The following is a 57,671-nucleotide window of genomic DNA, read 5'->3' as shown; positions in this document are numbered from 1 at the left end:
ATAAATTTGGCGTACTTCACTATCCGTCACCATACCATCGGCCTTGGCAATGCCAAATAGAAAGTGCAGTAACTGTAAGCGAGACGCATGATCCATCATCCGTTGTATTTGCATGCACACTTGCCGCACGGGAATGTGCTGTTGATTAATGCCCTTAAACAATTTAAAGGCGTGGTTGGCGCGTTCCTGTCCGTACATACCTACAAATTGTTGGCGTACATAATCTAATTCCCGTTGATCTTGGTGGCCATCAGCTTTGATGACTACAGAAGCCAATATTAGTAAGCTCACTTCAAAATCTCCTGGCTGTGTCTGCGGTCGTGCCTGAGGTTGAGATTTGTAAGAAGGTCGTTTTTTTTGATCGGTCTGCCAATCGCCTAAAAGTGGGGTGCCATTACCTGAAATAGAATCGATAATACTCCCTAAAACCATTCCAATTATAGCACCAATAGGGCCTCCAAAAGACCATCCTAAACCTGCACCTATCCATTTTGAAAAATTCATCTGTAATTTTTAATTTTTTGAACTTCAAATATACTATAGTTCAAGCTTTTTAGTTGACAATTCCCATTGAATTTTAGATAGAAATGACAAATGGTGGCATTCAATCTCACTACCAAGAACTGCAACCAGAAGAAGTTTTTTCCGTATCTTTGCAGTCTCGAAGTATCGAGGTCTATTATTAATCTTGAAAAATTAAAATATATGTATCCAGCAGAATTAGTAAAACCAATGCGAGAAGACTTGACCAAAGTTGGATTTGAAGAATTACACACCGCTCAAGACGTTGATTCAGCCTTGGCAAAAGAAGGCACAACCTTAATAGTTGTGAATTCAGTGTGTGGATGTGCTGCAGCAAATGCACGCCCAGGAGCACGAATGAGTTTACAAAACGCCAAACGTCCTGATCATATTGTTACCGTTTTCGCAGGTGTGGACAAAGAAGCCGTTGACAAAGCAAGAGAACATATGGTGCCGTTTCCTCCAAGTTCACCATGTATGGCCTTGTTTAAAGATGGCGAATTGGTACACATGTTAGAGCGTCATCATATTGAAGGCAGACCTGCTGAGTTAATTGCAGAAAACCTTATGGATGCTTATAACGCAAATTGCTAATAGAAAAACCTTAAAGGTGTATTCTTAAATTTTTAAAAAACCACGGGAACTGTTCCGTGGTTTTTGCATTTGATACGCAACCTATTGAAAGAATCGCATCTATATTATTAAAAGACTATGAAAACTTCTACACTCCTTTTAAGTTTAAGTTGCATTTTTATACTATTTACGACCTCCAAATGTGATGACCAAGAGACCCTGAGCTGTGAAGACCACAGTTCTAAACTGAGCGAGATGAAAACTACGATTCAAGATTTGGCAGGTGCCTCAGTATGTAATGGAAATTTTGAATGTCTTTATATAGCTTTTGGGAGCAAACCTTGTGGCGGACCGTGGAGCTATTTAGTTTATTCCACCTCTATTGATACTTTAAAATTGACCAACTTAGTTGATACCTACAATCAATTGGAAAAAATGCTTAATTCAGAATGTGGTCGAATTTCAGATTGTGCCTTTGTAGTTCCACCGCAGAGGTTAGAATGTAAAAACAATACATGCATTGCCATTTATTAGTAGGTTTGTAGCCTGACTTTTTATTAATTTTGTAGGATGCGAAAAATATTGGCTTACCCCCTAACGGTTTTGTATCTCATCTGTTTTGGAATCACATTAATAGTATTCCACCCTATTCAATGGATCTGCTTCAATGTGTTTGGATATAAGGCACATAAGATTAGCGTAGATTGGTTGCAGTTTTTTTTAATCCGCTGTCTTAATGTTTTAGGCACGCGCTTCACATTTACCAATCCGCATGACATCCCCACTGATCAACCACTCATTATTGTAGCAAACCATCAGAGCATGTACGATATTTCGCCCATAATGTGGTACATGCGCAAACACCACCCTAAGTTTATCGCAAAAAAAGAATTGGGCAAGGGCATCCCAAGTGTTTCCTATAACTTGCGTCATGGTGGCTCCGTTTTGATTGATCGTAAGAATCCGAGACAAGCTTTGCCGGCCATTATGAAATTTGGTGAGTACATTGAAAGCACCAAACGTGCCGCAGTTATTTTTCCTGAAGGTACACGAAGTAAAACCGGTGTTCCAAAACCTTTTCAAACAAAAGGATTGGAGGTTATGATAAAAAAAGCCCCGTCAGCCCTCGTTGTGCCTATCAGTATCAATAATTCATGGAAGATGTTGCGCTATGGTAAATTTCCTATGGGTATCGGAAATCATTTGAAATTCACGGTACATCGACCTCTCAAAATTGCTACCTTTGTAGATAAAGAAGAATTAATCAGGACTGTTGAACAGACGATTTCTTCAAATATTCATCCCTAAATTACAGCGTTATGTCTCAAAAGAATGTAAGATTGGAAGTGATGCAACATCTGGAAAAAGACGTCGAATCACTCATTCAAAAATATTTAATCCCTGCCGAACAAATTTGGCAACCCACCGATTTTTTGCCAAATTCTGAAAGTGACCGATTTTATGAAGAGGTAAGGGAAATACGCGAATTGTCTAAAGAACTCCCTTATGATTTTTGGGTGGTTTTAGTTGGCGATATGATTACGGAAGAAGCCTTGCCAACCTACGAATCGTGGTTAATGGATGTGGAAGGCGTAGATCAGGTAGGACGAAATTCGTGGGGTAAATGGGTGCGCCATTGGACTGCCGAAGAGAACAGACATGGTGATGTCCTCAATAAATACCTCTACTTATCAGGCCGCGTCAATATGAAAGAAATTGAAAAGACTACCCAGCATTTAATTGCCGATGGTTTTGATATTGGCACGGACAGAGATCCTTATAAAAACTTTATATACACCAGTTTTCAAGAATTAGCGACGTATGTTTCCCATAATCGAGTAGCGAAAATTGCTAAGGAAAAAGGCAATAAATCGCTCTTTAAGATGTGTAACATTATTGCTGGTGATGAGATGCGTCACCACCACGCCTATGCAGAATTTGTGGAACGCATTTTTGCGGTAGACCCGAGTCAAATGATGATTGCTTTTCAAACCATGATGAAGCAAAAAATCACCATGCCTGCACATTTCTTAAGAGAGTCTGGCGACCAAATAGGCACTGCCTTTGAAGAATTTTCAAATACTGCACAGCGTATTGGGGTGTACACCTCAGCAGATTATGTGGACATCTTGGAAAAACTAATCAAGCGTTGGGAAATTGGTAATATCAAAAATCTATCTGATGATGCCGAGAAAGCTAGAGACTATCTCATGAAACTTCCAGATCGTATGAAACGTTTGGCTGACCGCATGAAAATTCCTGAAAATTCTTATCAGTTTAAATGGGTAGAACCGGCGCGACTTAAATAGGATGGAACGCTGATTTAACAGATTTAGCAGATTTGCACTGATTTTTTCTTAGTATGGCTTATTGATGGACAATTATAAACATTCAGAAACTACGGATTTAATTTTAAATTGCTGAACGCTGATAACACGGATTTAGCAGATTTGCACTGATTTTTTTGTTTCCTATTACATTTAATTGATGGACAATTATAAACATTCAGAAACTACGGATCTTATTTTGAAATGTTTCTACACTGTATATAATCAATTAGGCTATGGGTTTTTGGAGAAAGTCTATGAAAAAGCAATGTTCATTGAATTAAGAAGTTTGGGTCTTTCTGTAGAACGGCAAAAACAAATCAATGTGCTTTATAAACAACAAATAGTTGGAGAATACTATGCTGATCTTATTGTTTCAGAAGCTGTCATTATTGAAATTAAAGCTGCCGAATCTTTGTGCGAAGCACACGAATTTCAGCTTATAAACTATCTCAAAGCCACAGAAATTGAGGTTGGACTGCTGCTAAATTTTGGGAAAACGCCTCAAATAAAACGGAAAATATTTTCGAATAAATTTTAGATATATTGTTGAACGCAGACCCCCCTTAGTCGGCAGGGCAGGTAACGCGGATTTAGCTGATTTTAACTGATTTTTTAGTTCTCTATAATGTTAATTGATTAACAGTTATAAACATTCAGAAACTACTGATTATAGAAATTAAAGCAGATGAGTTACTTTGAGAAGCACACGAGTTTCAGCTCATCAATTATCTAATGCTTAATCTAAATCATCTAATCTCAATAATTTAAAACAATCTGCGCCAATCATAAAAATCCGCGTCATCAGCGTTCTACTATTCAACATGAAAATCAAACAAAATCAAATTGAAAGGACCATCTCCTTCGTCAAATCCCAACTTGAAAAAGCAGAAGGTGGACACGATTGGTTCCACATCCAAAGGGTACTGAACAATGCGTTGCTTATAGCCAAAACGGAACAAGTTGATCTCTTTGTAGTTCAACTCGGGGCACTTCTCCATGATATTGCGGACAGCAAATTCCATAGTGGCGATGAAACGGTTGGGCCAAATGTGGCTCGGGAGTTTTTAATGATAATTAACGTGGATTCCGCCATCATTGAACACGTAGTGAACATCATAAAAAATATCTCCTTTAAGGGCGGAAATGAAGATCAACACTTCAAATCAGCAGAACTTGACGTCATCCAAGATGCGGATAGATTAGATGCATTGGGTGCCATTGGCATTGCCAGAACCTTTAATTATGGCGGCTTTAAAAACCGACCGCTATTTGATCCGGAGATTAAGCCGAACCTATCAATGACCAAAGAAGAATACAAGGCCTCCGACGCTCCAACGCTCAATCATTTTTACGAAAAATTATTGCTTTTAAAAGATAAAATGAATACTAAAACAGGACGACAAATCGCTGCTGAAAGACACCTATTCATGGAACAGTTTCTTGAGCAGTTTTATGCGGAATGGGATGGTTTAAAATAATCAAAACAATTTCAATTGACCATCCTTAAACTGTTCGTGAAGCGTGGTATTTAGCTCAGGCATCGATTTTCCTTTAAAATATTTAAGCTTTGCCAATTTTACCATGGCGTTAATTTGATTGGCAATTTCACCTTCGCCGCGCATCCGCGTACCATATCGTGAATCGTTCAAATTGCCACCATGGCAACTTGCAATTTGATGCAAGACTTTGTCGGCACGATCCGGCATGGTTTTATTAATCCAATCTGTAAAAATTTCTCCAATAGCACCGTTGAGTCGCACAATGGTATGTCCCATACTTAACGCACCCATTTCTGACACTCTTTTGGCCAATGGCAATACTTCATGGCTATTGATAGAAGGGATAATGGGTGCCATCATCACATTAACAGGAATACCGTTATCCGAGAGGATTTTCACAGTTTCCAATCGTTTTTTGATGGTTGCCGTTCGCGGTTCCAACACACGCCTTGTTTCTTCTGACAGTGACGTAATGGACAGGTTAACCGTAATTAAATTGTCTCTGGCCAATGCCTTTAGCAAATCGAGATCTCTAAGAATCATTGCGTTTTTTGTAATAATCCCTACGGGATGTTTGTATTTCAAAAAAACTTCCAAACACTGGCGCGTCAATTTAAATTCCTGTTCGGCTGGTTGGTAACAATCGGTATTCCCGGACATCACAATAGGATGTGTCTGCCAGCTTTTTCTATTAATAAACTGTTCCAACAACTTTGGTGCATCTTTTTTGACCAAAATGCGTCGCTCAAAATCAAGCCCAGCACTGTATCCCCAAAACTCATGGGTATTTCTTGCGTAACAATAAATGCATCCGTGCTCACAACCTTGATACATATTCATGGAATAGCCCATCCCCACATCTGGACTGTCCACTTTATTCACGATAGTTTTCGGAAAAACTTCTAAATAGAGCGTTCTATTTTTATCAGCATTTTCTCCTTCTTTGGCGCAATATTCCAAAAAATCATCCCGCATTTCATGACTCAATTGAAAAAATTTATTGGGTACATTAATTTGTGCGCCGCGACCTTTTATGGTTGGGTTTGAATCCATTTTTATAAATTATAGTGATTGCTATCGTTTAGATGAGACCCTAAAGATACTGCCAATCCAGTAGTTTTGATGGCTACAAAATGTAGAAACTAGAGTTAACTACTTATTATCAAACACATAAGAACTAAACGACTATATAAAAAATAACACTGTTTTAACAGTTGAAAGTCGTCATAAACCCCTAAAAATTCAATAATTTTAGCCCTCACAAATATTTTATAACATGAAAAAATTATTGCTCTCCCTCACCATTTTTATGATGACGTTTTCATCAGCAATTAAAGCAGATGAAGGCATGTGGTTTTTGATGCATATTGAGCGTCTTAACCATAGAGACATGCAGAAAATGGGACTTCAACTGACTGCTGAAGAAATTTATAGCGTCAATAACCGAAGCTTAAAAGATGCTATTGTTCAATTTAATGGTGGCTGTACCGCAAGTATAGTTTCTGATAGTGGTTTGGTATTAACCAACCATCATTGTGGTTACAACGCTATTGCGGAATTATCATCGGCAGACAGAAATCATCTTAAGGATGGCTATTGGGCTAAATCTTTAGATGCTGAATTAAAGCCAGAAAGCTTATTTGTCAGATTCTTTGTAAGAATGGATGATGTTTCAGAACGTATTTTATCACAAGTTGATGCTACAATGTCTGAAAAAGACCGCGAAGCTGCTATTAACAGAGAAATTTCCAAAATTGAAAAAGAAAACAATGAAGGCGGAAAATATACCGTTTCTGTACGCTCATTCTACCAAGGCAATGAATTCTACTACTTCGTATATGAAGATTACAAAGATGTCCGTTTGGTGGGAACACCTCCTGAAAGTGTTGGGAAATACGGTGGAGATACTGATAACTGGGAGTGGCCAAGACATACGGGCGACTTTTCATTATTCAGAGTCTACGCTGACCAAGATGGAAATCCTGCAGAGTACTCCACTGAAAATGTACCGTTAAAATCTAAATATCACCTTCCTGTAAGTTTGGATGGCGTGAAGGAAAATGATTTTGCAATGATTTTAGGATACCCAGGAAGAACGAACCGTTGGATGCCTGCACAAGGTGTAGAACAAAACGTAAAATTTGCATATCCTGCTTGGGTTGAAGGTTCAAAATTGAGCATGGATGTGATGAAAAAGTACATGGATAGTGATGAAGCCATCAACTTAAAGTATGCGTCATCTTACGCTAGTATCGCCAACTATTGGAAAAATCGTGGTGGTATGATTGATGCCTTAACTGATCATAAAACGGTTGCAACCAAAACTAAAGTTGAAGACGCTTTTAATAAATGGGCGAATAAAAAAGAAAACAAAGCGGAGTATGGCAACGTCATTTCTGATATCAACGCTTATTATAAATTGACGAATGAAAAAGCACAACACGATAATTACTTAACTGGAATTTTACGTGCGAGTAAATTTGCGGTATTACCTTCAAGATTAGGTAGTGCCTTAAAACAATATGCTGAGTCTAATGAAGCTGCACGTGAAAACATGCTGCCTAAATTACAGCCTTTTATCGATGCTTCCTTTAAAGACTTTCATATGCCTTTAGAAAAAGAAATCCTTGCAAAGCAATTGAATTTATATGCATCTAAAAGCAACTATCCTCTTCCAGAAATGGTAAAAGAGATCGCTGATAAAAACACAAAGGATTTTACAACTTTTGTAGATTCTATTTTTGATGCCAGCATTTTCACTTCTAAGGAAAGCGTACAAGCCTTCTTAGAGAATCCTGACGTTTCAACATTGGAAAATGATGAGTTGTACAAATTATCAGGTCAATTATTGACTAAATACAGAGAGCAACCAGAAAACTTGGTACAACCAGAAAATGACTATCAAGCAGCTTTCAGAAAGATGGTAGCTGGATTACGCGCGTCAGGATTGAGCAACATTCAATATCCTGATGCCAACTCTACCTTGCGTTTAAGCTACGGAAAGGTGAGAGCGCTACCTGCTGATGATAGAAATGATGCGGCCGTAAACAATTACACTACATTAAAAGGAATGGTTGCTAAATACGTTCCAAATGATGACGAATTTGATTTGCCACAAGACATGTTAGACATTTATGAGAAAAAAGATTACGGACGTTATGCCAATGAAAAAGGCGAACTTTCAGTAAATTTTTTATCAGACAATGATATTACTGGTGGTAATTCAGGATCTCCTGTAATCAATGGAAAAGGTGAATTGATTGGTTTAGCTTTTGACGGTAACATTGAAGCTATGGCTGGCGATGTTATTTTTGACAGCGATTTGCAACGCACCATCAATGTTGACATCAGATACGTACTTTGGTTGATCGACAAATATTCTAACGCTAAACATATTGTTGACGAATTGACCATTGTTGGTGGAAAATTATAAATAGTATTAAGACCGCTTCGCTTTAGAAGTGAGAATTTAGACTTAAAATGAAAAATGCGAACTATTATTTAGCTCGCATTTTTTTATTTTTATAAACCTCAAATGATCTGTAAAAATCAGCTCAATCTGTGTACTCTGCGTTCTACAAGACTTTTAGCATTCTAGAACGCTGGCCCGCCTTAATCGGCAGGGCAGGTGACGCGGATTTTTCATGATAATAGATGATTCTATACAGCCTGACAGCAAAGCAAATGAAAGGATACTTATCTAAAATAAATCAGAGAAAATCAGCCCAATCAGTGTCATCCGTGTTCTACTTCCCCGGAAAATCAGCCTTACGCTTTTCTAGAAACGCCGTGGTGCCTTCCGTGAAATCTTCAGTACCGAAGCATTTCCCAAATTGTTTGATTTCTACTTTATAACCATCAACACCATCCTTATAATTAGCGTTAATCGCTTTGATAGCGCCTTTAATAGCTACTGTAGAATTACGCATAATCTTGCCTGCAATCTTCTCACATAACGGCATCAGCTCTTCCTGAGTGGTTACATGATTGACCAAACCGTAAATGTTTGCAGTCTCCGCATCAATCATCCCTGCTGTCATCACCATTTCCATGGCACGGCCTTTACCTACCAATTGCGGTAAGCGCTGGGTCCCACCATAGCCGGGAATGACACCTAATGACGTTTCTGGTAAGCCCATTTTAGCGTTATCGCTCGCCACTCTGAAATGACAGGCCATTGCCAATTCGAGTCCACCACCAAGGGCAAATCCGTTAACCGCTGCAATAACAGGCGTTGATAAATTCTCCACATAATCAAATAGCAACTCTTGACCTTTGGCCGCAAGTTTGCCACCATTTTCCACATCAAAATCGGCAAATTCACTAATATCAGCACCAGCAACAAAGGCTTTTTCGCCACTTCCGGTGATGATAATCACCTTGGTGCTCTTGTCCTTGTTAGCCACTTTAATAGCTTGATTAAGCTCATTAATAGTAGCTTTGTTTAAAGCATTTAACTTATTCGGACGGTTAATTGTAATGGTTGTAATACCGCCCTTAGTTTTGGATAGAATGTTTTCGTAAGACATAATTAAGTTTTAAATTTTTGAATCTGACTCCTACAAGTTGGCCCTTATAACTACATCAATTTGTGTGTAGAGAATTACCCGAAGTTACAGAAATTGAAAATTAAGCAATATTTGGTAAGATTCCTGCTTAGCAGCACTATTTATTGCTTTGGAAACGTTACGGTAAAAGTGGTTCCTTTGCCTTGTTGGGAAGTAAAGGTAATTGTTCCTTTGTAGGTTTCCACTATATTTTTGACCATCGCCAATCCAAGCCCCATCCCGCTGGATTTTGTGGTAAACTTAGGCTCAAAAATTCTCGGAATGTTTTCTTCGGAAATCCCTTTTCCATTATCTGATACCGCAATTTTTACCAAATGATCTTCAGACATAACGCTCACCACCACTTTAGGGTCATTATCCCCTGAAATGGCCTGCGTGGCATTTTTAACCAAGTTGGTTACCACCCGTATCAATTGTGTACGGTCCAATTGCACAATAATCTCCTTTTCATCGGCAATAAAAACAATGTAATCTTCACTAAAGATATCTAAAGCCAACTTTACAATTTGAACCACATTGAGTGTTTCATTTTGCTGTGCGGGCATCTTGGCAAAATTTGAAAACGCCGAGGCAATAGAACTCATGGTATCTATTTGTTGAATGAGTGTTTGGCTGTATTCATCTACTTTGTGATAGATTTCAGGATCACCATGATCAAATTTGCGCTGAAAACTTTGTACGCTTAAACGCATTGGTGTCAGCGGATTTTTAATTTCATGGGCCACTTGTTTCGCCATCTCACGCCAAGCCTGCTCCCGTTCTGAAGTTGCTAATTTTACGGCACTTTCTTGCAATTCATCAATCATGCTATTATAAGAATTTACCAACGTAGCAATTTCTTCGCTTGACGATGCAATCTCAATGCGTTTATTCTGTTTTCCGAGTCTTGTCTCCTTTATTTTATCACTAATGGTCTTCAGCGACTTAGTAATGTATTTAGAAAGAAAATAGGCCAATAAAATTGCCAAAACGAGCATCACTAAATAGGCATAGCCTAAGCGCTCCAAAAACTCTCGTAATTCCTTATTTAGAAATTCATCATTTTCCAAATATGGCAAATTCAGAATTGCTATGGGTTTAAATTTTTTATCCGTGATATAGGTATAAGACGATTGAAATGTTTGGTTGTTAAGCACTGTTTTTTCCACATAGCGATGTTGTGCCGTGTTGGAAAGACCATTTAAAATATCTGCATTTAAACATTTTGCAATGGTATCACCTTCAATACTGGACTTTGAAGATTTAATTAATCCACCTTCAAGATCGAACAGGTTCACTTGCAAGTGATGGATATCCGCAATTTTATAAATCTCATTCATAAAAATCAACCGGATATTTTCAGTTTTCACCTCCCAGGTTGTTTCCCTAATAACAAAATCAATATGGCGTTTAATATTATCTTCCTTCCGCTCCAAACGATCCCGATGGTAATCTTGTGCCTCTTCATTGTACTGATAAATTGTTACGGCGGCAATAAGGACTGAGGCAATAAGCACCAACAAAATCATTGCAAAAAAGATACGTACACGTAAGGAAAGTCGTCTGAGTTTCATTTAAAAAATTGTAGCAGGATAAATATAGCAATAATCACACCAAATCACTCCTTTGGGAATGTTCACCATTTAAAACACCAAATTCCCATTAGGAGGTTGAATCACTCAAAACAGGGCATTTTAAATATTAGGCATTTGGATTTTTTGCGCGTATGTTTTTGTAAATCTTAAAACCCAACATTATCAGCACGCCTAATACAATGATGCCAACCACTCCAAATATCCAATTGATTGAATTTTTAAGGATGACAAGAAAGACTACTGAAAATAGAATAAATGTGGCTCCCTCGTTCCAAAGTCGCATAAAATTGGAGGTTTTTTTAACCTCTCCACGCTGAAGTTGATTGTAATACTGATGGGTTTTTAAATGATAAATAATCAATAGTACCACAAACAGTAATTTTACATGCATCCAACCCTGGTGCAACCATGCTGGCATTAAAATAATTAACCAAACGGCAAAAATAGTGGCTAGAATTGCGGACGGCCACGTAATGATATTCCATAAACGTTTGGCCATCAATTTGAGTTGATCTCCTAAAATTTCCCTGTCCGGAGATGGTTTTTGGGAGGCTTCAATTTGGTATACAAATAATCTCGGAATGTAGAACAGTCCAGCAAACCACGTAATGACAAAAATAAGATGTAGGGATTTTATGTAGTTGTAGTATTCCATGGTGTAAAATTAATCAAACATCTTTAGGTATTAAATTCTTTTTGATTTCGCGATTTAAAAAATAAGCCGTCACGATTGTTGCGAGCACATCGGAAATTGGAAAAGAGATCCACACACCCAATTCGCCATAAAACTGAGGTAAAATTAAGATGAGCGGAATAAAGAAAAAACCCTGCCTAGACAAGGTCAACAACAAAGCAGGTCTGGCTTTACCGATAGCCTGAAAATAGGCAGCACCAATTAATTGCCAAGCAATAATGGGTGTGGCGGCAAATACCCAACGCATATCATTAGGTGCCTGACGTAACACATCAGCGTCTGTAGTAAACATTCGGGTAATTTGTTCAGGGAATAGCATCAACACAATAAATACGATGGAGGCCAAAATAGCAGCATATTTAATAGCGATATTAAGTGTTGCCCTAACCCGATGGAAGTTTTCAGCACCGTAATTATAGCCTGCTATAGGCAAAAAGCCTTGAGTAACCCCCAAAACTGGGAACATGGCAAACAATAACATTCTACCCGCAATAGCATAAGAGGTCACTGAAGTTTCACCTCCTAAATCAAACAGGATATTGTTCATAAATAAATAAGTGATACTTACCACGGCCTGCCTTGCCAAGGTGACAAAGCCCAACGAACTGATTTCTTTAACAATAGGAAAGTTCAATCCTAAATGTGAAAAATTGAGATTTAATTCCGATTTATTGGAAGCATAAAACCAAATGATAAACAGCAAACAGAATACGTATGATAGTGTTGTAGCCCACGCTGCACCCGCCATTCCGTAATCTAGGATGTAGATAAAGATATAATCCATAATCAAGTTACTGACCGATGGAATCATCATGGCATACATGGCAAATTTTGGCTTCCCTTCTGCACGAATCACGGTATTGGCCATCATACAAAGCGCCAACACAGGCACCCCGTAAAGGACAATTTCATAATAGATTTTTGCGGGTTCAAAGATGGCCCCTTTCCCACCAAAGGAATCGATAATGCTACTGGCAAAAAGCAAACCAACAGTCACCAAGGTCATGGTCAGCACCAAGGTTAAGGTAATTTGATTGCCAAAAGTTTTGAGCGCTTTTTGATAATTATTAGCCCCAAGCGCTCTAGAAATAATAGAAGACCCACCAATACCGATGGACATCCCTAAAGCCGCAATAAAAAACGATACCGGCAACACCACGTTAATGGCGGCAATTGCGGTTGCTCCAATCCAATTCCCCACAAAAATGGTATCTACCAGAATATTGAGTGACATCACCAAAATTCCGATAGACGCCGGAAGAGCCTGCCTTATCAAAAGCTTGCTAATGGGTTTTGTACCCAAATCCTGTGAGGAATCATTTGCCATTATGCGGTGACGGTTTCAGGAGTGGCCCAGTCGTTAATCCAGTTGGATAGTAAGGTTACAAATTCGTCATCGTCATTTAAACACGGTACGGTTGTAAATTCTTTTCCGCCCATTTCGTGAAAAATCTCTTCGCCTTCCATAGCAATTTCTTCCAAGGTTTCAAGACAATCACTCACAAAAGCTGGTGTGACGACCGCCATTTTTTTAACGCCTTGTTTTCCAAAACGTTCAATCGTCAAATCTGTAGGTGGTTGCAACCACGGATCAAATCCTAATCGCGATTGGAAGGAACTGGAATAGGTTCCCGGTGCCAAATTCAATTTTTCAGCCACCAGACGGGTGACTTCCAAACATTGGTGACGGTAGCAAAATTCGTGCGCTGGCGATGGTGTGATGCAGCAGCTCTTATCGATTTTACAATGCGATTTTGTAATATCACGTTTGCGGATATGACGTTCTGGAACCCCATGATACGAAAACAGTAAATGCTCGTAAGGATTATTTTCTAAATGTCCAGCAATAGAATTGGAGAGCACGTCAATATAATCTTCGCGATTGTAAAACGCTTTTAAATCGGTTATTTTAAGGTTTGGAAAATGTTCTTTTCGAATCTCTTCGGCCAAAACCAAGATGGTTTCAGTAGTTGCCATGGCAAATTGCGGATACAATGGCATCAAGAACACCTCTTCCACCCCTTTGTCTACCAACTCTTGGAGTCCTTTTTTGATGGTCATGCTGCCATAACGCATGGCTAAAGCAACTGGAAGAGTCGTTTTTTGTTGTATTTTCTTTTGAAGGCGCTCAGAAATTACGATGAGCGGCGATCCTTCATCCCACCATATTTTTTTATAGGCGGCCGCAGAGGCTTTAGGACGGGTATTCAAAATAATGCCTTTTACAATGAGCGTCCGTGCCCAAAGTGGCACATCAATAACACGTTCGTCCATTAAAAACTCACCTAAATAAGGCTTAACAGCTTCTGGTGTTGGGCTCTCTGGCGAACCGAGATTGACGAGTAGTACTCCTTTTTTCATATTTTATTCCTGAGAAGGCAGTCCCAAAAACTTCGGGATCATTTAATTAAACTTCAATTATTTATAAAGCCCACATTTTCATTTATTCTAAAATAATGCAGCGGGGATTTAGATTTACGAAGATAAGGACATTAAATATTTTTTGGGTGTGGTGCCAAACTTCTTTTTGAATGCTGCTATAAAATGACTTGATGCACTATACCCTACTTTTAAGCCCACTTCATTGACATTATGCTCACCTGATTCCAGAAGCTTTCTAGCGACTTCCATCTTATAATCAAACAAAAAACTATAGACGGTATCCCCGTAAATTTGCTTAAAACCTTCTTTAAGTTTTTTTAAATTCAATCCAATTTCATCTGACAACTCTTGTAATGTTGGTGGTTCTGCCATTCTGGAGATGACAATATCTTTGGCCTTCCTGATTTTTATGACATTGGTTTCATCTACCAAAAACGGACATTGTTCAATATTGGCATCTTCATTTCTATTGAAGTAGAGGCTCAACAATTCGTAAGCTTTGCCTTTAAAATACAAGTTTTTAATTGACGAATTCAAATTATAATGCATCAATTGGGTCAACACAATGGCAGAAGAAGGCGAAATCTTACCATCCTTATAGTATTTCTTATCCTTATTGTCATCGCTCAAAAACGTGATATAATCGGCTTCTTGCGAAAATAAGCCGTGGAATTTCTTAATTGAGATCAATATAGATACCAACCAAGTGTTGGGCTGCATTTCTAAATGGATTGGCAAATCGCGTTGCGGATTGTAAAGTAAAAGCGAATTCTCTTCTAAAATATCCAAAGCGTAGCGTCCTTCATTAAAAATAAACTTGCTGGAGCCTTTTAAACAAAAGTGGAATTGAATAAAATTACTATCTATTTCACGTTGGGCAACCTTTGCCAATGGACTCTCATTTTGACAGGTCAATACGAAAAATCCTTCTTCAACTTGCGTCTCTTCAAAAGAACCTTTAGCGACATTTTTTAATTCCATAATCTTCATAATTATAAGTCTTTATTTAGATCGATTCTAAACTAAAGCTTGAAAAAGTACTGTTATGACTGCAAAAGTATGATATTTATCATACTTTTATAAATTATACCTCTAAAAAACCACAAGCGACACTAATAGTTCCTTGAGCGTTGTTTTTATTCGATTCTCATTTCTATTTTTGCTATGAAAATTTCCAAATCAGTTATGGAGCATTACCACATGACAAGAGGCACATATTTTTATGCTATTGGTCTAAGCTATAAAAAAGCGGATGCCGATGTTAGAGGGCATTTTAGTTTGGATGAATCATCCAAAGAGAATCTTCTTAACCAGGCAAAGGCAGAGGGCATTGAGAGTTTAATTGTAACCTCAACCTGTAACCGTACCGAAATTTACGGCTTTGCAGAACACCCATACCAACTCATCAAACTACTTTGTGACAATACTAATGGCACTGTTGAAGAATTTCAAGAAGTAGCCTACATTTATAAAAATAAAGAGGCCATCTCCCACATGTTTCGTGTAGGTTCTGGTCTTGACAGTCAAATTTTGGGAGATTTCGAAATTATAAGTCAACTTAAAAAAAGCGCAAGAGTTTCTAAAAAATCAGGTTTACTCAATGCGTTTACCGAACGTTTGATAAATGCGGTCATTCAAGCCAGCAAACGTATTAAGACAGAAACAGAAATTTCTTCTGGCGCCACTTCTGTATCTTTTGCTTCCGTTCATTATATTTTAAATACAGTTAAAGACGTATCCACCAAAAATATTCTCCTTTTTGGAACAGGAAAAATTGGTAGAAATACCTGTGAAAATCTTGTAAAACACACCAAAAACGAACATATTACACTTATCAACCGAACTAAAACCAAAGCAGAAGAAGTTGCTGGTAAATTTAATTTGTTGGTAAAAGATTATGCCAATCTTCAAGAAGAGATCAACGTGTCTGACATTTTGATTGTTGCTACCGGAGCGCTTAACCCCACAGTGGATAAATACTGTATCCAATCCAATAAACCATTATTGATTTTAGATTTATCTATTCCTAGAAACGTAAACCAAGACGTGACAGAATTAGATAATGTAACCTTAATTCATTTGGACGATTTATCCCAAATGACTGATGACACTTTAGAGCGAAGGAAAGCGTTTATTCCGGTTGCTGAACAAATTCTTGAAGAAGTGAAATTAGATTTTAACAGTTGGTTGGCCACCAGAAAATTCGCGCCTACCATCAATGCTTTAAAACACAAGTTGCTCGATTTCAAGAATGCGGAATTAGAGACGCAGCGTAAAAAACATGCTGATTTTAATGAAGCACAAGCCGAATTGATCAGCAATAATATCATCCAAAAAATTACTAACCACTTTGCATACCATCTTAAAAACGATGATATGTCTACTGACGACAGCATTGAACTTATCAAAAAAGTGTTTCAGTTAGAATCTCCAACACATGTCTAAACTTATAAGAATTGGTACCCGCGATAGCGAACTTGCGCTATGGCAAGCCAAAACTGTACAACAACAACTCGAACATTTGGGTCATAAAACCGTCTTGGTTCCCGTAAAATCAACTGGCGATATGCTGCTTGACAAACCCATTTACGAGTTAGGCATTACAGGCGTCTTTACGAGAATTTTAGACACAGCCATGCTCAATAATAAAATTGATATAGCCGTCCATTCTCTTAAAGATGTCCCAACGCTCTTACCTGTAGGTATTGTTCAGGCCGCTGTTATAAAGCGCGGGAATGTTAGAGACACCTTGGTTTTTAAGGATAATGAAGAGTTTTTATCGCAAAGGGAGGCCATTATTGCTACGGGAAGTTTAAGACGTAAAGCCCAGTGGCTTAACCGTTACCCAACACATACTATTGTTGGCTTAAGAGGCAATGTCAATACCCGTTTACAAAAACTGGAAGACAATGACCATTGGGATGCCGCTATATTTGCTGCAGCTGGTATTGGTAGAATTGGTGTGCGCCCAGAAGAAGCTATTAACTTAGAGTGGATGGTACCAGCACCCGGTCAAGGCGCTATTATGGTTACCGCTCGTGAAGACGATGAGGAAATACTAGCCATCTGCAACGACATCAATCATGAGGAAACAGAGATTTGCACCACCATTGAGCGTCGATTTTTAAATCTATTGGAAGGTGGTTGTTCTGCCCCAATTGGTGCATTGGCATTTATCAAAAACGAAGAAGTATCCTTTCAAGGGGTCTTGTTGAGTTTAGATGGCAGCAAGAAAATTGAAGTGACTCGTAAAGAGAAACTCGGCAATCATCACAATATCGCACAATACGCTGCAGACTATGTGCTAGAACGTGGCGGAAGTAGAATCATGAATGATCTTGAAGATGCCGATAAAAATATACAAATATTCTCTACCAAGAACTTGTCTGAGGTGCAACGTCAGCGTTTTCAAAATGTTAATGTAGAGAGTACAGATTTTTTAAAAATAAGCTTGAACAGAATTCCCAAGCCACTTTTAAAATCACCTATTGAAAACGTCATCATCACCAGCCAAAATGCTGTAGAAGCGATTACTGCTATTGTTCCTAAAGAAGAATTACAGTTTAAGAACATTTACTGTGTAGGGCGTCGTACTAAAAAACTTATTGAAGCCAAAATCGGAAAAGTCAAACATTCTGAAAACTACGCAAAATTACTCGCTGAATATCTAGTGGAATATCTTGACGGGACTGAAGTGACTCATTTTTGTAGTGATATCAGATTGGATGAAATATCACAAACCCTAGAGAAAAATCACATTAAGGTAAATGAGGTAGAAGCTTATAAAACCATTCTGGATTCGGAAAAAATCGACTCAAAAGTAAAAGGCATTATGTTTTATAGCCCTTCTACGATAGCTGCGTATCTTGAAAACAATGAGCCGGATAATAAAGTAGCTTACTGTATAGGCGACACGACTGCTACGGAAGCCAAAAAGTATTTTGAAGACGTGCGCGTTGCGAAAATTCCAACGGTTGAGAGTGTGATTGATTTGGTAAACGAAACTTACGCATAACGATTAGCACCGTCCGGTTTTATTCAATAGGAATACAGATTTAATAGGTTGTATTTACAACACCATATTTTTAAAATGAACAACCTCGACNNCAATTTTTAATTCATTGCTTCGCAACTTTTAAAAATTGAGTTTCACTAATTTAACAGAATAATTATAACTTAAAACAAGGAGATTCTTGCCAGCGCAGGAATGTGGGACATGATAAAAAACGATTTATACTTAAGAGCATTAAAAGGAGAAACAGTAGATCGCCCACCAGTTTGGATGATGCGCCAAGCGGGACGTTACTTACCAGAATTCCAAGAAATAAAAGCCAAATACGACTTCTTTACACGTTGCCGCACTCCAGAATTGGCCAGTGAAATTACCGTACAACCCATAAGGCGGTACGGTATGGATGCTGCCATTTTATTCAGCGACATTTTAGTGATTCCACAAGCCATGAATATTGAGGTGGAAATGAAACCTGATTTTGGTCCGTATTTGCCAAATCCTGTGCGCACCCAAAAAGATGTGGATAATGTAATTGTACCTGATGTGCATGTAGAATTGGACTATGTGATGCAAGCCATTAAAGTCACCAAGCAAATGCTGAATGACGAGGTGCCACTTATAGGTTTTGCAGGTTCACCATGGACTATTTTGTGCTACTGTGTACAAGGTCAAGGCAGCAAAAACTTTGACAAGGCGAAACAGTTTTGTTTTACAAACCCTATGGCAGCGCATCAATTGTTGCAAAAAATTACCGATACGACCATTGCTTATCTAAAAGCAAAAGTAGCGGCGGGTTGTGATGCTGTTCAAATTTTTGATTCCTGGGGAGGCATGTTATCTCCTACGGATTACACAGAATTTTCATGGCAATACATCAACCAAATTATTGAAGCCTTAAAGGACGATGCTCCTGTGATTGCCTTTGGTAAAGGCTGTTGGTTTGCGCTACACGATATGGCAAATTCTAATGCATCTGCTTTGGGTATTGATTGGACCTGTTCTCCACAAAATGCACGGTATTTATCTGGCGGAAAAATCACCTTACAAGGTAATTTTGATCCTACCCGGTTATTTTCACCACCTGCAGAAATCAAAAAGATGGTAAATCAAATGATTAATGAGTTTGGTAAAGACAGATATATTGTAAATTTAGGTCATGGAATTTTACCTAATATCCCGTTAGATAATGCCAAGGCGTTTATTGATGCGGTAAAGGAATATAAAAGTCCAAACTAACACATAAAAACCTCATAGATTTTGAGTCCGGATATTTCTGAACTATGAGGTTTTATCTCAATCTATGGTGCGCAATATTTTTAAAGGCATAAAAGCCTATGCTGGGACGTTCAAACTGATTTCCAAACTCAAACTTTGGAAGTATTTTGGTGTGCCTATAGGCATCAGTATCACCGTTGCCACTACCATAATCATTACAGCGTATGGCCTATCTGATAATTTTGGAGTTTATATTTCAAAATTGTGGATATGGGATTGGGGAAAAGAAACATTTTTCCTCATCAGTGAAATATTAAGCGGGGTTCTCATCCTTATCTTAGGGTTTGTGCTTTACAAACATATCGTTATGGCCTTGGCAGCGCCATTTATGAGCCCTGTGTCAGAAAAAATAGAAGCCCATTTGTTAGGTGTGGAGCGACACAAACATCGGGACACATCGTTTACAGAACAGCTATGGCGCGGTACAAGGATTAACCTTCGGAATTTGTTGTTGGAATTGCTATTTACCATTCCCATCCTTCTTATTGGTTTTATTCCGGTTGTGGACATCATTTCAACCATTTTGCTGTTTTTAGTCCAAGCCTATTACGCAGGTTTTGGAAATATGGACTACACCTTGGAGCGCCATTTTAAGTATGATGAAAGCATCACATTTGTAAAAGAACATCGCGGATTGGCCATTGGAAACGGGATTGTATTTATGCTCTTCCTTTTGATTCCGGTGATAGGAATTATCCTGGTGTTACCCCTATCAGTAACTGCAGCTTCAACTGAAACCGTAAAAGCCCTAAAAGCGCAAAACAGACTAACATCTCATGATATATAGTTCAGATACAATTAGCATTTCAGTATTACAGCCCGATGATGCGTTGCAGCTGAACAAGCTCTTAGTATCCAATACCGAGCGTTTTATTCGCTTTTTACCGCTGACCTTGGCCGACAATAGAACACTGGAAAGCACACGCAATTATATCAAAAGAAAAATTGAAGCGGCTGAAATGAAGGAAGGATTTGTATTTGTCATCAAAGATAAATATCAAGTTCAAATTATAGGATTGATCATTTTAAAACAAATCCAGTGGGATATTAAACAAGGTGAATTTGCCTACTGCATTGGAAAACACCACAAAGGTAAAGGTTTGATAACCGAAGCGATTAAGGCAGTATCTACCCATGTGAGTGAAGTAATGGGTTTAAAAACACTGCAAATCATTTCCCATAAAACCAATGAATCGAGCGTGAATGTCGCTTTAAATTCTGGTTTTAAGTGGAAACAAACCTTAGTCAATGAATTTACCCCCGTTAATGAAGCCCCTATGGATATGGAACTTTTTGAATTAAAGACATGAAAGATAGATTTTACAATTACATTTTAGAATTACAGGATACCATCACTTCAAAACTTGAGGAAGTTGATGGCAAAGCAAAATTCCAGCAAGATGTTTGGGAACGTCCAGAAGGTGGCGGCGGCAGAACGCGCGTTATAGAAAATGGAGACGTTTTTGAAAAAGGAGGCGTCAATATTTCGGCGGTTCATGGCGAATTGCCGGAGAGTATGCAACAGTACTTTGGCGTAACTGACGCCAACTTTTTTGCCTGTGGCCTAAGCTTGGTCTTACACCCAAAAAACCCGATGGTCCCGACCGTCCATGCCAATTGGCGTTATTTTGAATTATATGACCAAAAAGGTAATATTGTGGATTCTTGGTTTGGTGGCGGACAGGATTTAACCCCTTATTATTTGTTTGAAGAAGATGCCGTTCATTTTCATCAGGTTTGCAAAACAGCCTGCGACAAACACCATCCGGAATATTATGATTTTTATAAAAAGAAATGCGACGCCTATTTTTGGAATGCCCACCGTGATGAAGCCCGCGGTGTTGGTGGTTTGTTTTTTGATTATTGCAAATCAACAGATACCTTTTCAATGCAAGATTGGTATGCTTTTGTCACTGAAGTAGGCAATAGCTTCCTAGAATCTTATGTTCCAATTGTTGAAAAGCGAAAACACTTAACTTATACGGATGCAAATAGAACTTGGCAGGAAATACGTCGTGGACGCTATGTAGAATTCAATTTAGTGCATGATAAAGGCACCTTGTTCGGATTAAAAACCAATGGCCGTATTGAAAGTATTTTGATGAGTTTACCCCCACATGTGCAATGGGTGTATGACCATCATCCTGAAAAAGGAAGCGACGAAGAAAAATTATTAAACGTATTGAAAAAGCCAGTGGATTGGATCAATATATCATAAACAACGTGAGTGTTTTACGTATTATATTAACTGCAGATTAAACACTGCAACTTGAAGATTTAAATTATGTACCCATTAAGAAGAAATAGACGATTGAGAGCAAACGAATCTATCCGTTCATTGGTGAGAGAAACCATCATCTCCCCAAACGATTTTTTAGTCCCACTTTTTGTTGTTGAAGGCAAAAACGTAAAGGAAGAAATTGCCTCCATGCCAAACTACTACCGTTATAGTTTAGACTTGCTTGAAAAAGAAGTGAAAGAACTGTGGAACATGGGTTTAAAGTCGGTATTATTATTTGTAAAAGTACCTGACAATCTTAAAGACAATTCGGGTAAAGAAGTTTTAAATACCAACGGTTTAATGCAACGTGCGATAAAAACGGTTAAAAATGTCTGTCCTAGTATGCTGGTGATGACTGACGTGGCTTTTGATCCGTATTCAAAGTATGGACATGATGGCATAGTAGAGAATGGTCTAATTTTAAATGATGAGAGTGCTGATATGTTGGCCCAAATGAGTGTTTCACATGCCAACGCTGGCGCTGATTTTGTGGCACCGAGTGATATGATGGACGGTCGCATTTTAGCCATTAGAGAGGCTTTAGAAGATGAAGGCTTTACGGATACAGGTATTATGAGCTATTCCGCCAAGTATGCTTCTGCGTTTTATGGTCCTTTCCGTGATGCACTAGATTCTGCTCCGGTAAATATGAAGAATATCCCTAAAGACAAGAAAACCTACCAAATGGATTATGCCAATAGATTTGAGGCCATTAGAGAAACCGAAATGGATATTGATGAAGGCGCTGACATTGTGATGGTAAAACCAGGATTGTGCTATTTAGATATTGTACGCGAAATAAAAAATGCGGTAGATGTACCTGTAGCCGTCTATCAGGTTTCTGGCGAATATGCGATGGTAAAAGCTGCGGCTGAAAAAGGTTGGTTAGACCATGATGCCGTGGTTATGGAACAAATTACCGCTATAAAACGTGCTGGAGCTGATGTGATTGCATCTTACTTTGCAAAGGATGTTATTAGAATTTTAAATTCATAGTTTCAATTTCATAAATTTCAATTTGAGCGCTTTAGAGCAGTTTCATTAATAAATGGGACTTCCTTAAGGCGCTCAGTAGTTTTGGATAATCAAACATAAAGGGCAAAACAGGGCAGTTTTCGGCATCGGAGGTGTTTCGAGCAATTCCCTCAAACTCCATCCTGAAAATTAGACGTGACGACCAAAGTCATCATTCATTTAAAAATTTCAGAAATAGAGTACTATTTGCACATCTACAATCAAATCGTCAATCAATAAAAAATGCACGTTGCGATCGGATCACTGAATAAGACCGTCTCTCTATTCTCGGATATTCTTAAATAATAAAGCCCTGTTCCCCTTTATAGATCGTATTTCTGAATACGGCGTGGTTGGTACCAGCACCATTCTACAGAGTTAAGTTGTATTGTTTTCAGCAAAACACAAACGCAGAATCTAATAATATCCTTAAATTAGCATATAAACTTCAAGATACATGACCTTATTAATCCTTTATGCCTTTATTTCCATTTTCTTTTCATTTCTATGTTCCATATTGGAAGCGGTGTTATTGAGTGTGACACCAACTTTTATCAACATTAAGAAGAAAGAAAAAAAGAGTTACGCTGAATCTTTAGAAGCCTTAAAAAAAGATGTCGATAAGCCGCTGATTGCCATTTTAACACTCAACACTATTGCACACACCGTGGGCGCGATCTTAGTAGGTGTACAGGCCGAAAAAGTTTTTGGAAATGGCGATAATTCCATTTTGATTGTATCCGCAGTCATGACCCTTTTAATTTTGGTGTTGTCTGAAATCATCCCAAAAACCATCGGTGCAACTTATTGGAAAAAACTGGGAGGATTTACCACTGCTGCCCTTAACATTTTAATTTTTCCATTAAAATATACGGGTATCCTTTGGGTGTTACAATTGACAACCAAGCTGATTGGCGGCAAAAATGCACATGTCAGTACGGTGAGTAGAGATAGTTTTTTGGCCATGACTGATATTGCCCATGACGAAGGTGTATTCCATGAATCCGAAAGTAAGGTGATTAAAAATCTGCTGAACTTTAAAAAGATTTTAGCTAAAGATATCATGACCCCACGTACCATAATGGTTTCCGAAGATGAAATGACATCGGTCAAAACATTTTTTGACAACAATCAAGAGCTTCGCGTATCAAGAATTCCAGTCTATTCCGAAAATCCAGATAATATTACCGGTCTTGTTTTAAAAGATGACATTTATAGAGAAATGGCACTTGATAATGACTCAAAAACATTGGCGGATATTCGACGGGAAATTATCATTGTTGAACGCAATTTGCCCATTCCAATCTTATTTGAAAAATTAGTAGAGAGTAAAAATCATATGGCCTTGGTGGTTGATGAATATGGGACGGTAACAGGTTTGGTCACTATGGAAGATGTGATTGAAACGTTGCTCGGGCTCGAAATCATGGACGAAAGCGATAATGTTGCTGACCTTCAGGAGCAGGCTAGAAAAAGTTGGGAATCTCGCGCCAAACGTTTAGGAATGCTCAACGAGGAAGTTGAACATAAGGACGTCATCAAACATCATGACGACAACTCTACACCAAAAAACTAGTGGAACACTGCATGATATCGACGCCCTTGGGGTTTACCAAAATTGTAGGTGATGAATATGGTATTTCTTCTATTTCTATTTTAAACTCAGAAGAAAAGCTTACGGATATTATTCCAGTAGCACTTGAAGATTGCGTCCATCAACTTTCAGAATATTTTGAAGGCACCCGTACAATATTTGACCTCAATCTCACCCCTGAAGGCACTGATTTTCAGAAAAGAGTCTGGGATGCCTTACAGACCATTCCGTATGGAAAAACACGCTCCTATTTACAATTATCGCAACAATTAGGAGATGTAAAAGCCATACGTGCGGTAGCCAATGCCAATGGCAAGAATCCGCTTTGGATTGTAGTCCCGTGCCATCGTGTTATTGGCAGCGATGGTAGTTTGACTGGGTATGCCGGCGGACTATCGCGCAAGCAATGGCTTTTAGAACACGAAAGCCCTTATAAACAACAGCGCTTATTTTAGATTTTCATTCCAGAAAGAAGAAATCTTCTAAATCATGACGTCCACTCCTTACCTAAAATAATTCAGAGTTTGTCATTCCGACGTAGGAGGAATCCCATAAAGAAACATCCAAACACCATATCTAAAATTTTTTAGTTTGTCATTCCGACGAAGGAGAAATCCCATAAAGAAACACTTAAACTCCTCTCCTAAAATGTGTGCGATTGTCATTCCGACGAAGAAGGAATCCCATAAAGAAACACCCAAACACCTCATCTAACAAGAGAGCCCCTATAAGCAGCAACCTCTATTTCGAATTTGTCATTCCGACAAAGGAGGAATCCCATAGTTTGCACCCAAAAACCTCACTTCTTATGACATGTAAAATTCTCCAATCCCTATAGTAATGAGTCGACTAATTCGCTATCTTAGATTATTCCCAAACAGGGATATCAGCTAAAACCTAGAGAAATGATTGAATTCACTCAAGGAAGTCACTCTTACTATGTGTATATTATTACCAACCCTTACAGAAGTACCTTCTATATAGGAGTGACCAATAAATTACATATCAGACTCCAACAACACCAGGAAAATATCCGACTTAAAAAGAACACATTTGCCGCAAAATATAATCTGCAATATTTAGTGTATTATGAACAATTTAGTTGGATACAACTTGCCATTGCCAGAGAGAAAGAATTAAAAGGTTGGAGGAGGGAAAAGAAACTCAATTTAATCCGTGAGCACAATGAAAGTTTTGAATTCTTGAATCATTTGTTTCCTATATCAAATTAATAAATGTTTTAAATTTAACGTTTTTCAGAGTCTCTGATTATGTGATTCCTCCTCCGTCGGAATGACAAAACAAAAAGGTCATGGTGTTACAATCAACAAATGCCATATATTTATTTCCCTCAACACCAATGTTTGAATTCCTCCTCCGTGGGAATCATTAATTAGGAAGTTCTCGGCTTACGGTATTCAAGTGCCTGATGTGATCCCTCCTACGTCGGAATGACAAAACAAAAAGGTCATGGTGTTACAATCAACAAATGCCATATATTTATTTCCCTCAACACCAACGTTTGAATTCCTCCTACGTCGCAATCACAAATTGTGAAGTTCTCGGTTTACGATTAACAAATGCCTGATGTGATTCCTCCTCCGTCGGAATGACAAAACAAATCTGTCGGAATGACAAAATAACTTCGTCGGAATGACAAATAGAGATTGCTACACAAATTTCCCTATATTTATTCTTCCTAACACCAATTTATGAAAATGCTAAAAACTTCCCTGAAATGGATCCTCGCTTTACTTGTCCTGACAGTTGCTGTATTGTACATTACAGATACGGACTATTTACTAAAAGCCGTAAGAACCATTTATTTGAAAGGCCATTCTACCGCCTATCTTGATGATTACAAACAATTTGATAACCAAATTGTAGAAAATGGCACCGCACAGCCTTGGCCAAATCACGTCAATTACAATTCTGCCACAGAAACGGAAGCGCTTCAAAACATAAATAAGGAACTAGGCACAATAGCCTATGTGATCATTAAAAATGATAGTATTTGGTTTGAAAATTACTACGACGGCTATGATGAAAACTCCAAATCCAACTCATTTTCAATGGCTAAAAGTTATGTTTCGGGATTGATGCAAAAAGCCATAGAGCAAGGTCATATTAAAAGTTTGGACCAACCGGTTGCCGATTTTTTCCCAGAATTTAGTGAAGGTAAAGCCGCTAAAATGACCGTGGGCGACCTATCCTCAATGAACTCAGGAACCAATTGGGACGAAGCCTATTATTCGCCATTATCCATAACCACACGCGCCTATTTTGATGATGATTTAGAAAAAGTCATCCTCGGATTAAAAGTAGTTGACGAACCTGGGCAAACCTATAAATATGCCAGTGGCGACACCCAACTCTTAGCGATGGTTATTGAAAAAGCTACCGGCAAAGAACTGTATGAGTATCTGTCGGAATCGTTCTGGAAACCCTTAGAATCAGAAAACGCCACGCTATGGCAAGTGGATAGCAAAGCCCATGATCTCGTCAAAGCTTATTGCTGTATTGCCAGTAATGCCAAGGATTTTGCGCGTTATGGCAAGTTATTTAAAGATCACGGCAAATGGAACGGCAAACAAATATTGGATTCTGCATTTGTAACAAAGTCGGTAACCCCGCGCTTTCCTAAAAGCCCCGAATATGGTTACGGATGGTGGTTGATACAGGATCATAAGGGCAAAGATTTCTTTATGATGCGCGGTCATTTGGGTCAATATGTTATTGTGCAACCTGATGACAATGTTATTATTGTACGTTTGGGACACCAATCCTTAAAAGTGGACGAGTCCGTAGATGCTTTTACGGAAGACATTTATACGTATATTGATGAAGGTTATGAAATGATGGCTCAATACTAAATTATGATCAACAAACTCAACCTTGAAGACCTCCTGTTTCTGGATATTGAAACGGTACCAGAAACACAACATTTTTCTGATTTGGACCACACCAAGCAGGAGCTTTGGGAGTTGAAGTCAAAATATCAACGGGCTGATATTTCGGCGGAAGCCTTTTACGAACGTGCAGGGATCTGGGCGGAGTTCGGAAAAATTGTGTGTATTTCTGTTGGCTATTTTAAACTTGAAGGTACCGCTAGAACGTTTCGTGTAACTTCATTTTCTGGAGGTGAACCTACAATCCTTAAAGATTTCAAAAACCTGATCCTATCCCATTTCAATCAACCTAAGCACTTATTGTGTGCGCATAATGGGAAAGAATTTGATTTCCCTTATATCGCCAGAAGAATGATCATTCACAGTATTGAACTGCCAAACAAATTAAATCTCTTCGGTAAAAAGCCGTGGGAAGTACCACATTTAGACACCTTGGAACTTTGGAAATTCGGGGATTATAAAAACTATACCTCTTTGAAATTGCTGACAAATGTATTGGGAATACCGTCACCAAAGGATGATATTGATGGTAGTGAGGTGGGACGGGTTTATTATGAAGAAAATGATATTAAGCGTATTATTATTTACTGCGAAAAAGACACCATTGCAGTTGCACAAATCTTCTTAAGATTGCGGGGTGATTCAATTTTAGATGCTACCGAGATCACGCACATTTAAAATGGATTGTCACTGATTAATTACCGGTGAAATTTTTACATCTTTTGAAATCTCTATGTTGGAGGATTAGGCAAACGTTAACACAGACGATGTGGAAATAGCACCGAAAAAAAATGTGCTTCATAATAAAACACCATGCCATCATGCTCTTCCAGAACCTGGATTAAAACATGAATAATTTTTTTGTAAGGAGCAAAATGCCTTTCAACAAGCTCACTGTTTCTTGAAAGGTCTCAAATACTTTGCTTCGAGATAAGGTAGGTTTAGATAGATTTGGGACCATATTCATAAGTCAAAAATTATGGTAGATTTGGGGCTAAACATAAATTAAGTTATGATAGATTTGGGTTTGTAAATATATAAGGTATTTATAATAAATCAGTTTAAATACCTTATAATTCGATGAAATGCATTTAATTTTAACATTTAACCTCTGTATTAGAGATTTATCTTATACTGTTCTTAACTTCTTCCGAAAAAAAACTTTAGCTTCTGAGCACTATAAAGCCACGACTACACGATTGCTTTGTGTCAACATTCGAGTAGTAGTGGCTCTGTATTAAAAATATTAGACTTCTTATAAAACCATCTCTGGAATATCGCCTTCAATAATTAAGGTGCCTTCTGTTGCTTTTTTAATGTCTTCCACTGAAATTCCTGGGGCACGTTCCAGCAATTTAAAGCCGTCTGGGGTTACTTCTAAAACGGCCAAATTGGTGACGATTTTCTTTACGCAACCTACACCCGTGAGTGGCAAACTGCATTTTTTCAATAATTTCGATTCGCCTGCTTTGTTGGTATGCATCATGGCAACAATAATATTTTCTGCACTAGCTACCAAATCCATGGCGCCTCCCATGCCTTTTACCATTTTACCGGGAATTTTCCAATTGGCAATATCGCCTTCTTCTGAGACCTCCATAGCGCCCAAAATGGTAAGATGCACATGTTGTCCTCTAATCATAGAGAAACTCATTGACGAGTCGAAAAAACTCGCTCCCGGCAAGGTCGTTATGGTTTGTTTGCCTGCATTGATTAAATCGGCATCTTCTTCGCCTTCAAAGGGGAATGGGCCCATGCCCAAAACACCGTTTTCACTTTGAAATTCAACTTCAATATCGTCTCGTACATAATTGGCTACAAGTGTTGGAATACCGATGCCAAGATTAACATAATAGCCATCCTTGACTTCTTTTGCAATACGTTTTGCGATTCCTATTTTATCTAACATATTAAATGATTTGAAAATTTGATGATTTGAAAATTTGATAATTAACCTTTCTTACTAGATGAAATAATTTTAGATACAATTAAACTAATTGATCTTAATTCTGCATGAAGCTCATTACTCGGATTAGGATAAAAATATGATGCCTCACACAACTTCAGTCAATAATTGAGCTCATCCGCTTCCTTTGCTGAGATTTTAAATTTGTGAATAAAATCCGCTCTACTTTCGGCGTTTTGAGCCTCCATGATATTCGCACCAATGGATGTGCCACTTCTGAAAATTTGCGAAGCCATTTCATACTTATGAAGTGCTCTTAATTCTTCGGAAAACGAAATAATTTTCAATGAAAATTCAAAAGTCAATCTTACTATGATATTTTCTTTATCATCTCTCATTTTCAAATTTTCAAATTGAAAAATTATTTACTGATTACCGTGCGTTGCTCAATCCGTTTTTCATAATACTTCCCTTCAAAGATACGTTGTACAAATATCCCCGGAATATGAATTTGATTCGGATCTAAACTTCCAACCGGTACGAGTTCTTCAACCTCAGCAACCGTAATTTTTGCAGCGCCACACATGGCAGGATTGAAGTTTCTGGCAGTTCCTTTAAATATTAAATTCCCGGCAGCATCCCCTTTCCAAGCTTTCACAAAAGAAAAATCCGCTTTAAAAGCCTCCTCTAAAACATACATTTTACCATTAAATTCGCGGACTTCCTTACCCTCGGCCACTTCAGTACCGTATCCGGCAGGTGTAAAAAAGGCAGGAAACCCTGATTGCGCAGCTCTACAACGTTCCACAAGTGTACCTTGAGGCACGAGCTCCACATCCAATTCGCCACTGAGCATCTGGCGTTCAAATTCATCGTTCTCTCCAACATAAGATGAAATCATCTTTTTAATCTGGCGCTTGTGCAATAACAATCCCAAACCAAAATCATCTACCCCAGCATTGTTGGAAATACAGGTCAGCCCTTTCACGTTCATCTTTACTAAATAATTGATCGCGTTTTCAGGAATACCACAAAGTCCGAAACCACCTAACATAAGGGTCATCTCGTCCTTTACCCCTTCCATGGCTTCGGTAACGTTGGCTACTTTTTTATTAATCATGAGTATTATTTTTAGGAGTTTGAAAATTACGAAATAAAATAGCCATTCAAAAATGAATTGCCTGTGTAGAGGGTGTGACTTTTCTTAATTTCCGATGACATCCATAAAAAAATCCCATTTAAAACGACGTTTCATTTTAAATGGGATTTTAACTATTCACTAAACTTATGATTTAGAAATCTAAGCTATCGTCAAACCCGTCGGTATCCGATGAGGAGTTCATGCTATGTTTGCTACAATCTACATTGATAGACAAATTTGCAGGACGTTCAAACTCTCCTGTAGACACCTCAAGATCTTTATCTGCATAACACTTTTTCATAAAAAGTCCCCAAATTGGCAACGCCATAGACGCACCTTGACCGTAAGCGATACTCTTAAAGTGCGTCGCACGCTCCTCGCCTCCTACCCAAACACCGGTAACCAAATTGGGTACCATACCCATAAACCAACCATCACTTTGGTTTTGTGTGGTTCCTGTTTTACCCGCAATAGGGTTTGTAAACGCATACGGATATCCGGTGATAATTTCCTTATACAGTGTTGATGGTGGTCCTGTTCGTCTTAATCGTGTACCAGAGCCTCCTTCCGTAACGCCTTGTAACAGATTAGTGGTCACATAAGCCACTTCTTCACTCAGCACATCTTTCGATTCTGGTGTAAATTGATACAGGATTGTTCCGTTTTTATCTTCAATACGCATGACCATTACAGGCTTGTTGTACACGCCTTTATTCGCAAAGGTTGCATAGGCGGCCACCATTTCATAAACACTTAAATCTGGCGTACCTAAGGCAATAGCAGGAACTGCGGGAATATCAGATTCAATCCCTAAATTCTTGGCCATGTCAATAACAGGCTGAGGGCCTACTTGATCCATTAATCGCGCGGTAATTGTATTTATCGAATTTGCCAAGGCACTTTTTAAGGTTCTAAATCCACCATAAGCACGATCAGAATTATCAGGACTCCATGGTAACGGATTTCCAAACTTCCCCGCTTCAATAGTTATTTTTGTATTTGGAAAGGTGTCACAGGGTGACAAATGAAGCTGGTCAATAGCGGTAGCATATACGAAAGGCTTAAACGTAGAACCTACCTGACGTTTTCCTTGCTTAACGTGATCATATTGAAAATGTCTGTAATTGATCCCGCCAACCCAAGCTTTCACATGGCCAGTTTGTGGATCCATAGACATCATGCCTGCGTGTAGAAACGATTTGTAATACCGCATAGAATCTGCAGGTTTCATGATTGTATCGATTTCGCCCTTCCATGAAAAAACCGTCATCGGAGTAGGTTTATCAAAAGAGGCGATGATTTCTTTATCACTGTTACCATTGTTTTTCATTTTACGCCAGCGCTCAGATTGACGCATACTCCTATTGAGCAAGGTGGTTATTTCCTCTTGCTTTAAATCTAAAAACGGTGCGGTTTTATTACGTTCAGGAGTATTTTGATTGAAAAATTCCTTTTGCAATCGTGCCATATGCTCAGAAGTAGCGTCTTCAGCATATTGCTGCATACGGGAGTCGATAGTGGTATAGATTTTCAAACCGTCATCATATAAATTGTAAAGCCCGGTACCATCTGTTTTTGGATTGTTTTTAATCCAATCTTTCATAAAATCAGTAAGATATGCCCTAAAATAAGTTGCCAAACCTTCACGATGGGATTCTGGCGAATACCGCAACCCTAAATCTAATTTACTAAGCGAATCTTTTACGGTTTCAGGAATATAGCCGTACTTCTCCATTTGGTACAGCACCACATTTCTACGGTTTTTTGTCCCTTCCGGATTACGCGTTGGTCTCGGATTGTAGAGCGAGGAGTTTTTAAACATCCCTACCAACATGGCCGATTCTTTAACATCTAAATTTTTAGGTTCTTTTCCAAAATAAATTCGGGCTGCACTTCTAATACCATCGGCATTATTTCCAAAATCATAGATATTGAAATACATGGCAATAATTTCCTCTTTGGTATATTGACGTTCCAGACGAATTGCAATAATCCATTCTTTCGCTTTTTGGGTAATTCTACCAAGGATATCCTTAGACCCTTCCCCATGAAACAATTGTTTTGCCAATTGTTGTGAAATGGTACTCGCACCCCCGCCACTACCTAATGTGAAAATCGCTCTTAAAGTTCCTCTGGCATCAATACCGGAATGGTCTCTAAAACGAACGTCTTCAGTAGCAATCAAAGCTTCAACCAAATGATTGGGAAGCTCAGTAAAATCTACAGGCGTACGGTTGTCATTATCATAGATTTTTGCGAGCAATTCGCCATCAGAAGAAATGATCTCAGTGGCCAAATTGGTGGTTGGATTTTCCAATCGTGTGTGATCTGGCATCTCACCAAAAACACCCCAAGATGCTAATAAAAATAATAGGACAACTACCAATAAACCTCCTAGAATGGTTAACCAAAACCATTTAATATACGCGGAAAAGTTTTGAGTTTCTGCTTTCTTTTTTGCCATAATTTATACTAATTAGTTGCAGGTTCTATTCTGAAGCCTACATCTGTAATACCTTCTAAGTTATCAACGCCCTCAACCTCACCATTATTACGCATGACATGCTGAATTGTTATGGTGTAAGGTCCAATTTCATCAAACTTCACCGCTTCTTTATACCACAATTTATTCTCTTTAACATCTGTAAACCCTTCTCCTAATAAGGTGCCGTCCGGTTTTGCCATTTGATATTCTAAAGTATCCTTGACAGTTTTACCATGAGGAAAATCAATTTCAGCAATCAAAAATAAATTGCTGAATTTGTAATCATTAGTGTTCCGGATATTGATAAACAAATTATAGAGCTTTGTAGAATCAGGCGGTGTGACGGTAAAGGAAATAAGGGAATCCTTGTGCCATTGATTTGGCACCGACTTATACTCGTCAAAAATTTGATTGGAATCACAACTGAACCCCAAAAGCACAATTGTTAAAACTATCCAAGAAAATTTATTTGGCATCGTTAGGATTGGATTTTTTTGGATTTGGTTTTCTTCGTTTCTTTTGCCCTGTTTTTTGAGCAGGTTTTTGTTGGTTTTTCTCTTGAGACTTCTCCTGAGGTTTATTTTGATCAGCAGCTGGTTTAGGCTGTCCTGGTCGCTTGGCCCTACCCTTGTTAGGTTTGCGTTTTGTTTTGCGTTTTGGACTATCAAAACGGGTCAAACTATCTTGGCCTACTACGTTTTCATAATCTGCTTTAACTTCTTCAATAAGCTCTGAAGCATATTCTTCAAGACTTGCCACCTTTTGTTTTTTCTTGTTTAAGGCAATAATTTCGTTGGCTTGATCTGTAGTCAATTTGTGCCAATTCATCCACTCCCCTTCATAAGCGTACCACATAAACCCTCTAAAAATATCGGTTTTTTGACATACTGCAGTACCTTTTTCAGTGTAAAGTTTGACTTCTGTTTTTGGAAAACTCTTTAAGGCATCCAAATAGGAATCCAATTCATAATTCAAACAACATTTCAACTTACCACATTGACCCGCCAATTTTAACGGATTTAAGGATAATTGTTGGTAACGTGCTGCCGAGGTACTGACTGATCTAAAATCTGTCAACCACGTAGAACAACACAATTCGCGGCCGCAAGATCCAATTCCGCCAAGTCGGGCAGCTTCCTGACGGAAACCAACTTGTTTCATCTCAATACGGGTACGGAATTCTTTAGCAAATAACTTTATCAATTCCCTAAAATCCACACGCTCTTCCGCGGTATAATAAAACGTTGCTTTACTGGCATCTCCTTGATATTCAATGTCAGAAATTTTCATTTGCAATTTCAGATCAATCGCAAATTGGCGCGCTTTCACCTTCATTGGCTCTTCTTTATCGCGCGCTTCAGACCATATGTCAATATCACGTTGTGAGGCTTTACGATAGATTTTTAAAACGTTTTCAGCATCGTCAATTTTAACGTGTTTGCGTTTCATTTGAATCCTTACCAATTCGCCGGTAAGGGTCACCATACCAATATCATGGCCAGATTGTGCTTGTGTAGCCACAACGTCTCCAATACTTAAAGTTAGATTTTCTGTGTTTTTATAATATTCTTTACGTCCATTTTTAAAACGTACTTCAACGCCAATAAAAGGTTCTTCTCCTTCTGGAAGAGACATATTTGCCAACCAATCAAAAACAGTCAGCTTATTGCAGCTATCTGTGCCGCAAGTTCCATTGTTTTTGCATCCTTTTGGTTGTCCATCCTTTCCGGTTGAGCAACTGTTACAACTCATGTTATGTTATATATATGATTCGTCTGGTAACGAATGAGGATTAATAAATTATGGCCTTGCACTCCAATATTTTCCAACAAAATGGAACTGGCAATGCCATATAATTTTAAAACGTAAAGATAAGATTATTTATTTCAGTTATATAATTCAAGATCGTGTAACTGAACATAATCGATTAAGAAACTATAAGTTACTGTTTTAAAGCGAATTACAATTTATATCTAAGAACCAAGAACGTTTTTACAACATGAAAAAAAATTATTTTAAACATACTTTAATAGGCAAATAAAGACTTGCTTTTTTTCAGATTGAATTCTGTTATAACTAAAAAAATAAGACTCTGAAACCACATAAAGAGGGCTTTTAAAATTAAAAAAGCTTCGGATATGTAGAAGCCTTTTGATTATTTTTGAAGCACATCAAATATGTTCCGCAAATCTTTTTTGTGTGGCAGATGGTCCGCACGACCCTTTTTAAAGATATCGTTGCTATTGCCCTGACCTTTTCTGAGTTCTTTTTGCTCATCATAAGGCAGGCTGTTGACTTCCATACAGGTTGTGGAACAACAGTTTTCCATTTTTTCTTTACAGCTTTCACATTGGATAAACAGCAAATGACAGGCTTCATTGGCGCAATTGGTATGTAAATCGGCCGGATTTCCACATTGGTGGCAATGCGCAATCACATCGGCAGAGATACGTTCTGAACGTCGCTGATCGAACACAAAATTCTTACCAATAAATTTATTTTCTAAGCCTTTTTCATTGATTTGTCGCACATAATTGATGATGCCACCGTCCAATTGAAAAACATTTTTAAATCCTTTATGTTTATAGTAGGCACTTGCTTTTTCGCAACGGATACCTCCTGTACAGTACATCACCAAGTTTTTATCCTCTTTATGGTCTTTTAAATCTTCTTCAATAATGTCTAAGGATTCTCTAAAGGTATCCACGTCTGGCGTCACGGCGTTTTTAAAATGGCCAATTTCACTTTCGTAGTGGTTTCTCATATCTACCAATACGGTGTTTTCATTTTCAATAAGCGCATTAAACTTCTCTGCATCTACATGAACACCAATATTGGTCACATCAAACGTATCGTCGTTCAATCCGTCCGCTACAATCTTATCACGCACTTTTACTTTGAGTTTTAAAAACGCAAAATTATCATGTTCAATCGCAATATTAAGACGCACGTTTTCTAAGAAAGAAATACTGTCCAAATGGGCTTTAAAAAGTTCAAACTGATCTGCTGGCAAGGTCAGTTGGGCGTTGATCCCCTCATGGGCCACATAGATTCTACCAAGCACATCAAGCTCATTCCAAGCTAAAAACATATGGTTTCTAAAAAGTTCTGGATTGCCAATTTTGGCATAGGCATAGAAAGAGATGGTCAAACGGTCTTTTCCCGCTTGCGCAATAAGTTCTGCTCTTTCTTTAGCACTTAAGTTATTGTACAGTTGCATGCCATACTAATTTTTTAAGGTTAAAGTGGGGCAAAGATAGGGAAAAAAGCTGGCAGTCTTCTGTTCTCTGTTCTCTGTTCTCTGTTCTCTGTTCTCTGTTCTCTGTTCTCTGTTCTCTGTTCTCTGTTCTCTGTTCTCTGTTCTCTGTTCTCTGTTCTCTGTATTCAGTATTCAGTTGGCAGTCTTCAGTCTTTAGTCTTCAGTCTTCGGTCTTCCTTCTTCGGTCTTCTGTCTTCCGTCTTATGTCTTATGTCACGGTCTCTATTTATAATTCAGATAAAAATGGTCATTTCACAGCATGATTTCCTCATCTTAACACAAAGATGTAAAAACAACAAAAAGGTTACGCGATAAAATTATTAAGAGGAAAAATTGTCGTAATTTAGCTTCGATAAAATTTAGAAAAAGAACAACAAATGAGTAGTGAAAAAGAAGCAAAACTAAAAGCCCTAAAACTAACCTTAGACAAGTTAGACAAAGCCTACGGCAAAGGGACTGTAATGAAAATGAGTGATAAGTCTGTGGTAGATGTTGAAGCCATTTCTTCAGGATCTCTAGGATTGGATATCGCATTAGGTGTGGGCGGTTATCCACGTGGTAGGGTTATTGAAATATACGGACCGGAATCTTCTGGTAAAACAACCTTAACTTTGCACGCTATAGCTGAAGCACAAAAAACGGGTGGTATTGCCGCATTTATTGATGCTGAGCATGCCTTTGATAGAACCTATGCAGAAAAATTAGGCGTAGATTTAGAAAATTTGATAATTTCCCAACCTGATAATGGTGAGCAAGCCTTAGAAATTACCGATAATTTAATCCGCTCTGGGGCTATTGATATTGTAGTCATCGATTCCGTTGCGGCATTGACTCCAAAAAGTGAGATTGAAGGCGAAATGGGCGACTCCAAGATGGGCTTGCATGCCCGATTGATGTCTCAAGCTCTAAGAAAACTTACCGGTTCTATCAGTAAAACCAATTGTACCGTAATTTTTATTAATCAATTACGTGAAAAAATTGGGGTGATGTTTGGAAATCCTGAAACTACAACCGGTGGTAATGCCTTAAAGTTCTATGCTTCTGTAAGGTTGGATATCAGACGGTCAACACAAATTAAAGAAACTGATGGTAGCGTCTCCGGTAATAAAACCCGTGTTAAAGTGGTAAAAAACAAAGTTGCACCGCCTTTTAAAATGGCAGAGTTTGACATCATGTATGGCGAAGGAATTTCTAAAGTTGGTGAAATTTTAGATATCGCTGTAGAGCATGAAATCGTCAAGAAAAGTGGTTCATGGTTTAGTTATGAAGATACTAAATTAGGTCAGGGTAGAGATGCCGTTAAAGCGCTTATAAAAGACAATCCAGAATTGATGGATGAATTGGAGGCGAAGGTTAGAAAAATAGCCAAAGCAGCGACGTCTGGTGATGAGTAAATCATAACTTTCTCTTAGCTGTCATATTAAATTATAAAAAATCCCTTTTACCGAGGGATTTTTTTTATTTGTAACGCAACCTTTATCAAGATTCAGCATCTTACTAATGAAAAAGAATTTTAGATAATGATATATTATGAAAAAGCTGATTTTTTTAGGTGTTGTGATGTTGGCTTTGGCGTCTTGTAGTATAGACGATTCCGATGATTTTTACACTAAAATTTTACCTATTGAAAGCGTAGCTATTCCAGAGGAATTTGTTCTTGGAGAAGTTTACCCCATAACTGTCACTTATATCAGGCCAGCTGGGTGCTACGTTTTTTTTGATTTTTATTACAGTCGCAACTTAAATCAACGTACCGTTGCAGTGATCAATGCCGAATATCCTAATCAAGACTGCGGACTTGATATTGAGTCGGAAGTTGAAGCCACATTTAACTTTAAGGTAACCAACAACGGAACTTATGTTTTTAAATTTTGGCAAGGCAAGGATGACAGCGGAACAGATTTATATTATATTGTAGAGGTGCCTGTAGTAGACTAATAAAACATATGGACTAACTATATCGCTCATGAATCCATAACTGATGAAAAAAATAATTTTTGCCGTTTTTATTTTGAATTTAATCATAATTTCTTGTAGCAAAGATGATATGAATGATGAATTTTATGATGCTACAGTTTTAGGGAAAGGATTGGATTGTGGAAATCTATTTTTGATTAAATTTAATAGGGAGCTGCCTGGATTTCCCGTGTATGATTTAGAGAATATATACTACGAAAATAATTTACCTGATACCTTCAAAATTGAAGGAAAGAAAATCAAAGTCAAAGTTAGAGCGCCTAAAAATGATGAAGCTGTGGCTTGTACAACATTGGGAACCGGATATCCCCATGTATATATTATCGAAGTAAAATAAAGAACCAAAACAACTAATACTCAAACATGTGAGTTTAGAACAACTCATCATCAATTGTAAAAAAAATGATGCTCAAGCACAAAGCCAAATTTACAAGCTCTTCTCGAGCCAACTATTTTCGCTATGTCTTAAGTATTCTAAAAACTATGCAGAAGCACAAGATAATCTGCAAGATGCCTTTGTGACCATTTTTAAAAAAATGAATCAGTTTAGTCATAAAGGATCTTTGGAAGGTTGGATGAAGCGCATCACCATCAACACCGCGCTTCAACGCTATAGAAGTGTGGGGGTTTTTAATATTGTCAACGAAAATCAGATAGAAGACGTTGCTGTTGAAGTTAACGATGATGAGGTGAGTCTTGATTTTTTATTGGGCATTATTCAGGAGTTGCCTGACCGGTACAGATTAGTATTTAATCTGTATGTATTAGACGATTATTCACATAAAGAAATTGCGGATATGCTGGATATTTCAACGGGGACTTCAAAATCAAACCTTGCTAGAGCCCGGATGATTTTAAAAAATAAAATTGAACATCATAAAACGCGAGTTAATTCGCAGAGTTTATAAATGAATGACAAAAAACATATAGACCGCCTTTTTCAAGAGAAATTCAAAAACTTTGAAGTGACTCCTGATGACGCTGTTTGGCATAACATCCACAATGCATTGCATAACGATAAGCCCAAACGCCGCGTGATGCCTTTATGGTGGAAATTGGCAGGTATTGCTGCTGTTTTAGCGTTGCTGCTTACCGTAGGCAATGTGGTCTTTAACCCGAGTGATGATTTTAATACGTCTGAAAAAAAACTGGTAGATACTGAAAAGACCGAAGATTCAGTTGACTCTAGTAACCTAGATGATGTTATAAAGAGTTCAAGTGAACCTATCAACTCGAATGTCATCACCAAATCTGATGAAACGGAAGTTGTAAACACAAATGCAACAATTAGCAATACAACTAAGACTGTAAACACTCAGCCTAAAACGGCTACCCAAATAGCGAGTGAGAATAGAAGTCGGACAAACACAGAAAACAGAACTAAATCGCACCCGGAAAAGAAAGCAGCCCAACAGGAAGATGCCCTAATTTCTACTTCTAAAAAAGATGCTGTTGCAAAAAACACCCCAAATCTACCTCAGCTTAATGCCAATAAAGAAGCTGCAAACCAAGCCAACAACAGCGCTAAAACCTTTCTAGAATCTGAGCGAGAGAAAGCGACAATCGCTCAGACAAAAGATCAGAACCCAGAAAAAACCCCAGAAGTCATAGAAAATAAAGACATCATCGCTTTAAACACAGAAGACGATAGTATTGAGGATGCTATTGCCAAAGCTAATCCTACAAATGAAGAAGAAAAAGAAGAGCAACCAAACAGGTGGAACATTACCCCAAATGTGGCACCTGTTTATTTTAACACTTTGGGTAAAGGCTCGTCTATTGACGGTCAGTTTGTAAATAACACCAAAAGTGGCGAGGTCAATATGAGTTATGGTATAAGCGGAAGTTATGCCATTAATGACAAAATAAAGGTGAGAGCAGGAGTTAACAAGGTCAATTTAGGGTATAGTACAGGTGGTGTGATTGTGTATAATGAAAGCAATAGTTTTATTGTGTCTTCAAAAAACAACCAGTTACAAAATATAAATTTTACAAATCAAGACGGCTCCAATGCGTTTATGAGCACATCAAACCTCGATGCTCAGTCAGCACCTCAAGCCTTTGTTTCAAGCACTAAAGGGGCGCTAGAACAGCAATTTGGCTATATTGAAATTCCGTTAGAAATGGAATACAACATTATTGACAGCAAGTTTGGGTTAAATGTTATTGGAGGTTTCAGCACACTATTTCTTAACAATAACGAAGTATTTTCTGTCTTGGAGAATCAAAGATCGCTTATAGGTGAAGCCAACAACATTAACAGCACCAGTTTTAGTGCCAATTTCGGTTTAGGATTTAACTATAATGTGTCGAGCATGTTAAAACTCAATCTTGAACCTATGTTTAAGTATCAAATAAACACGTTTACCAATACATCAGGCTATTTTAGGCCTTATTATATTGGTGTGTATACCGGTTTTAGTTTTAAATTTTAGTTTTTAAGTTGGTTAGATCAGTATTGCAATTCACAATACTGAAGAAAAGCTGCTCTATGCCAAGAGTAGCTTTTCTTATTTTTTATGATACGCCAAGAGCTGCTCAAGTATAAGAGTCCTTGCCTGCTCATTCAACGCTTTAGCATCTTTTGAAATCAAACCTTCCGTACTCAAAAATTGATGCACCTTAACCCGCATTTTTCCAGGTCCACCACTAAAAAACACATAAGAAAAACGGTCTTTATTATCTCCAAAAGTTATCGGAACGATGGGAATTTGATGGTTAATAGCCAATCTGAAAGCACCATCCTTAAATTCATCTAAAACAATATGTTCATCAGGCACGCCACCTTCGGGAAAAATACAGATACTCATCCCTTGTTTTAACCGTTTTTGTGCTCTTAAAAAAACTGCTTTTCTGCTTTTTTCAGAGCTTCTATCCACTAAAATACAGGTGCGTTTATAGAAAAATCCAAAGAGGGGAATTTTTGCCAATTCAGCTTTCCCTACAAATACAAACGGGTTTTTGACACTTACCAACATCAACATGATATCCGCCATAGAGGTATGATTGGCAACAAACATATAGCTTTTACTCGGCTGGGGCTTTTGCTCTCTTTCAATGATCCACCGGAACCCCATCCCTATTAAGATGAACTTTGCCCAAAATTGGGCCATTTTAAAAAAATATGGATACCATTCTTCCTTTAATATGGAAATTACTAGAACAGGAAACATCACTAGTATTGGCAAAGCCATCAATATATAAAACCAAATGCGGTAAAGAATCCAGAATGGGTATTTCAAAATTTTCATCGGCTCCAAAACTAATTAAATTAATTGAGCTATTCCTTCAAAAAAATTACCTTTGCTGTATAAATAATTTGTTTAATTAAATGAGATTCCCGCTTTCGCGGGAAGTGAACATGGCAAGAATACTTACAGGCATACAAAGTACAGGCACCCCACATTTAGGTAATATTTTAGGCGCCATCCTCCCCGCAATAGACATGGCGAATGATACTAAAAACAATTCGTTTTTATTTATTGCAGACATGCATTCCTTAACCCAAATTAAAGATGCAGAAACCTTAAGACACAACACGTACAGCGTTGCAGCAACATGGCTGGCCTTTGGCTTGGACATTGAAAAAGTGGTGTTCTACCGTCAGAGTGATGTGACACAGACAACTGAATTAAGCTGGTATTTGAGCTGTTTTTTTCCGTACCAACGCTTAACATTGGCGCATGGCTTTAAAGATAAGTCAGACCGATTGGAAGATGTCAATGCTGGCTTGTTTACCTACCCAATGTTGATGGCTGCAGATATTTTGCTATATGATGCTGAAATTATCCCGGTAGGAAAAGATCAATTGCAACATATTGAAATGACCCGTGATGTGGCTTCCCGTTTTCATGCTAAAATGGGAGAGACTTTCGTTATGCCAGAAGGTAAAATTCAGGAAAACGCCATGCTTATTCCAGGAACCGATGGTGCCAAAATGAGCAAAAGCAAGAACAACTTCATCAATATATTTTTGCCAGAAAAGCAATTGCGCAAACAAATTATGTCTATTGAAACAGATAGCACTCCTTTAGAAGATCCTAAGGATTGGAGTACTTGTAACTGTTTTGCTATTTATAGTTTATTGGCTTCTGATGAAGAGGTTAAAACGATGAAGCAGAATTACGAGCAAGGCAATTATGGTTACGGCCATGCCAAACAAGCTTTATATGAATTAATTATTAGTAAGTTTGAAACACCGCGCGAACGCTACCAGTATTATATGAACCATTTGGAAGAAATTGACAAGGCACTTTCGGTTGGCGCTGAAAAAGCTAGAGTTGTGGCAGATACCGTGTTGTCACGTGTGCGCAAGAAGCTGGGGTATTAAAAAAGTTTTTTTAATTATTCTGGTTTAATAAAAACCCTTCCGTCTTTGAACTCTTTCTGGAGTTCAAATCCACCTTCCCTTAAAAAAGGGAAGGAATTCATTACTCAACTAAATGTTTAATCATCAGTGTCCGGTAAAATAGGTAAAAAGTTTGCAACCCCCTTAAAGCATGATCTGGTTCGAGAACTCAAAAATGACACCTTGTTTTTGAAACCAATTTCACTTAGAGTGATTGGGCAAATTTAATTTAGAATAACGACTGTTTATCAATCAGTCATAATCAAGTCTTTGTTCTTTNNGCGCAGCGATCTTAATTCTTTATCAGACAATAATGATTTTTAATACTAAAAATAAAAGCTAAACTTCTCCTCCTTTAAAAGGAGGAGTGGCTTTTGCTTCAGAAAAGAAGTAAAAGACCTGCCTGACCGGCAGGCAGGCGAGATGGCTATTTCAATAATTCCAGTAATTAAGTTTATTAAATCACCTCAAACAATTTGCCCGGTAGAGGTCTAACTACGCCTTTAAGCTCCATATTCAAAAGTACGCCTGCTACTTTAAAAATGGGCATACTACATTCTAGAGCAATACTGTCTAACAGGTGTTGCTCCTTTGTTTTAAGAAAATTGTATATGATTTTTTCGTCTGCTTCCAATTCAACAAACAGCTGTTTCTGAATGCCTGGTTTTTTATCATTTTCGAGCTCCCAATTCAAGATATAGGGCACATCCATAGGATGGGATAGTAAATGTGCTTTTTGATATTTGATCAAATTATTGCAGCCTGAACTCTGGGAATCCGTTGTTCTTCCGGGTACCGCAAATACATCTCTGTTATAGGAATTGGCGATATCTGCAGTTACCAAACTCCCTCCCCTTTCAGCCGATTCAATAACAATAGTAGCTTCACTGACGCCAGCAATAATCCGATTGCGCTTTAAGAAATTCTCCCTTTCCGGATTGGATGTACTCCAAAATTCGGTTAAAAAACCACCGTTTTTTTCGACTTCAGCCACATATCGTTTATGAACTTTTGGATACACTTGATTAAGTCCGTGGGCCAAACAACCTACCGTTTGCAAATTGTGTTTTAAGGCTGCTTTTTGCGCGGTAATATCCGTACCGTACGCAAATCCTGAAATGACGACTGGGTTAAACACCGCCAATTGTTCAATCAACTGTTCACAAAATGCCATCCCAGAGGTAGTAATTTTACGAGTCCCCACAATACTGATCAACCGCTGCTGCTTCAGATTTACATTTCCAGATTGAAACAAAAGAATGGGACCATCAATACAGTGTTTCAATTTTTCAGGATAATTGCCATCCATAAAATATAATGGCAAAATGTGATGCTCTCTGATAAATTTCAACTCGCTTTCTGCGGCTAACAAATGACTTTTGTTAAAGACCTCTTGCAGCATACTGCTCCCAATACCGTCAATTTTTAGGAGGTGTTGCTTCTTTTCTTTTAGCACTGCTTCCGCAGAACCGCAATGGGTGATCAGTTTTTTTGCGGTGATGTCGCCTATTTTAGGTACATTTTGTAGCGCAAGAATGAAAATTAAATCATGATCTGACATTTATAGCATTGATTTATAAGAAAAACTGTTTAAATTTAAGCAATGTTAATAAATAGTAGGGCTTTAATTTTCGTGAAAATCAAAAATTCTTAACTTTGTTTCAATGCATATAGAAACTTACATAAGCGATTTACTGTACCGTTACGACTGCGTAACGATTCCAGAATTTGGTGCCTTTTTAACCAAACGTGTCTCGGCAAAAATTGATGAAAGCACTCATACATTTTTCCCTCCTAAAAAAGTCATTTCGTTCAATGAGCAATTACAACATAATGACGGTTTGCTGGCAAGCTACATTTCTGATGTAGAAAATATTCCTTATGAAGTTGCTGTTCAAAAAATTAGCAAGCAAGTTAAATCCATCAAATCTTTTCTCATAGAAGGTGAAACCTTGAGTTTCAGCACCATTGGTGACTTACTATTAAATGCTGATGGAAAGGTTGTTTTTGAACCCTCTTATAACAGCAATTACTTACCGGAGGCTTTTGGACTTACAGAATTTAAAGCGTCTAACGTTACTCGTGAAGTTTATAAACAACAGGTTGAAACTCTTGAAGATGTCATTCCTATTACCATCACTCCAGAAAGACGTGAAAAACGTTCTTATCTAAAATATGCCGCTGTTGCTCTTATTGCCCTAACCGTGGGCGGATTTGCGGCATCATCCTTTTATAACAATCAGGTTGAAACTTACAACCAATTGGCACAAGAAGCTGCCAATGAGCAATTGGATGTCAAAGTACAGGAAGCTACTTTTGTGATTGAAAACCCATTGCCTGCTGCCACTTTGAATGTCGATAAACAACAAGGTCAATATCATATTATTGCTGGTGCTTTTAGAGTTGAAGAAAACTCTGATAAAAAAGTAGAGCAACTTCAAGCGCTCGGGTTTAAAGCAAGAACTATTGGTGTCAATAAGTATGGTTTGCATGAAGTAGTGTATTCCAGCTATGAGAATAGCAATGAAGCTTTAGTGGCACTACGCGGGATTCGTCAAAATTTCAACAAGGATGCCTGGTTATTGGTTAGAGAACTTAAGTAACCCTTTCTACCTCAACCCTCTTTAAATTGGCGTTATACACTAGCGATTAGAATTTACAATTTCATATTCCGCCAACATAGCTGTTCAAGAAAACCAATGTATTTAAGCTGTTGTCTTTCATGTACATGCTTATTTATAGGAGTTTTTGCGCAATCTTCATATCGACATCACAGCAGAAACCGGCTCACCATCATTATTCCTAAAACACGTTTTCAATAATTGTGAACCCTTCTTTACAGGGACAAGTTCGTGATTAATAGTTCGCAAATTAATCTATCTTTGCACCTCAATTAAAAAACACGCCAATGCAAGCCAAAACCCCAAGCGAATCCATCTGTGTCATGACTGATTTGGTACTTCCCAGTGAGACCAATCCCCTGAATAATTTATTTGGAGGAGAACTGTTAGCGCGTATGGACCGCGCGGCAAGTATTGCAGCACGGCGTCATAGCAGACGCATTGTGGTAACGGCATCCGTAAATCATGTGGCATTTAACAGAACCGTTCCTTTGGGCAGCGTGGTAACTATTGAAGCAAAAGTTTCTAGAGCGTTTAAAACCTCCATGGAAATCTTTATGGACGTCTGGATAGAAGATCGTGAATCAGGGGTTAGAGCTAAGGCTAATGAAGCCATTTACACTTTTGTTGCGGTAGACGAAACGGGACGCCCGACCCAAATTCCAGAAATTAATCCAGAAACTGACTTGGAAAAAAGCAGGTTTGAAGCAGCTCTACGACGCAAACAATTGAGTTTGGTATTAGCAGGCAAAATGAAAGCTCATGATGCTACGGAGCTGAAAGCGTTGTTCCAATAGAGAATAATTAATGTACGGTGATTTTATGGTGTTGGTGGAAAACTCAACAATGGCCGAGGAAGATTATCTACCATCTTGAGTTGTTGGTGGAAAACACCAACAACGGCCAAGGAAAACACCAACAACGGCTGAGAAACACACCAGCAACGACTGAGAAACACCAACACGGCAAATCTCTTGTAATGTTACAATGTCAGTTCGAGTGTTTTTAAGGAGGCTGTCTTTACAGAATCCTTAAAAATGTATCGAGAACCTTCCCAAATTAAAGTTCATTTCAATATTACTGAAGCTGTTTAGAAAATACAAGCAACTACCAAAGAGTTGTTGTTGGAAAACACCAACAACGGCCAAGGTAAACACCAACAACGGCTGAGAAACACCAGCATGGTAAATCTCTTGTAATGTTACAATGTCAGTTCGAGTGTTTTTAAGGAGGCTGTCTTTACAGAATCCTTAAAAATGTATCGAGAACCTTCCCAAATTAAATGTCGTTCCGATATTACTTGCGCTGTTTAGAAAACACCAGCAACTACCAAAGAGTTGTTGGTGGAAAACACCAACAATGGCTAAGGAAAACACCAACACGGCAAATCTCTTATAATGTTACAATGTCAGTTCGAGTGTTTTTAAGGAGGCTGTCTTTACAGCATCCTTAAAAATGTATCGAGAACCTTCCCAAATTAGATTTCATTTCAATATTATTTGCGCTGTTTGGAAAACACCAAAAACTACCAAAGAGTTGTTGGTGGAAAACACCAACAACGGCTGAGAAACACACCAGCAACGACTGAGGAACACCAACACGGCATATCTCTTATAGTGTTACAATGTCAGTTCGAGTGTTTTTAAGGAGGCTGTCTTTACAGCATCCTTAAAAATGTATCGAGAACCTTCCCAAATTAAATGTCGTTCCGATATTACTTGCGCTGTTTAGAAAACACCAGCAACTACCAAAGAGTTGTTGGTGGAAAACACCAACAATGGCTAAGGAAAACACCAACAACGACTGACAAACACCAACACGGCAAATCTCTTATAATGTTACAATGTCAGTTCGAGTGTTTTTAAGGAGGCTGTCTTTACAGCATCCTTAAAAATGTATCGAGAACCTTCCCAAATTAGATTTCATTCCAATATTACTTGAATTGTTTGGGAAACACCTGTAACGACAAAAGAGTTGTTGGTGGAAAACACCAACAACGGCTGAGAAACACACCAGCAACGACTGAGAAACACCAACACGGCATATCTCTTATAGTGTTACAATGTCAGTTCGAGTGTTTTTAAGGAGGCTGTCTTTACAGCATCCTTAAAAATGTATCGAGAACCTTCCCAAATTAGATTTCATTCCAATATTACTTGAATTGTTTGGGAAACACCTGTAACGACAAAAGAGTTGTTGGTGAAAAACACCAACAACGGCTGAGAAAACACCAACAATGGCCAAAACACCAACAACGGCCAAAAACGCCCTTTATCGCGCAATCCAAACCGATGGATCCTGAAACTTTGAATCTTTGTAAATGGCAAAGCTCAACATGCTTTCACCATTTGATGGGTCTGTAAAAACCTCACCAATATCTTGATTGGTCGTTACACGATCTCCTTTAGAGACATACACTTTAGAGAGGTTTTTATAAACCGTAATGTAGTTACCATGTTGAATCAAAATCCATGGATTTCCATTTTTTGTACTCTGAACCGCTAAAACCTGTCCGTTAAAAACCGTCCGTACTCTTGTGTTTTTATCTGTAGCAATCCGGATACCATTACTGTTGATTTCTATAGTATTATCAATCAAGGAGCGCTGTTTACCGTATTTTACCTTGACCACTCCTGTAGGAACTGGCCAGGGCAACCTCCCTTTATTGGATTCAAACTTAGCTTCTAATGCCTTAGCCTCTGGGGTTAATGAGAACCCTTTGGATGCAGTTTCAGATTTACCGGCTTTTTTGTTAGACGCTGCAATGGCCTCCCGAATTAATTTTTCAATTTCCCGATCAATTCGATCGGCTTCCTGTTGCTTAGATTTAATTTGAGACGCATAAGAACTCATGTTCTTTCTGACGGATGCCATCAGTTTTTGATGCTCTTTTACATCTTCTTCCAATTTTTGCTTTGCCAAACGGTTTTCTTCAATGAGCTTATTCTTATCCTTTTTCTGTTGTAACAACTCCGTATTCAACACTTGTAATTTTTCGGTCTTAAGCTTGATTTGCTCGCCTTGCTCCTCTTGATAGTCTGTATATTGCCTGATGTACTGAAGTCGCTTATAAGCCTGTTTAAAGTTCTCAGAGGATAGAAGAAACATGACGCGACTTTGTTCTGATTTGCTTTTATAGGATTTGACTACCATAGCGGCGTAATCCTCTTTTAAATGTTTTAACTGATCTCTCAGCGTACTGATTTGTTTTTGATTGGTATTAATTTCCCTAGTCAATAAATTGGCTTGGTCATTTGTGACTTTTATGAGGTTTTTCCGGACATTCACCTTATAATTCAAATCTTCAACGGTAGAAATAATGGATTTTTCTTCTTTCTTTTTAGTGAAGAGTAAATTGTTGATCTGTTGAATTTCCTTTAAAATGGTTTGACGTTTGGCTTCCAACTCCTGCTGCTTTTTACTTTGTGCATTCATAACAAAAGTGCACAAGCTAAAAAGTATGATCAATCGATAAATGTTAGGTTGGTAACGCATTATTCGAGTTCAATTTCTTTATATCCTGACGGAATGTTGAATGGAAAACGGACCTCCCCATTCAAACTGATGGCTTTAAAATCGAGATCAATGATGATTTCATCATTTTTTTCCACTGCAATAATACGAATGTTTTCAGGAAAAATTTGCTTGCTCACCCCTTGATATTTCTTATAATCTATCTGCAGCATGCGCTTCTCCTTAGGTTGAAACAACTGTTGCGAATCTAATTTAAAAAAACCTGGATTGACTAAAAAGAACAATTCAAATAACGCCCGCTGATCCTTTGGTTGCAATACATAAGATTCTTCATTTGGAACTGTAACATAGGTATCATCTTTCAAATTAAAAATAGGCTCCCCGAGAAAGATGTTCTGAATTTTTTCAAAGTCGATATCCGTTCCTAATAACCGTGTTAGCAATGAAAAATCGCCATCAAAATATTGATTATTGAGCTTGTCGTAAAACTTGACACTGTCTTGAGTAATCATCACACGGGCAATGGCTAAAGGCGCACTCATCCAAATAACTTTATCCTTTTCCATTCTCAAGGTCACCGTGGTACCGTTGCTCTTATCGCCATCTGTATAATCAATGCGTACTTTAGCTTGTAGCGTTTTAAATCGGACATCTTGCTTGGCATTCTCCCTAATAATCTGTTTTGCGGTCATGTTTTTATCAACGTCCGCCGTGGTCGTTAGAGTTTTGGTAGACCTACACCCTACACTTAAGGTCAATAAAAGTAATAACGCACATAATTTGTAAACTCTCATTCATTAGGATTTTTTAAAGCGGCTGCCTTTTTTGCAAACGTTTCAGATTTGGTATTATTATTACTGAGGTTATAGGCAATGCTCAATTGTGTATAAAAATCAGCTTCCATTTTTGGGTCTTCAATGATGTAATCCAATCCAGTTTCTAAACTCACAATGGCTTTTTTGGCCTGTTTCATTTTGTTATGGGCCACGCCATTGATCAGATATAATATAGGTTGCGCAGGGAATAGCTCCAAAGCTTCCTGGCTTCTGGAAATGGCACTTTCATTTAAATCTAAATCAATTTGAAGCAACAGCACATCTTTTATGACTGCAAAATTAGTGGGCTCCAATTGTAAAGCATCTTCAAAATACATCAATGCTTTCGGTTTGTCTTCCAATTTTAAATAATACTGAGCCAATTCTACCAAGGTCTGAAAACTTTTGGTTTCATCAATCATTGCCGTTACATCAATAAGGTCCTTTTCGTGTTCTGGATGTTTGGATACAAAATTTATAAAATCATTAAGCACCTTGGTTTTGGCGTCTGGGTTTATTTCAGGAGCCGTTAACACGACTTTCATAGAAGTGATAGCCTCTGCTGTCCGTTTTTTGTCGAGATAAAACTTGTACAACGCCAAATGCACTAGCTTAGATTCTGGGTGCACTTCTAAAAGTTGTTGTGCCGTTTTGAAGGCATTCTCAGTTTCGCCGGTTTCGCTATATCTGTAAATTAACGTCAGATAATTGGTTTCGTTTTCTGGATTTTTATCTAAGCGCTCTTGTAGATTTTCAATCCTATCTTCATCACGACCTGTAATATTATACACTTCATTTCTCAAATAATCCCTATCGGCACTAATCCCAAACTCCTTGTCCAGTTCATCCAACAGCTTTAAGGCGTCTTTGTAATCTTTACTTTTAATATATAAAGAAGCTAAGTCCTGACGGTAATCAGGATGGTATTTGACCAATTGCTTAACCGTTTTTATCGCTTTCCTGGTGTCGCCCTGCTGGTTGTACACGTCATAAAGTTCATCTAAATACCATTCGTTTTCAGGCTCTTTAGAGACGGCTCTTTTTAAAGCATCTTCAGCGGCACCAAAATTCTTAAGTTTGTTGTAATTCTTACCCAATTGATAGTACACCACAGGTTTATCGTCCAACTCTTTGCACTTTAACAGTGCATCAATGGCCCGTTGGTAATTTTCAATGCCTTGTTGCTTCAGTGCTTCAAAAAAATACTCTTGAAATTGGTCTTCTACATTCCCGAGATCATCCGTAGGTTTTTGATTGGGATCAACTTGGGCATAACTCGTCTGAGCGATAAAAAATATCCCTAATAGCCCTACTAATATGTAGTGTTTATAATTCATTCGAATTCACCAATCGGTTTCAATTCATAATTTCAATTTAATCGCTTCTTCAGATATTATATAGCATGAAAACGCTTACTCTAAAACAGAATAATCCCCAATACTCACCGTCTTAAAATTGCCATCATACTGTACATGATTGCCAATCATTGCAGCATCTAAATTAGCATTTTTAATAGTGCTATGGGTTTGGACCAAGCTATTTTTTATGGTCGCATCTGTAATGGTGCAATTATTACCAATAGATACATTTGGACCAATGGTCGCATTTTTCAAAATGACGTTTTCGCCAATAAAACACGGCTCAATAATGTTACTGTTCTCTAAAGAAACGGAGCTTGCAACCATCTGCTCTAGGCCATCTGCCTGTAGAAACCCTAACATTCTTGTGTTTGTTTCTACTGTAACTGCCTTATTGCCACAATCCATCCATTCTTCAACTTCGCCTGTTTTAAAGACGTTACCTTTGGCCATCATGCCTTTTATGCCATCATTAATTTGGTATTCGCCACCGTTAATAATGTTATTGTCCAATACATGCTGTAATTCCTGTTTAAGAACGTTGACATCTTTAAAGTAGTATATGCCGATCACCGCTAAATCGCTTACAAAGTCTTTTGGTTTTTCAACAAGCTCTACAATTTCTCTGTTATCATTCAATTTGACCACACCATACGCTTCTGGACGCTCCACTTGCTTGACCCAAATAACGGCGTCAGCAGTAGGATCCAGATTAAAATCGGCTCTAATTAATGTATCCGCATACGCGATAACCGCAGGGCCCGACAAGGACTCTTTGGCGCACATAATGGCGTGACCGGTGCCTAAAGGTTGGTCTTGACGGTAAATAGCCGCCTCAGCTCCTAAACTTTTTGCGAGTTCTTTTAAACTGTCTACCACATCCTCACCAAAAAACGCAGGATCTCCCAAAATAAAGGCAATTTCTTCAATAGGTTGATCCAATACTTTGACAATATCTTTCACCAAGCGATGGACTATAGGTTGCCCCGCTACTGGTATTAATGGTTTAGGAACTGTTAATGTGTGTGGGCGCAAACGTGAACCACGTCCGGCCATTGGTACGATTATTTTCATATGAATGCCTGCGAAAGCAGGTATCTATTAGGGTTATACTTATTCTTTAATTTATTGTAATTCCAATTTAAACTTATATCCAACTAGCTTGGGTTTACTCATAATACCGGCGTAGACAGGTATCTATTTAGGTCAACTTATTCTCTCAATTTATTGTAATTCAGATTCCAATTTAAACTTATATCCATCCAACTTGGGTTTACTTCTTCAATAAGTTTAATTTTCCATTCTCTTTTCCACTTTTTTAGACTTCTCTCACGGTTTGAAGCTTCTAATCCGTTATCATACTCTTCTAAGTACACCAATTTATCGCAATTGTATTTCGCAGTAAATGATTTCGGATACACTTTTAATCTATATTCTTTTACTCTTTCCTCTATAATTATCCGATATGCCAATATATAAAACACCATTCATTTTGTTGGTCATTACAATAAGATTAGATATGTTGGATTTAAACTTTACTTATCCTTAATAAGTTTCTGTAGAAGTATCTGAATTGACGATGTGTTGTCTTTTAAATCACGAGATTCCTGCCTTCCGGCCTGCCGGACAGGCAGGCGCAGGAATTTACGAACTCCCAGTGCTTCCAAATCCACCTTCTCCGCGTTTGGTTTCAGAGAGCGCTTCTACTGCCGTCCATTCCGCACGTTCATGTTTTGAAATGATTAATTGTGCAATACGTTCGCCATTGATGATCTCAAAATCATCATTGGAAAGATTGACCAAGATGACTCCTATTTCGCCTCTATAATCGGCATCAATAGTTCCTGGCGCATTCAACACGGTAATGCCGTTTTTGGCTGCGAGTCCGCTACGGGGTCTTACCTGTGCTTCATACCCTATTGGAAGTTCAATAAACAACCCTGTGCCTACAATGCTTCGTTCTAAAGGTTTTAAAATTCTCGATTCTGACAAATTGGCCCGCAAATCCATACCTGCAGAGGCTATGGTTTCATAGTTAGGCAATGCGTGATTTGATTTATTGATAATTTTGATATTCATAAGTGTATTTTAATGCAAAGATCCCAAAAGAGACAAACGCCTAAAATGAGAATTTATGCTATTTAGTATGTATGATTTGTTTAATTTGATTCTTTTCGAGCAGCACTACCATGAGCAGAAACGCTAACAATAAGCTCATGCCCACCACATAATTTTCCCGAAAAACATAAAACGAAATTACCGAAAATGCGGATGAAACCAATAAATACAGTCCCATTTTTTTTATGTTATACGGAATTGGATAATATTTTTGACCGTAGTAATAGGAGGCTACCATCATACTGGCATAGGCTACTAAGGTAGCTATGGCAGAGCCTCGATATTCCATTATGGGTATCAACCAGAAATTCAATGCTAAAGTAATCAGCGCTCCAAAAACGGAAATATAGGCACCAAATTTGGTTCTGTCGGTAACCTTATACCAAACCGAAAGATTGTGGTAAATGCCCAGACATAAATTGGCAATTAAGATGAGGGGGACAATCCACATGGCTTCCCAATACTCTTCACTCCTTACAATATAGGGTTTTAATACATCAGCAAACACTACAATACTCAATAACATGACGGATCCAAAAGCCACGAAAAATTCTAAAATTAGAGCATAATTCTTTTGTGGATTTTCACTTTTGGCGTGACTAAAAAAATAAGGTTCTATCCCCAAGCGATAGGCTGTAGCAAAAAGGGTCATAAAAACAGCTATTTTATAACAGGCGGAATACATTCCGATTTTTGTGTCTGCGATGTCCTCAGGAAGTAAATAATCTAATAAAATACGGTCAAAAGTTTCATTGACGGAAAATGCAATCCCTGCAATTAAAACCGGCATGGCATAGCGCATCATCTTTTTAAACAGCGGACCATCAAAACGGTACTGGATTTTAAAATAAAAACTCAACAGCAACACCAAGGTCACGGCACTGGCCACTAAATTTGAGATAAAAATATAGTTGATTTCAAAGTTTGGAACGTAAATCGATTCAAAAAACGCACTGTTAGCAGCCCATTTTTTGAGATATAATAAAAAGAATAAGTTCAGTCCTAAGTTAACAGCTACGCTTGCAATCTTTAATATAGCAAAACGCATGGATTTGCCTTTGGCCCTTAGCCAAGCAAATGGTATGATTACCAAGGCATCCAGCAATAAAATCCAAATGACCAATGAAATGTACTCCTGCTTAATGTCTGTCAACGCTGAAATTTGTGCCTTAAAAAGATAGGCCAAAGCAAAGAATCCCAAAGACGAAATGATTAATGAAATTGCTGAAGTGCCAATCACTTTATCCTGATCCTCTTCCTTGTTAAAGAATCTGAAAAAAGCAGTTTCCATTCCGTAGGACAGGATCACGTTAAAAATGACAAACCATGAAAATATGATGGAAACCTTACCATATTCGCCAACTGAAGAAAGTACTCCTTTTGTAGTGTACAACGGCACTAGTAAAAAACTCAACATGCGTGGCAGCACTGTGGCTAAACCATAAATGAAAGTCTGCTTAAAAAGGGTTTTAAATCCGCTCAACGTAGTTTTTAATTTGAGATCAAAAGTAGGGATTCTCTAAGAGTTAAACAATTTTGTATAGAGGCGTGATTTACAACCCGTATTCGTGGATTATTTATGGCATTAACGGTTCTCAACTACATGTTAGCCAAAACTGGAACAACACTCCGAATTTCTTAAGGACATTGCTCTCCCATCCGTAGTTTCAAGGAAATCACACTATTTGTATCGTCCTGTAATCAATTAAAACGGCAGTATTGAAAGACCTCACAGGTTCCAACTGGTCCGCCGAAGCTTTTTAGGGCAGGAAGAAAACCTGTGAGGTCTGCTGAGTTAACCGTCTTTGATGGCACGAGAGGGACAATCTTACCAAGGGATACCTATTTTTAGTTACGCGCAGCCAATTAACCCTCATGAATGAGTATTTTTACCCGTTCTATTTTTTATAAAGAAACTATGCAGCATTATAAAGAGACCACTATAAACAAAAACAAATCACAGCCAAAAGTGACGATGGTACAAGCCTTTAAAACCATTATTTGGCCAAGGCGGAATTTAGTTTTTATTGGTTTGGTCCTGATTGTCATTAAAAGTTTGTCGGGTTTGATATTGCCGTGGCAAAGTAAAGTATTGCTAGATGATGTGGTGCCCAATAAAGACTACGCCCAACTCTATACCCTAATAGCCATCGTTATCAGTGCCATTACGGTACAGGCATTAACCTCGTTTTTGCTTACCAGAATATTGAGTGTACAAGCACAATATTTGATAAGCGAATTGAGATCACAAGTGCAGAAGAAAGTCCTGTCTTTACCCATCAGTTTTTTCGACAACACCAAATCTGGAGCGCTTGTTTCAAGAATCATGACCGATGTTGAAGGAGTCAGAAATCTTATAGGTACAGGTTTGGTGCAGTTGGTAGGCGGTTCGTTTACGGCGGTGGTTTCTTTGATTATTTTAATAAAATTAAATGCCTGGATGACGCTTTTTGTGTTTGTACCCCTCTCCATCTTTGGCTTTATTGCCTTAAAGGCCTTTAAATACATTCGTCCTATTTTTAGGACACGTGGTAAAATTAATGCCGAAGTTACCGGAAGATTGACAGAAACACTCGCTGGCGTCCGGGTGATTAAAGCTTTTAATGCAGAGGCACAGGAGCAGATTGTGTTTGACAAAGGGGTTGATAAACTCTACCAGAATGTCAAAAAGAGTTTAACCGCCACCGCGTTGATGACCAGCTCCTCCACCTTTTTAATTGGCGTAGCCACCACCGGAATTATGGGAATGGGCGGCTATTATATGATGATTGGCGACATGACCACAGGAGATTTCTTATTCTTTACCCTCATCCTCGGGTTTATGATTGCGCCCATAGTCCAAATGAGTAATATCGGGAGTCAGTTAACCGAGGCCTTGGCGGGTTTGGACAGAACGGAAGAACTCATGAACATGACGGCTGAAGAAGACAACCCCAACAGAACGATCCAGGTGGAAGCCATAACAGGCGATATTGAATTTAATGAGGTGTCCTTTTCTTATGAAGAAGGCAAAGAAATTTTGCACAACATTAGTTTTAAAGCCCCAGCGGGGTCCGTTACCGCTTTAGTGGGAAGTTCTGGCTCTGGAAAATCGACCATTGCCGGTCTATCGGCTACATTTTTAACCCCTAAATCAGGTAGGGTTACTATTGACCAACAAGATCTATCGCAGGTAAATTTGAGCAGTTACCGCCAACATTTAGGAGTGGTTTTGCAGGATGAATTTTTATTTGAAGGGACCATTCGTGCCAATATCATGTTCCCAAGACCCAATGCCAGCGAAGCAGAAGTACAAAACGCAGTAAAGGCAGCGTATGTCAACGAATTTACCGACAGGTTTGAGGCAGGCCTAGAGACTTTAATTGGCGAAAGAGGCGTCAAGCTTTCTGGCGGACAACGGCAACGTTTGGCCATTGCTCGCGCTATTTTAGCCAATCCAAAGATTTTGATTTTGGATGAAGCCACTTCCAATTTAGATACCCAAAGTGAGGCGCTCATCCAGAAAAGTTTGGCCGAATTAATTAAAGACCGAACCACCATTGTTATTGCGCACCGTTTAAGTACCATAAGAAAAGCCGATCAAATTTTAGTCATTGAAGCGGGGCATATTGTAGAACGTGGCACCCATGACCAATTGATTGCTACAGAAGGCCGGTATTATGAATTGTATACGTATCAAGCGAAGATTTAGGGGAATTGAGAAGAGATGGTTGTTACGTTTAGGAGGGTTTATAAGGCGAGCGTTTTGCTGGTGTGGGTAAGATTTGGAGATTAGCATCTTAAAGATACTTGGCGCTAGCCAAGCTAACGAACTCATTTAAGCCCTAAAAAGGGCTTAAATGAGTTTGGTTTTATGGATTTATGGAGTTGTTAGAGGGTCCCCCGTATTGGCAACTTGCTTTTCCCCTTAGTTTTACGTTAATAGTTTTCATAGATAAAAAGCGTGGCCTTTCGAATATTGATACGCCTAATTGTAGGTTTATAATATTTCGTCTCACTTGAGTAAGTGCAAGGTTTAATTGTCCTTCTCGATGATCCCTTCGATCTTATAATAACGGGTTTCGCCATTGACTTTATAACTCACGATGCCCTCTGTGGGTTCGAGTTTAAACGGTATGTTTGTTGGAATTCGTGGGGGCTTATTTTGCATCTCTTCCAGAGGATCACTACTCAGGATGATATCTGGGTTTGATTTCTTAGGAATTTCAAAGCGACCAACATAGGCCGTATTTAAATCCGTGGAAGTCTTAATCAATTTTACGGTTTGGTTTCTGAAATACACTGAATCTAGGGTGATGCCACTTTTATCTTCGGAATTTATTGGAATGTAAAGCGTATACCCTGAATGCCCAGATGCTTCTTGCGAGGTCCAATTTTCTACATAAACGTCCTCAATGGGTAAAGGGGCCTTTTTTTGTAATTTTTGAGTCTCAGAGCATTTGGAGGCGCTTAACAGCAACATGGCGATAGTTGAGAAAAGAGATATTGTTTTCATAAGGATGGTTTTTCTGTTGTATACAACTTACAAATAGTATTCCATAAAATACTTAAGAAATACCAACAGCGCTAATTTAAACGAAAAAGCCCCACTTTTAAAAAAGTAAGGCTTTATGTTTTTAAGCCCTTCGACTACGCTCAGGGTGACATTTTAACTTTATTATTTAGAGCTTTTGCGCAAACGGTGACCTACAATCGTTGCTTTTGGAATTGGAATTTAAAAGTGGAGGAGATTCATTGGGCAACATGATTTTAACGGGATTCAAGTTTTCAATTGTTTATTTCCTTGAGGTTCCAAATGATAAACCTGTTACGTGAGGCTTGGACATAAAAAACCTAACTTGTTGAAGTTCGGTTTGGTATCGGTTTAAAGCCCTTCGACTGCGCTCAGGGTGACATCTAGATTAATTATTCAAAACTTCCACTCATTTGAAGAATTTGGCGC

Annotated in this window: 52 protein-coding genes and 1 pseudogene (1 of these 53 running past the window's edge); 28 read left to right on the top strand and 25 right to left on the bottom strand. The window is 38.2% G+C overall.

The features are described from left to right. Nucleotides 1–504: the 5' portion of a TerB family tellurite resistance protein gene (locus JEM65_RS03665; protein WP_199597199.1), read on the bottom strand. 270 nt of this gene lie to the left of the window's left edge; the window shows 504 of its 774 coding nt (coding positions 1–504); the start codon lies at nucleotides 502–504; its stop codon lies beyond the left edge, outside the window. Between the two features lie 201 nt (nucleotides 505–705). On the opposite strand from JEM65_RS03665, the gene JEM65_RS03660 reads away from it, so the two are divergent. The 6 genes from JEM65_RS03660 to JEM65_RS03635 all read left to right on the top strand — a co-directional run bounded on the left by JEM65_RS03660 (nucleotide 706) and on the right by JEM65_RS03635 (nucleotide 4,903). Then, on the top strand, nucleotides 706–1,116 hold the full coding sequence (locus JEM65_RS03660) for a BrxA/BrxB family bacilliredoxin (RefSeq protein WP_199597198.1): 411 nt from the start codon (nucleotides 706–708) through the stop codon (nucleotides 1,114–1,116). Between the two features lie 234 nt (nucleotides 1,117–1,350). Further along, nucleotides 1,351–1,629 carry a hypothetical protein gene (locus tag JEM65_RS03655; protein WP_199597197.1) on the top strand — a complete coding sequence of 93 codons (279 nt, stop codon included), beginning with the start codon at nucleotides 1,351–1,353 and terminating at the stop codon, nucleotides 1,627–1,629. Nucleotides 1,630–1,665: 36 nt separating this feature from the next. Beyond that, the gene (locus JEM65_RS03650) at nucleotides 1,666–2,403 is read left to right on the top strand and encodes a lysophospholipid acyltransferase family protein (protein ID WP_199597196.1); all 738 of its coding nucleotides are present in this window, start codon (nucleotides 1,666–1,668) and stop codon (nucleotides 2,401–2,403) included. 11 nt (nucleotides 2,404–2,414) lie between these two features. Next, a complete protein-coding gene (locus JEM65_RS03645) occupies nucleotides 2,415–3,404 on the top strand; it encodes an acyl-ACP desaturase (protein ID WP_199597195.1) in 990 nt (329 codons plus the stop codon). Between the two features lie 178 nt (nucleotides 3,405–3,582). Then, nucleotides 3,583–3,963 (top strand): GxxExxY protein, encoded by a 381-nt coding sequence (locus JEM65_RS03640; protein WP_199597194.1) that lies wholly within the window; start codon nucleotides 3,583–3,585, stop codon nucleotides 3,961–3,963. A 283-nt stretch (nucleotides 3,964–4,246) separates the two neighbouring features. After that, complete coding sequence (locus JEM65_RS03635) at nucleotides 4,247–4,903, top strand: HD domain-containing protein (RefSeq protein WP_199597193.1); 657 nt, start codon at nucleotides 4,247–4,249, stop codon at nucleotides 4,901–4,903. On the opposite strand, the gene JEM65_RS03630 is transcribed toward JEM65_RS03635, so the two are convergent. Next, entirely contained in the window at nucleotides 4,904–5,977 is a 1,074-nt protein-coding gene (locus JEM65_RS03630; protein WP_199597192.1) for a PA0069 family radical SAM protein, read from the bottom strand. A 223-nt stretch (nucleotides 5,978–6,200) separates the two neighbouring features. Between JEM65_RS03630 and JEM65_RS03625 the strand changes: the two genes are divergently transcribed. Further along, nucleotides 6,201–8,357, top strand: coding sequence for a S46 family peptidase (locus tag JEM65_RS03625; RefSeq protein WP_199597191.1), 2,157 nt, complete (start codon nucleotides 6,201–6,203; stop codon nucleotides 8,355–8,357). 313 nt (nucleotides 8,358–8,670) lie between these two features. Here JEM65_RS03625 and JEM65_RS03620 read toward each other — a convergent pair whose 3' ends face one another. The 6 genes from JEM65_RS03620 to JEM65_RS03595 form a co-directional block, all read right to left on the bottom strand. Then, nucleotides 8,671–9,453 (bottom strand): enoyl-CoA hydratase/isomerase family protein, encoded by a 783-nt coding sequence (locus JEM65_RS03620; RefSeq protein ID WP_199597190.1) that lies wholly within the window; start codon nucleotides 9,451–9,453, stop codon nucleotides 8,671–8,673. Nucleotides 9,454–9,593: 140 nt separating this feature from the next. Further along, nucleotides 9,594–11,045 (bottom strand): sensor histidine kinase, encoded by a 1,452-nt coding sequence (locus JEM65_RS03615; protein WP_199597189.1) that lies wholly within the window; start codon nucleotides 11,043–11,045, stop codon nucleotides 9,594–9,596. Between the two features lie 127 nt (nucleotides 11,046–11,172). Continuing rightward, nucleotides 11,173–11,721 (bottom strand): CopD family protein, encoded by a 549-nt coding sequence (locus JEM65_RS03610; protein WP_199597188.1) that lies wholly within the window; start codon nucleotides 11,719–11,721, stop codon nucleotides 11,173–11,175. Between the two features lie 13 nt (nucleotides 11,722–11,734). Then, complete coding sequence (locus JEM65_RS03605; RefSeq protein WP_199597187.1) at nucleotides 11,735–13,087, bottom strand: MATE family efflux transporter; 1,353 nt, start codon at nucleotides 13,085–13,087, stop codon at nucleotides 11,735–11,737. Continuing rightward, nucleotides 13,087–14,121, bottom strand: a complete 1,035-nt coding sequence (hemH, locus tag JEM65_RS03600) for a ferrochelatase (protein ID WP_199597186.1) — start codon at nucleotides 14,119–14,121, stop codon at nucleotides 13,087–13,089. The genes JEM65_RS03605 and hemH overlap by 1 nt, the downstream gene beginning before the upstream one ends. 114 nt (nucleotides 14,122–14,235) lie before the next feature. Continuing rightward, entirely contained in the window at nucleotides 14,236–15,123 is an 888-nt protein-coding gene (locus JEM65_RS03595; protein WP_199597185.1) for a helix-turn-helix transcriptional regulator, read from the bottom strand. Between the two features lie 204 nt (nucleotides 15,124–15,327). Between JEM65_RS03595 and hemA the strand changes: the two genes are divergently transcribed. From hemA to JEM65_RS03535, 12 genes are all read left to right on the top strand, one after another. Continuing rightward, on the top strand, nucleotides 15,328–16,587 hold the full coding sequence (gene hemA, locus JEM65_RS03590; RefSeq protein ID WP_199597237.1) for a glutamyl-tRNA reductase: 1,260 nt from the start codon (nucleotides 15,328–15,330) through the stop codon (nucleotides 16,585–16,587). Continuing rightward, complete coding sequence (gene hemC, locus JEM65_RS03585; protein ID WP_199597184.1) at nucleotides 16,580–18,157, top strand: hydroxymethylbilane synthase; 1,578 nt, start codon at nucleotides 16,580–16,582, stop codon at nucleotides 18,155–18,157. Before hemA ends, hemC begins: the two co-directional genes overlap by 8 nt. 201 nt (nucleotides 18,158–18,358) lie before the next feature. Next, complete coding sequence (gene hemE, locus JEM65_RS03580; protein WP_199597183.1) at nucleotides 18,359–19,390, top strand: uroporphyrinogen decarboxylase; 1,032 nt, start codon at nucleotides 18,359–18,361, stop codon at nucleotides 19,388–19,390. Between the two features lie 64 nt (nucleotides 19,391–19,454). Further along, nucleotides 19,455–20,216, top strand: coding sequence for an EI24 domain-containing protein (locus JEM65_RS03575; RefSeq protein ID WP_199597182.1), 762 nt, complete (start codon nucleotides 19,455–19,457; stop codon nucleotides 20,214–20,216). Continuing rightward, a complete protein-coding gene (locus JEM65_RS03570) occupies nucleotides 20,206–20,739 on the top strand; it encodes a GNAT family N-acetyltransferase (protein ID WP_199597181.1) in 534 nt (177 codons plus the stop codon). The genes JEM65_RS03575 and JEM65_RS03570 overlap by 11 nt, the downstream gene beginning before the upstream one ends. Beyond that, on the top strand, nucleotides 20,736–21,647 hold the full coding sequence (gene hemF / locus JEM65_RS03565) for an oxygen-dependent coproporphyrinogen oxidase (RefSeq protein ID WP_199597180.1): 912 nt from the start codon (nucleotides 20,736–20,738) through the stop codon (nucleotides 21,645–21,647). The genes JEM65_RS03570 and hemF overlap by 4 nt, the downstream gene beginning before the upstream one ends. Nucleotides 21,648–21,713: 66 nt before the next feature. Beyond that, nucleotides 21,714–22,706: a porphobilinogen synthase gene (hemB, locus tag JEM65_RS03560; protein WP_199597179.1), complete on the top strand. Its 993-nt coding sequence runs from the start codon at nucleotides 21,714–21,716 to the stop codon at nucleotides 22,704–22,706. Nucleotides 22,707–23,181: 475 nt separating this feature from the next. Beyond that, nucleotides 23,182–24,300, top strand: a complete 1,119-nt coding sequence (locus tag JEM65_RS03555) for a CNNM domain-containing protein (protein ID WP_199597178.1) — start codon at nucleotides 23,182–23,184, stop codon at nucleotides 24,298–24,300. 11 nt (nucleotides 24,301–24,311) lie between these two features. Continuing rightward, nucleotides 24,312–24,773, top strand: a complete 462-nt coding sequence (locus tag JEM65_RS03550) for a methylated-DNA--[protein]-cysteine S-methyltransferase (RefSeq protein ID WP_199597177.1) — start codon at nucleotides 24,312–24,314, stop codon at nucleotides 24,771–24,773. 450 nt (nucleotides 24,774–25,223) lie between these two features. Beyond that, nucleotides 25,224–25,550: a GIY-YIG nuclease family protein gene (locus JEM65_RS03545; RefSeq protein WP_199597176.1), complete on the top strand. Its 327-nt coding sequence runs from the start codon at nucleotides 25,224–25,226 to the stop codon at nucleotides 25,548–25,550. 480 nt (nucleotides 25,551–26,030) lie between these two features. Next, the gene (locus JEM65_RS03540; protein WP_199597175.1) at nucleotides 26,031–27,191 is read left to right on the top strand and encodes a serine hydrolase domain-containing protein; all 1,161 of its coding nucleotides are present in this window, start codon (nucleotides 26,031–26,033) and stop codon (nucleotides 27,189–27,191) included. Between the two features lie 3 nt (nucleotides 27,192–27,194). After that, nucleotides 27,195–27,905: a 3'-5' exonuclease gene (locus JEM65_RS03535; protein ID WP_199597174.1), complete on the top strand. Its 711-nt coding sequence runs from the start codon at nucleotides 27,195–27,197 to the stop codon at nucleotides 27,903–27,905. Between the two features lie 577 nt (nucleotides 27,906–28,482). Here JEM65_RS03535 and JEM65_RS03530 read toward each other — a convergent pair. The 7 genes and pseudogenes from JEM65_RS03530 to trhO form a co-directional block, all read right to left on the bottom strand. Continuing rightward, the gene (locus JEM65_RS03530) at nucleotides 28,483–29,136 is read right to left on the bottom strand and encodes a 3-oxoacid CoA-transferase subunit B (protein ID WP_199597173.1); all 654 of its coding nucleotides are present in this window, start codon (nucleotides 29,134–29,136) and stop codon (nucleotides 28,483–28,485) included. Between the two features lie 41 nt (nucleotides 29,137–29,177). Continuing rightward, nucleotides 29,178–29,531: pseudogene (locus tag JEM65_RS03525) on the bottom strand (four helix bundle protein). A gap of 23 nt (nucleotides 29,532–29,554) precedes the next feature. Continuing rightward, a complete protein-coding gene (locus JEM65_RS03520; protein WP_199597172.1) occupies nucleotides 29,555–30,253 on the bottom strand; it encodes a CoA transferase subunit A in 699 nt (232 codons plus the stop codon). A gap of 172 nt (nucleotides 30,254–30,425) precedes the next feature. Further along, on the bottom strand, nucleotides 30,426–32,738 hold the full coding sequence (locus JEM65_RS03515; protein ID WP_199597171.1) for a transglycosylase domain-containing protein: 2,313 nt from the start codon (nucleotides 32,736–32,738) through the stop codon (nucleotides 30,426–30,428). Nucleotides 32,739–32,746: 8 nt separating this feature from the next. Further along, nucleotides 32,747–33,235 carry a gliding motility lipoprotein GldH gene (locus JEM65_RS03510; RefSeq protein WP_199597170.1) on the bottom strand — a complete coding sequence of 163 codons (489 nt, stop codon included), beginning with the start codon at nucleotides 33,233–33,235 and terminating at the stop codon, nucleotides 32,747–32,749. Continuing rightward, nucleotides 33,225–34,511 carry a PSP1 domain-containing protein gene (locus tag JEM65_RS03505; RefSeq protein ID WP_199597169.1) on the bottom strand — a complete coding sequence of 429 codons (1,287 nt, stop codon included), beginning with the start codon at nucleotides 34,509–34,511 and terminating at the stop codon, nucleotides 33,225–33,227. The genes JEM65_RS03510 and JEM65_RS03505 overlap by 11 nt, the downstream gene beginning before the upstream one ends. Nucleotides 34,512–34,914: 403 nt before the next feature. Beyond that, nucleotides 34,915–35,979 (bottom strand): oxygen-dependent tRNA uridine(34) hydroxylase TrhO, encoded by a 1,065-nt coding sequence (gene trhO, locus JEM65_RS03500; protein WP_199597168.1) that lies wholly within the window; start codon nucleotides 35,977–35,979, stop codon nucleotides 34,915–34,917. Between the two features lie 416 nt (nucleotides 35,980–36,395). Between trhO and recA the strand changes: the two genes are divergently transcribed. The 5 genes from recA (at nucleotide 36,396) to JEM65_RS03475 (ending at nucleotide 40,430) form a co-directional block, all read left to right on the top strand. Continuing rightward, nucleotides 36,396–37,412 carry a recombinase RecA gene (gene recA, locus JEM65_RS03495; RefSeq protein WP_199597167.1) on the top strand — a complete coding sequence of 339 codons (1,017 nt, stop codon included), beginning with the start codon at nucleotides 36,396–36,398 and terminating at the stop codon, nucleotides 37,410–37,412. Nucleotides 37,413–37,548: 136 nt separating this feature from the next. Then, a complete protein-coding gene (locus tag JEM65_RS03490; protein ID WP_199597166.1) occupies nucleotides 37,549–37,956 on the top strand; it encodes a hypothetical protein in 408 nt (135 codons plus the stop codon). Nucleotides 37,957–37,999: 43 nt separating this feature from the next. Further along, nucleotides 38,000–38,332: a hypothetical protein gene (locus tag JEM65_RS03485; protein WP_199597165.1), complete on the top strand. Its 333-nt coding sequence runs from the start codon at nucleotides 38,000–38,002 to the stop codon at nucleotides 38,330–38,332. Nucleotides 38,333–38,360: 28 nt separating this feature from the next. Further along, nucleotides 38,361–38,903 (top strand): RNA polymerase sigma factor, encoded by a 543-nt coding sequence (locus JEM65_RS03480; protein ID WP_199597164.1) that lies wholly within the window; start codon nucleotides 38,361–38,363, stop codon nucleotides 38,901–38,903. Next, the gene (locus JEM65_RS03475) at nucleotides 38,904–40,430 is read left to right on the top strand and encodes a hypothetical protein (protein ID WP_199597163.1); all 1,527 of its coding nucleotides are present in this window, start codon (nucleotides 38,904–38,906) and stop codon (nucleotides 40,428–40,430) included. It abuts the gene before it with no gap. A gap of 75 nt (nucleotides 40,431–40,505) precedes the next feature. Here the strand turns inward: JEM65_RS03475 and JEM65_RS03470 are convergent, their stop codons facing one another. Continuing rightward, complete coding sequence (locus tag JEM65_RS03470; protein ID WP_199597162.1) at nucleotides 40,506–41,246, bottom strand: lysophospholipid acyltransferase family protein; 741 nt, start codon at nucleotides 41,244–41,246, stop codon at nucleotides 40,506–40,508. Between the two features lie 110 nt (nucleotides 41,247–41,356). Between JEM65_RS03470 and trpS the strand changes: the two genes are divergently transcribed. Next, the gene (gene trpS, locus JEM65_RS03465; RefSeq protein WP_199597236.1) at nucleotides 41,357–42,325 is read left to right on the top strand and encodes a tryptophan--tRNA ligase; all 969 of its coding nucleotides are present in this window, start codon (nucleotides 41,357–41,359) and stop codon (nucleotides 42,323–42,325) included. Between the two features lie 475 nt (nucleotides 42,326–42,800). On the opposite strand, the gene dprA is transcribed toward trpS, so the two are convergent. Then, entirely contained in the window at nucleotides 42,801–43,904 is a 1,104-nt protein-coding gene (gene dprA, locus JEM65_RS03460) for a DNA-processing protein DprA (RefSeq protein WP_199597161.1), read from the bottom strand. Nucleotides 43,905–44,007: 103 nt separating this feature from the next. Between dprA and JEM65_RS03455 the strand changes: the two genes are divergently transcribed. Both JEM65_RS03455 and JEM65_RS03450 read left to right on the top strand, forming a co-directional pair. Beyond that, nucleotides 44,008–44,946, top strand: a complete 939-nt coding sequence (locus JEM65_RS03455; RefSeq protein WP_199597160.1) for an SPOR domain-containing protein — start codon at nucleotides 44,008–44,010, stop codon at nucleotides 44,944–44,946. A gap of 305 nt (nucleotides 44,947–45,251) precedes the next feature. Then, nucleotides 45,252–45,761, top strand: a complete 510-nt coding sequence (locus tag JEM65_RS03450; protein ID WP_199597159.1) for an acyl-CoA thioesterase — start codon at nucleotides 45,252–45,254, stop codon at nucleotides 45,759–45,761. 1,474 nt (nucleotides 45,762–47,235) lie between these two features. On the opposite strand, the gene JEM65_RS03445 is transcribed toward JEM65_RS03450, so the two are convergent. The 7 genes from JEM65_RS03445 to JEM65_RS03415 form a co-directional block, all read right to left on the bottom strand. Continuing rightward, nucleotides 47,236–48,399: a murein hydrolase activator EnvC family protein gene (locus tag JEM65_RS03445; RefSeq protein WP_233530505.1), complete on the bottom strand. Its 1,164-nt coding sequence runs from the start codon at nucleotides 48,397–48,399 to the stop codon at nucleotides 47,236–47,238. Nucleotides 48,400–48,458: 59 nt separating this feature from the next. Further along, nucleotides 48,459–49,232, bottom strand: coding sequence for a DUF4292 domain-containing protein (locus JEM65_RS03440; RefSeq protein ID WP_199597157.1), 774 nt, complete (start codon nucleotides 49,230–49,232; stop codon nucleotides 48,459–48,461). Next, nucleotides 49,229–50,590: a tetratricopeptide repeat protein gene (locus JEM65_RS03435; RefSeq protein ID WP_199597156.1), complete on the bottom strand. Its 1,362-nt coding sequence runs from the start codon at nucleotides 50,588–50,590 to the stop codon at nucleotides 49,229–49,231. Before JEM65_RS03435 ends, JEM65_RS03440 begins: the two co-directional genes overlap by 4 nt. A 75-nt stretch (nucleotides 50,591–50,665) precedes the next feature. Then, nucleotides 50,666–51,685 (bottom strand): sugar phosphate nucleotidyltransferase, encoded by a 1,020-nt coding sequence (locus JEM65_RS03430; protein WP_199597155.1) that lies wholly within the window; start codon nucleotides 51,683–51,685, stop codon nucleotides 50,666–50,668. A 137-nt stretch (nucleotides 51,686–51,822) separates the two neighbouring features. Further along, entirely contained in the window at nucleotides 51,823–52,083 is a 261-nt protein-coding gene (locus JEM65_RS03425) for a GIY-YIG nuclease family protein (RefSeq protein WP_233530504.1), read from the bottom strand. A gap of 172 nt (nucleotides 52,084–52,255) precedes the next feature. After that, nucleotides 52,256–52,690, bottom strand: a complete 435-nt coding sequence (gene dut / locus JEM65_RS03420) for a dUTP diphosphatase (RefSeq protein ID WP_199597154.1) — start codon at nucleotides 52,688–52,690, stop codon at nucleotides 52,256–52,258. A gap of 58 nt (nucleotides 52,691–52,748) precedes the next feature. After that, nucleotides 52,749–54,212 (bottom strand): oligosaccharide flippase family protein, encoded by a 1,464-nt coding sequence (locus JEM65_RS03415; RefSeq protein ID WP_199597153.1) that lies wholly within the window; start codon nucleotides 54,210–54,212, stop codon nucleotides 52,749–52,751. Between the two features lie 435 nt (nucleotides 54,213–54,647). Here JEM65_RS03415 and JEM65_RS03410 point away from each other — a divergent pair, with 435 nt between their 5' ends. Continuing rightward, complete coding sequence (locus JEM65_RS03410) at nucleotides 54,648–56,420, top strand: ABC transporter ATP-binding protein (RefSeq protein ID WP_199597235.1); 1,773 nt, start codon at nucleotides 54,648–54,650, stop codon at nucleotides 56,418–56,420. A 324-nt stretch (nucleotides 56,421–56,744) separates the two neighbouring features. Here the strand turns inward: JEM65_RS03410 and JEM65_RS03405 are convergent, their stop codons facing one another. Then, nucleotides 56,745–57,224 carry a hypothetical protein gene (locus JEM65_RS03405; protein WP_199597152.1) on the bottom strand — a complete coding sequence of 160 codons (480 nt, stop codon included), beginning with the start codon at nucleotides 57,222–57,224 and terminating at the stop codon, nucleotides 56,745–56,747. Nucleotides 57,225–57,671 lie beyond the last annotated feature (447 nt).

The sequence above is a fragment of the Gelidibacter salicanalis genome (assembly GCF_016469035.1).
Lineage (GTDB): Bacteria > Bacteroidota > Bacteroidia > Flavobacteriales > Flavobacteriaceae > Gelidibacter > Gelidibacter salicanalis_A.
This window is presented reverse-complemented; position numbering and strand designations above follow the sequence as displayed.

Excerpts from the sequence above, each read along its gene's own strand:
- JEM65_RS03660 (WP_199597198.1), top strand. The coding sequence starts at position 706 with ATGTATCCAGCAGAATTAGTAAAACCAATGCGAGAAGACTTGACCAAA.
- JEM65_RS03655 (WP_199597197.1), top strand. The coding sequence starts at position 1,351 with ATGAAAACTACGATTCAAGATTTGGCAGGTGCCTCAGTATGTAATGGA.
- JEM65_RS03650 (WP_199597196.1), top strand. The coding sequence starts at position 1,666 with ATGCGAAAAATATTGGCTTACCCCCTAACGGTTTTGTATCTCATCTGT.
- JEM65_RS03645 (WP_199597195.1), top strand. The coding sequence starts at position 2,415 with ATGTCTCAAAAGAATGTAAGATTGGAAGTGATGCAACATCTGGAAAAA.
- JEM65_RS03640 (WP_199597194.1), top strand. The coding sequence starts at position 3,583 with ATGGACAATTATAAACATTCAGAAACTACGGATCTTATTTTGAAATGT.
- JEM65_RS03635 (WP_199597193.1), top strand. The coding sequence starts at position 4,247 with ATGAAAATCAAACAAAATCAAATTGAAAGGACCATCTCCTTCGTCAAA.
- JEM65_RS03630 (WP_199597192.1), bottom strand. The coding sequence starts at position 5,977 with ATGGATTCAAACCCAACCATAAAAGGTCGCGGCGCACAAATTAATGTA.
- JEM65_RS03625 (WP_199597191.1), top strand. The coding sequence starts at position 6,201 with ATGAAAAAATTATTGCTCTCCCTCACCATTTTTATGATGACGTTTTCA.
- JEM65_RS03620 (WP_199597190.1), bottom strand. The coding sequence starts at position 9,453 with ATGTCTTACGAAAACATTCTATCCAAAACTAAGGGCGGTATTACAACC.
- JEM65_RS03615 (WP_199597189.1), bottom strand. The coding sequence starts at position 11,045 with ATGAAACTCAGACGACTTTCCTTACGTGTACGTATCTTTTTTGCAATG.
- JEM65_RS03610 (WP_199597188.1), bottom strand. The coding sequence starts at position 11,721 with ATGGAATACTACAACTACATAAAATCCCTACATCTTATTTTTGTCATT.
- JEM65_RS03605 (WP_199597187.1), bottom strand. The coding sequence starts at position 13,087 with ATGGCAAATGATTCCTCACAGGATTTGGGTACAAAACCCATTAGCAAG.
- hemH (WP_199597186.1), bottom strand. The coding sequence starts at position 14,121 with ATGAAAAAAGGAGTACTACTCGTCAATCTCGGTTCGCCAGAGAGCCCA.
- JEM65_RS03595 (WP_199597185.1), bottom strand. The coding sequence starts at position 15,123 with ATGGAATTAAAAAATGTCGCTAAAGGTTCTTTTGAAGAGACGCAAGTT.
- hemA (WP_199597237.1), top strand. The coding sequence starts at position 15,328 with ATGGAGCATTACCACATGACAAGAGGCACATATTTTTATGCTATTGGT.
- hemC (WP_199597184.1), top strand. The coding sequence starts at position 16,580 with ATGTCTAAACTTATAAGAATTGGTACCCGCGATAGCGAACTTGCGCTA.
- hemE (WP_199597183.1), top strand. The coding sequence starts at position 18,359 with ATGATAAAAAACGATTTATACTTAAGAGCATTAAAAGGAGAAACAGTA.
- JEM65_RS03575 (WP_199597182.1), top strand. The coding sequence starts at position 19,455 with ATGGTGCGCAATATTTTTAAAGGCATAAAAGCCTATGCTGGGACGTTC.
- JEM65_RS03570 (WP_199597181.1), top strand. The coding sequence starts at position 20,206 with ATGATATATAGTTCAGATACAATTAGCATTTCAGTATTACAGCCCGAT.
- hemF (WP_199597180.1), top strand. The coding sequence starts at position 20,736 with ATGAAAGATAGATTTTACAATTACATTTTAGAATTACAGGATACCATC.
- hemB (WP_199597179.1), top strand. The coding sequence starts at position 21,714 with ATGTACCCATTAAGAAGAAATAGACGATTGAGAGCAAACGAATCTATC.
- JEM65_RS03555 (WP_199597178.1), top strand. The coding sequence starts at position 23,182 with ATGACCTTATTAATCCTTTATGCCTTTATTTCCATTTTCTTTTCATTT.
- JEM65_RS03550 (WP_199597177.1), top strand. The coding sequence starts at position 24,312 with ATGATATCGACGCCCTTGGGGTTTACCAAAATTGTAGGTGATGAATAT.
- JEM65_RS03545 (WP_199597176.1), top strand. The coding sequence starts at position 25,224 with ATGATTGAATTCACTCAAGGAAGTCACTCTTACTATGTGTATATTATT.
- JEM65_RS03540 (WP_199597175.1), top strand. The coding sequence starts at position 26,031 with ATGAAAATGCTAAAAACTTCCCTGAAATGGATCCTCGCTTTACTTGTC.
- JEM65_RS03535 (WP_199597174.1), top strand. The coding sequence starts at position 27,195 with ATGATCAACAAACTCAACCTTGAAGACCTCCTGTTTCTGGATATTGAA.
- JEM65_RS03530 (WP_199597173.1), bottom strand. The coding sequence starts at position 29,136 with ATGTTAGATAAAATAGGAATCGCAAAACGTATTGCAAAAGAAGTCAAG.
- JEM65_RS03520 (WP_199597172.1), bottom strand. The coding sequence starts at position 30,253 with ATGATTAATAAAAAAGTAGCCAACGTTACCGAAGCCATGGAAGGGGTA.
- JEM65_RS03515 (WP_199597171.1), bottom strand. The coding sequence starts at position 32,738 with ATGGCAAAAAAGAAAGCAGAAACTCAAAACTTTTCCGCGTATATTAAA.
- JEM65_RS03510 (WP_199597170.1), bottom strand. The coding sequence starts at position 33,235 with ATGCCAAATAAATTTTCTTGGATAGTTTTAACAATTGTGCTTTTGGGG.
- JEM65_RS03505 (WP_199597169.1), bottom strand. The coding sequence starts at position 34,511 with ATGAGTTGTAACAGTTGCTCAACCGGAAAGGATGGACAACCAAAAGGA.
- trhO (WP_199597168.1), bottom strand. The coding sequence starts at position 35,979 with ATGCAACTGTACAATAACTTAAGTGCTAAAGAAAGAGCAGAACTTATT.
- recA (WP_199597167.1), top strand. The coding sequence starts at position 36,396 with ATGAGTAGTGAAAAAGAAGCAAAACTAAAAGCCCTAAAACTAACCTTA.
- JEM65_RS03490 (WP_199597166.1), top strand. The coding sequence starts at position 37,549 with ATGAAAAAGCTGATTTTTTTAGGTGTTGTGATGTTGGCTTTGGCGTCT.
- JEM65_RS03485 (WP_199597165.1), top strand. The coding sequence starts at position 38,000 with ATGAAAAAAATAATTTTTGCCGTTTTTATTTTGAATTTAATCATAATT.
- JEM65_RS03475 (WP_199597163.1), top strand. The coding sequence starts at position 38,904 with ATGAATGACAAAAAACATATAGACCGCCTTTTTCAAGAGAAATTCAAA.
- JEM65_RS03470 (WP_199597162.1), bottom strand. The coding sequence starts at position 41,246 with ATGAAAATTTTGAAATACCCATTCTGGATTCTTTACCGCATTTGGTTT.
- trpS (WP_199597236.1), top strand. The coding sequence starts at position 41,357 with ATGGCAAGAATACTTACAGGCATACAAAGTACAGGCACCCCACATTTA.
- dprA (WP_199597161.1), bottom strand. The coding sequence starts at position 43,904 with ATGTCAGATCATGATTTAATTTTCATTCTTGCGCTACAAAATGTACCT.
- JEM65_RS03455 (WP_199597160.1), top strand. The coding sequence starts at position 44,008 with ATGCATATAGAAACTTACATAAGCGATTTACTGTACCGTTACGACTGC.
- JEM65_RS03450 (WP_199597159.1), top strand. The coding sequence starts at position 45,252 with ATGCAAGCCAAAACCCCAAGCGAATCCATCTGTGTCATGACTGATTTG.
- JEM65_RS03445 (WP_233530505.1), bottom strand. The coding sequence starts at position 48,399 with ATGAATGCACAAAGTAAAAAGCAGCAGGAGTTGGAAGCCAAACGTCAA.
- JEM65_RS03440 (WP_199597157.1), bottom strand. The coding sequence starts at position 49,232 with ATGAGAGTTTACAAATTATGTGCGTTATTACTTTTATTGACCTTAAGT.
- JEM65_RS03435 (WP_199597156.1), bottom strand. The coding sequence starts at position 50,590 with ATGAATTATAAACACTACATATTAGTAGGGCTATTAGGGATATTTTTT.
- JEM65_RS03430 (WP_199597155.1), bottom strand. The coding sequence starts at position 51,685 with ATGAAAATAATCGTACCAATGGCCGGACGTGGTTCACGTTTGCGCCCA.
- dut (WP_199597154.1), bottom strand. The coding sequence starts at position 52,690 with ATGAATATCAAAATTATCAATAAATCAAATCACGCATTGCCTAACTAT.
- JEM65_RS03410 (WP_199597235.1), top strand. The coding sequence starts at position 54,648 with ATGCAGCATTATAAAGAGACCACTATAAACAAAAACAAATCACAGCCA.
- JEM65_RS03405 (WP_199597152.1), bottom strand. The coding sequence starts at position 57,224 with ATGAAAACAATATCTCTTTTCTCAACTATCGCCATGTTGCTGTTAAGC.